The organism is Anaerotignum faecicola (assembly GCF_003865035.1).
Lineage (GTDB): Bacteria > Bacillota > Clostridia > Lachnospirales > Anaerotignaceae > Anaerotignum_A > Anaerotignum_A faecicola.
In genome coordinates, this window is sequence record NZ_BHVZ01000001.1 from 115,344 (window position 1) to 173,014 (window position 57,671).

General features: G+C 44.5%; 58 protein-coding genes and 1 pseudogene (2 of these 59 cut by a window edge). 33 read left to right on the forward strand and 26 right to left on the reverse strand.

Annotated elements, in window-relative coordinates; all coding sequences use genetic code 11:
- The 11 genes from uvrB to EJE48_RS00565 form a co-directional block, all read right to left on the reverse strand.
- Positions 1-1,512 carry the 5' portion of an excinuclease ABC subunit UvrB gene (gene uvrB / locus EJE48_RS00515; RefSeq protein WP_124984198.1) on the reverse strand. 468 nt of this gene lie to the left of the window's left edge, so only the first 1,512 of its 1,980 coding nucleotides appear in the window; it begins with the start codon at positions 1,510-1,512; its stop codon lies beyond the left edge, outside the window.
- A gap of 267 nt (positions 1,513-1,779) precedes the next feature.
- Positions 1,780-3,060 (reverse strand): tyrosine-type recombinase/integrase, encoded by a 1,281-nt coding sequence (locus tag EJE48_RS00520; protein ID WP_243107933.1) that lies wholly within the window; start codon positions 3,058-3,060, stop codon positions 1,780-1,782.
- Positions 3,053-4,258, reverse strand: coding sequence for a site-specific integrase (locus tag EJE48_RS00525; RefSeq protein ID WP_118581990.1), 1,206 nt, complete (start codon positions 4,256-4,258; stop codon positions 3,053-3,055). The genes EJE48_RS00520 and EJE48_RS00525 overlap by 8 nt, the downstream gene beginning before the upstream one ends.
- Before the next feature lie 27 nt (positions 4,259-4,285).
- Entirely contained in the window at positions 4,286-4,480 is a 195-nt protein-coding gene (locus EJE48_RS00530) for a helix-turn-helix domain-containing protein (RefSeq protein ID WP_243107934.1), read from the reverse strand.
- A 266-nt stretch (positions 4,481-4,746) separates the two neighbouring features.
- Entirely contained in the window at positions 4,747-5,034 is a 288-nt protein-coding gene (locus EJE48_RS00535) for a helix-turn-helix domain-containing protein (RefSeq protein ID WP_243107935.1), read from the reverse strand.
- Positions 5,031-5,324 carry an RNA polymerase sigma factor gene (locus EJE48_RS00540; RefSeq protein ID WP_160117281.1) on the reverse strand — a complete coding sequence of 98 codons (294 nt, stop codon included), beginning with the start codon at positions 5,322-5,324 and terminating at the stop codon, positions 5,031-5,033. The genes EJE48_RS00535 and EJE48_RS00540 overlap by 4 nt, the downstream gene beginning before the upstream one ends.
- Positions 5,325-5,670: 346 nt before the next feature.
- Positions 5,671-6,741, reverse strand: coding sequence for a DUF3854 domain-containing protein (locus EJE48_RS00545; protein WP_118581999.1), 1,071 nt, complete (start codon positions 6,739-6,741; stop codon positions 5,671-5,673).
- A gap of 15 nt (positions 6,742-6,756) precedes the next feature.
- Complete coding sequence (locus tag EJE48_RS00550) at positions 6,757-7,530, reverse strand: hypothetical protein (protein WP_118582002.1); 774 nt, start codon at positions 7,528-7,530, stop codon at positions 6,757-6,759.
- Positions 7,531-7,592: 62 nt separating this feature from the next.
- On the reverse strand, positions 7,593-9,911 hold the full coding sequence (gene recD2, locus EJE48_RS00555; RefSeq protein ID WP_124984199.1) for an SF1B family DNA helicase RecD2: 2,319 nt from the start codon (positions 9,909-9,911) through the stop codon (positions 7,593-7,595).
- Between the two features lie 15 nt (positions 9,912-9,926).
- Positions 9,927-10,961 (reverse strand): YqaJ viral recombinase family nuclease, encoded by a 1,035-nt coding sequence (locus tag EJE48_RS00560; protein WP_118582008.1) that lies wholly within the window; start codon positions 10,959-10,961, stop codon positions 9,927-9,929.
- A gap of 19 nt (positions 10,962-10,980) precedes the next feature.
- Complete coding sequence (locus EJE48_RS00565) at positions 10,981-12,126, reverse strand: transposase (protein WP_118582011.1); 1,146 nt, start codon at positions 12,124-12,126, stop codon at positions 10,981-10,983.
- Between the two features lie 218 nt (positions 12,127-12,344).
- On the opposite strand from EJE48_RS00565, the gene EJE48_RS00570 reads away from it, so the two are divergent.
- The 19 genes from EJE48_RS00570 to EJE48_RS00660 all read left to right on the forward strand — a co-directional run bounded on the left by EJE48_RS00570 (position 12,345) and on the right by EJE48_RS00660 (position 32,318).
- Positions 12,345-12,704, forward strand: coding sequence for a hypothetical protein (locus EJE48_RS00570; protein ID WP_118235262.1), 360 nt, complete (start codon positions 12,345-12,347; stop codon positions 12,702-12,704).
- A gap of 215 nt (positions 12,705-12,919) precedes the next feature.
- The gene (locus EJE48_RS00575) at positions 12,920-13,921 is read left to right on the forward strand and encodes a DUF6017 domain-containing protein (protein ID WP_118235263.1); all 1,002 of its coding nucleotides are present in this window, start codon (positions 12,920-12,922) and stop codon (positions 13,919-13,921) included.
- Positions 13,922-13,944: 23 nt separating this feature from the next.
- The gene (locus EJE48_RS00580) at positions 13,945-14,163 is read left to right on the forward strand and encodes a DUF5348 domain-containing protein (protein ID WP_118235264.1); all 219 of its coding nucleotides are present in this window, start codon (positions 13,945-13,947) and stop codon (positions 14,161-14,163) included.
- A gap of 81 nt (positions 14,164-14,244) precedes the next feature.
- Positions 14,245-14,721 (forward strand): PcfB family protein, encoded by a 477-nt coding sequence (locus tag EJE48_RS00585; RefSeq protein ID WP_117853068.1) that lies wholly within the window; start codon positions 14,245-14,247, stop codon positions 14,719-14,721.
- A complete protein-coding gene (locus EJE48_RS00590; RefSeq protein WP_118235265.1) occupies positions 14,718-16,505 on the forward strand; it encodes a VirD4-like conjugal transfer protein, CD1115 family in 1,788 nt (595 codons plus the stop codon). The genes EJE48_RS00585 and EJE48_RS00590 overlap by 4 nt, the downstream gene beginning before the upstream one ends.
- The gene (locus EJE48_RS00595) at positions 16,498-16,710 is read left to right on the forward strand and encodes a hypothetical protein (protein WP_005928546.1); all 213 of its coding nucleotides are present in this window, start codon (positions 16,498-16,500) and stop codon (positions 16,708-16,710) included. The genes EJE48_RS00590 and EJE48_RS00595 overlap by 8 nt, the downstream gene beginning before the upstream one ends.
- 210 nt (positions 16,711-16,920) lie before the next feature.
- Positions 16,921-17,136: a Maff2 family mobile element protein gene (locus EJE48_RS00600; RefSeq protein WP_005928550.1), complete on the forward strand. Its 216-nt coding sequence runs from the start codon at positions 16,921-16,923 to the stop codon at positions 17,134-17,136.
- Between the two features lie 16 nt (positions 17,137-17,152).
- Positions 17,153-18,022: a VirB6/TrbL-like conjugal transfer protein, CD1112 family gene (locus tag EJE48_RS00605; protein ID WP_005928553.1), complete on the forward strand. Its 870-nt coding sequence runs from the start codon at positions 17,153-17,155 to the stop codon at positions 18,020-18,022.
- Positions 18,023-18,046: 24 nt separating this feature from the next.
- Complete coding sequence (locus EJE48_RS00610; RefSeq protein ID WP_005928557.1) at positions 18,047-18,457, forward strand: PrgI family protein; 411 nt, start codon at positions 18,047-18,049, stop codon at positions 18,455-18,457.
- Positions 18,405-20,834, forward strand: coding sequence for a VirB4-like conjugal transfer ATPase, CD1110 family (locus EJE48_RS00615; RefSeq protein ID WP_124984200.1), 2,430 nt, complete (start codon positions 18,405-18,407; stop codon positions 20,832-20,834). The genes EJE48_RS00610 and EJE48_RS00615 overlap by 53 nt, the downstream gene beginning before the upstream one ends.
- Positions 20,831-21,712: a DNA-methyltransferase gene (locus tag EJE48_RS00620; protein ID WP_118660501.1), complete on the forward strand. Its 882-nt coding sequence runs from the start codon at positions 20,831-20,833 to the stop codon at positions 21,710-21,712. The genes EJE48_RS00615 and EJE48_RS00620 overlap by 4 nt, the downstream gene beginning before the upstream one ends.
- A 35-nt stretch (positions 21,713-21,747) precedes the next feature.
- Entirely contained in the window at positions 21,748-23,802 is a 2,055-nt protein-coding gene (locus tag EJE48_RS00625; protein ID WP_118660503.1) for a CHAP domain-containing protein, read from the forward strand.
- Positions 23,803-23,835: 33 nt separating this feature from the next.
- Positions 23,836-24,093, forward strand: a complete 258-nt coding sequence (locus tag EJE48_RS00630) for a DUF4315 family protein (RefSeq protein ID WP_118592089.1) — start codon at positions 23,836-23,838, stop codon at positions 24,091-24,093.
- A complete protein-coding gene (locus EJE48_RS00635) occupies positions 24,083-24,784 on the forward strand; it encodes a DUF4366 domain-containing protein (protein ID WP_170158610.1) in 702 nt (233 codons plus the stop codon). The genes EJE48_RS00630 and EJE48_RS00635 overlap by 11 nt, the downstream gene beginning before the upstream one ends.
- Positions 24,781-26,877: a DNA topoisomerase 3 gene (locus tag EJE48_RS00640; protein WP_118660505.1), complete on the forward strand. Its 2,097-nt coding sequence runs from the start codon at positions 24,781-24,783 to the stop codon at positions 26,875-26,877. The genes EJE48_RS00635 and EJE48_RS00640 overlap by 4 nt, the downstream gene beginning before the upstream one ends.
- Positions 26,878-27,079: 202 nt before the next feature.
- Entirely contained in the window at positions 27,080-30,790 is a 3,711-nt protein-coding gene (locus EJE48_RS00645) for a YodL domain-containing protein (protein ID WP_124984201.1), read from the forward strand.
- A 3-nt stretch (positions 30,791-30,793) separates the two neighbouring features.
- Positions 30,794-31,747, forward strand: a complete 954-nt coding sequence (locus EJE48_RS00650) for a hypothetical protein (RefSeq protein WP_005928610.1) — start codon at positions 30,794-30,796, stop codon at positions 31,745-31,747.
- Positions 31,744-31,956, forward strand: a complete 213-nt coding sequence (locus EJE48_RS00655) for a transposon-transfer assisting family protein (protein ID WP_005928614.1) — start codon at positions 31,744-31,746, stop codon at positions 31,954-31,956. Before EJE48_RS00650 ends, EJE48_RS00655 begins: the two co-directional genes overlap by 4 nt.
- Positions 31,953-32,318 (forward strand): cysteine-rich VLP domain-containing protein, encoded by a 366-nt coding sequence (locus tag EJE48_RS00660; RefSeq protein WP_005928617.1) that lies wholly within the window; start codon positions 31,953-31,955, stop codon positions 32,316-32,318. The genes EJE48_RS00655 and EJE48_RS00660 overlap by 4 nt, the downstream gene beginning before the upstream one ends.
- A 177-nt stretch (positions 32,319-32,495) precedes the next feature.
- Here EJE48_RS00660 and EJE48_RS00665 read toward each other — a convergent pair whose 3' ends face one another.
- The 5 genes from EJE48_RS00665 to EJE48_RS00685 form a co-directional block, all read right to left on the reverse strand.
- Complete coding sequence (locus EJE48_RS00665) at positions 32,496-32,864, reverse strand: DUF6050 family protein (RefSeq protein ID WP_005928622.1); 369 nt, start codon at positions 32,862-32,864, stop codon at positions 32,496-32,498.
- Between the two features lie 4 nt (positions 32,865-32,868).
- A complete protein-coding gene (locus EJE48_RS00670; RefSeq protein ID WP_005928624.1) occupies positions 32,869-33,099 on the reverse strand; it encodes a helix-turn-helix domain-containing protein in 231 nt (76 codons plus the stop codon).
- Positions 33,100-33,191: 92 nt separating this feature from the next.
- Positions 33,192-34,532: a relaxase/mobilization nuclease domain-containing protein gene (locus tag EJE48_RS00675; RefSeq protein ID WP_005928627.1), complete on the reverse strand. Its 1,341-nt coding sequence runs from the start codon at positions 34,530-34,532 to the stop codon at positions 33,192-33,194.
- Positions 34,493-34,822, reverse strand: a complete 330-nt coding sequence (locus EJE48_RS00680) for a plasmid mobilization protein (RefSeq protein ID WP_005422959.1) — start codon at positions 34,820-34,822, stop codon at positions 34,493-34,495. The genes EJE48_RS00675 and EJE48_RS00680 overlap by 40 nt, the downstream gene beginning before the upstream one ends.
- A 244-nt stretch (positions 34,823-35,066) precedes the next feature.
- The gene (locus EJE48_RS00685) at positions 35,067-35,426 is read right to left on the reverse strand and encodes a helix-turn-helix transcriptional regulator (RefSeq protein ID WP_201259548.1); all 360 of its coding nucleotides are present in this window, start codon (positions 35,424-35,426) and stop codon (positions 35,067-35,069) included.
- Positions 35,427-35,586: 160 nt separating this feature from the next.
- On the opposite strand from EJE48_RS00685, the gene EJE48_RS00690 reads away from it, so the two are divergent.
- From EJE48_RS00690 to EJE48_RS00745, 12 genes are all read left to right on the forward strand, one after another.
- Entirely contained in the window at positions 35,587-35,769 is a 183-nt protein-coding gene (locus tag EJE48_RS00690; protein ID WP_005422953.1) for a helix-turn-helix domain-containing protein, read from the forward strand.
- Positions 35,762-36,460, forward strand: a complete 699-nt coding sequence (gene vanR / locus EJE48_RS00695) for a VanR-ABDEGLN family response regulator transcription factor (RefSeq protein ID WP_106762864.1) — start codon at positions 35,762-35,764, stop codon at positions 36,458-36,460. Before EJE48_RS00690 ends, vanR begins: the two co-directional genes overlap by 8 nt.
- Positions 36,447-37,535, forward strand: a complete 1,089-nt coding sequence (locus EJE48_RS00700) for a sensor histidine kinase (RefSeq protein WP_124984202.1) — start codon at positions 36,447-36,449, stop codon at positions 37,533-37,535. The genes vanR and EJE48_RS00700 overlap by 14 nt, the downstream gene beginning before the upstream one ends.
- Before the next feature lie 146 nt (positions 37,536-37,681).
- On the forward strand, positions 37,682-38,518 hold the full coding sequence (locus EJE48_RS00705) for an efflux RND transporter periplasmic adaptor subunit (RefSeq protein ID WP_124984203.1): 837 nt from the start codon (positions 37,682-37,684) through the stop codon (positions 38,516-38,518).
- A gap of 8 nt (positions 38,519-38,526) precedes the next feature.
- Complete coding sequence (locus tag EJE48_RS00710; RefSeq protein ID WP_005422944.1) at positions 38,527-39,240, forward strand: ABC transporter ATP-binding protein; 714 nt, start codon at positions 38,527-38,529, stop codon at positions 39,238-39,240.
- On the forward strand, positions 39,230-40,417 hold the full coding sequence (locus tag EJE48_RS00715) for an ABC transporter permease (protein WP_005422943.1): 1,188 nt from the start codon (positions 39,230-39,232) through the stop codon (positions 40,415-40,417). The genes EJE48_RS00710 and EJE48_RS00715 overlap by 11 nt, the downstream gene beginning before the upstream one ends.
- A 29-nt stretch (positions 40,418-40,446) precedes the next feature.
- Positions 40,447-40,938 (forward strand): hypothetical protein, encoded by a 492-nt coding sequence (locus EJE48_RS00720; RefSeq protein ID WP_227235243.1) that lies wholly within the window; start codon positions 40,447-40,449, stop codon positions 40,936-40,938.
- Positions 40,939-40,982: 44 nt separating this feature from the next.
- Positions 40,983-41,942, forward strand: coding sequence for a D-alanyl-D-alanine carboxypeptidase family protein (locus EJE48_RS00725; RefSeq protein ID WP_005422939.1), 960 nt, complete (start codon positions 40,983-40,985; stop codon positions 41,940-41,942).
- 464 nt (positions 41,943-42,406) lie between these two features.
- Positions 42,407-42,847 (forward strand): RNA polymerase sigma factor, encoded by a 441-nt coding sequence (locus tag EJE48_RS00730; RefSeq protein WP_065532039.1) that lies wholly within the window; start codon positions 42,407-42,409, stop codon positions 42,845-42,847.
- On the forward strand, positions 42,828-43,088 hold the full coding sequence (locus EJE48_RS00735) for a helix-turn-helix domain-containing protein (RefSeq protein ID WP_022263773.1): 261 nt from the start codon (positions 42,828-42,830) through the stop codon (positions 43,086-43,088). The genes EJE48_RS00730 and EJE48_RS00735 overlap by 20 nt, the downstream gene beginning before the upstream one ends.
- Positions 43,089-43,510: 422 nt before the next feature.
- Positions 43,511-43,747 (forward strand): MerR family transcriptional regulator, encoded by a 237-nt coding sequence (locus EJE48_RS00740; RefSeq protein ID WP_065532041.1) that lies wholly within the window; start codon positions 43,511-43,513, stop codon positions 43,745-43,747.
- A gap of 3 nt (positions 43,748-43,750) precedes the next feature.
- Positions 43,751-45,055 carry a tyrosine-type recombinase/integrase gene (locus EJE48_RS00745; RefSeq protein WP_117613365.1) on the forward strand — a complete coding sequence of 435 codons (1,305 nt, stop codon included), beginning with the start codon at positions 43,751-43,753 and terminating at the stop codon, positions 45,053-45,055.
- Positions 45,056-45,600: 545 nt separating this feature from the next.
- Here EJE48_RS00745 and EJE48_RS00750 read toward each other — a convergent pair.
- The 6 genes and pseudogenes from EJE48_RS00750 to EJE48_RS00780 form a co-directional block, all read right to left on the reverse strand.
- Positions 45,601-46,029: a hypothetical protein gene (locus tag EJE48_RS00750; RefSeq protein WP_124984204.1), complete on the reverse strand. Its 429-nt coding sequence runs from the start codon at positions 46,027-46,029 to the stop codon at positions 45,601-45,603.
- Positions 46,030-46,045: 16 nt separating this feature from the next.
- Positions 46,046-47,539 (reverse strand): Y-family DNA polymerase, encoded by a 1,494-nt coding sequence (locus EJE48_RS00755; RefSeq protein WP_124984205.1) that lies wholly within the window; start codon positions 47,537-47,539, stop codon positions 46,046-46,048.
- A gap of 187 nt (positions 47,540-47,726) precedes the next feature.
- Positions 47,727-47,936, reverse strand: coding sequence for a transporter associated domain-containing protein (locus tag EJE48_RS00760; protein ID WP_160117282.1), 210 nt, complete (start codon positions 47,934-47,936; stop codon positions 47,727-47,729).
- Positions 47,927-48,673, reverse strand: a pseudogene (locus tag EJE48_RS12470) (oxidoreductase). Before EJE48_RS12470 ends, EJE48_RS00760 begins: the two are co-directional and overlap by 10 nt.
- A gap of 409 nt (positions 48,674-49,082) precedes the next feature.
- A complete protein-coding gene (locus EJE48_RS00775; protein WP_160117284.1) occupies positions 49,083-50,162 on the reverse strand; it encodes an NAD/NADP-dependent octopine/nopaline dehydrogenase family protein in 1,080 nt (359 codons plus the stop codon).
- A gap of 443 nt (positions 50,163-50,605) precedes the next feature.
- Positions 50,606-52,009 (reverse strand): sodium:solute symporter family protein, encoded by a 1,404-nt coding sequence (locus tag EJE48_RS00780; RefSeq protein ID WP_118582032.1) that lies wholly within the window; start codon positions 52,007-52,009, stop codon positions 50,606-50,608.
- Positions 52,010-52,499: 490 nt separating this feature from the next.
- Between EJE48_RS00780 and EJE48_RS00785 the strand changes: the two genes are divergently transcribed.
- Positions 52,500-53,360, forward strand: coding sequence for a DMT family transporter (locus tag EJE48_RS00785; RefSeq protein WP_160117285.1), 861 nt, complete (start codon positions 52,500-52,502; stop codon positions 53,358-53,360).
- A gap of 107 nt (positions 53,361-53,467) precedes the next feature.
- Here the strand turns inward: EJE48_RS00785 and EJE48_RS00790 are convergent, their stop codons facing one another.
- Together EJE48_RS00790 and EJE48_RS00795 are read right to left on the reverse strand one after the other, a co-directional pair.
- The gene (locus EJE48_RS00790) at positions 53,468-53,923 is read right to left on the reverse strand and encodes an NAD/NADP octopine/nopaline dehydrogenase family protein (RefSeq protein ID WP_124984207.1); all 456 of its coding nucleotides are present in this window, start codon (positions 53,921-53,923) and stop codon (positions 53,468-53,470) included.
- A 228-nt stretch (positions 53,924-54,151) separates the two neighbouring features.
- A complete protein-coding gene (locus EJE48_RS00795; RefSeq protein WP_124984208.1) occupies positions 54,152-54,397 on the reverse strand; it encodes a hypothetical protein in 246 nt (81 codons plus the stop codon).
- Between the two features lie 659 nt (positions 54,398-55,056).
- Here EJE48_RS00795 and EJE48_RS00805 point away from each other — a divergent pair.
- Complete coding sequence (locus tag EJE48_RS00805; RefSeq protein ID WP_160117286.1) at positions 55,057-55,530, forward strand: FadR/GntR family transcriptional regulator; 474 nt, start codon at positions 55,057-55,059, stop codon at positions 55,528-55,530.
- 166 nt (positions 55,531-55,696) lie between these two features.
- Here the strand turns inward: EJE48_RS00805 and EJE48_RS00810 are convergent, their stop codons facing one another.
- Complete coding sequence (locus tag EJE48_RS00810) at positions 55,697-56,773, reverse strand: NAD/NADP-dependent octopine/nopaline dehydrogenase family protein (protein WP_118582044.1); 1,077 nt, start codon at positions 56,771-56,773, stop codon at positions 55,697-55,699.
- Between the two features lie 81 nt (positions 56,774-56,854).
- Positions 56,855-57,671: the 3' portion of a sodium:solute symporter family protein gene (locus EJE48_RS00815; RefSeq protein WP_118582047.1), read on the reverse strand. 581 nt of this gene lie beyond the right edge of the window; 817 of the gene's 1,398 nt are visible here — the last part of the coding sequence; its start codon lies off the right edge, out of view; it ends in the stop codon at positions 56,855-56,857.

Consider the following 57,671-nt stretch of genomic DNA (forward strand, 5'->3'; position numbering starts at 1 on the left):
AAGGTTGATGCCGACCAGCACATCAAACACATCCATACGCAGATCACGAATGATTTCCAGACGCTCCAGGGTATCAATATCCGAATGGAGATAGCGCACGCGCACCCCTGCTTCGCGCAGGTAATCCGTCAGGCGTTCTGCCATTTTCTTCGTCAGGGTTGTGACAAGAACCTTATCACCTGTCTCTGTGGTCTTTCTGACCTCGGCAAGCAAATCATCAATCTGCCCATGAATGGGGCGAACGGAAATTTCAGGGTCCAACAAGCCTGTCGGGCGAATAATCTGCTCTGCCGTCTGCTGAGAATGCTCCTTTTCATAAACAGAGGGGGTTGCGGAAACGAATAGCATTTGATTGATTTTGCTTTCAAATTCCGCAAATTTCAATGGGCGGTTGTCCAAGGCAGAGGGCAGACGAAAGCCAAAGTCCACCAGTGTTGTTTTTCTGGAGCGGTCTCCCTCATACATGGCTCGAATCTGCGGAATAGAAACGTGGGATTCATCCGCAATGATAAGAAAATCATCCGGAAAGAAATCAATCAGCGTAAAGGGCGTGCTGCCTGCTTCGCGCAGGGAAAGATGACGGGAATAGTTTTCGATGCCCGTACAGAAGCCCATTTCTCTGAGCATTTCCAAATCATAATTCGTGCGCTGCTCCAATCGCTGTGCTTCCAGAAGCTTGTCCTCTCGTTTAAGCTCTTCCAAACGCTCCTCCAGCTCCTTTTCAATCCGCTGAATGGCAAGCTGCATTTTTTCGGGCGCGGTGACATAATGCGATGCAGGGAAAATCGAGATATGGTTTCTTGTTCCGATGATTTCGCCTGTCAGCACATCTATTTCCGTAATACGGTCGATTTCATCCCCGAAAAATTCCACACGAATGGCATGCTCCGAGGAGCCGATCGGGAAAATTTCGACCACATCCCCACGGACACGAAACGTACCTCGTTCAAAATTCAGATCATTGCGGTCATACTGCATTTCCACCAGAGCGCGCAGGACTTCATCCCTGTCCTTCTCCATGCCGGGGCGCAGGGAAAGCATCATGCCGTAGTATTCCTCAGGGTCACCCAAGCCATAAATACAGGAAACGCTGGCAACAACAATAACATCCTCTCGCTCCACCAGCGCCGCCGTGGCGGAATGGCGCAGCTTATCAATTTCATCATTGACAGAGGAATCCTTTTCGATATAGGTATCCGTACTGGGTACATACGCCTCAGGCTGATAATAGTCATAATAGCTGACGAAATACTCCACCGCATTTTCGGGGAAAAACTCCTTCAGCTCGTTATAAAGCTGTGCCGCAAGGGTTTTATTGTGCGCAATGACCAAGGTCGGCTTCTGGATTTTCTCAATGATATTTGCCATGGTAAAGGTTTTGCCCGAACCCGTAACCCCCAGCAGAGTCTGGAATTTCAAGCCCTTCTGGAAGCCCTCCGCAATTTTTTCAATCGCCTGTGGCTGGTCACCTGTCGGTTTATATTTCGATACCACTTTGAATTTGTTCTCCATTATTGAACCTCCTGCCGACCTCAAATTTACCATCATACCATGCGCAAAATTCGAATTCTACAGCTATGACATATTCCGAATTTACTCTGATTTCAGGCAACTTCGAATTTCGGTCACTCACTCATTTTTTCACAACGAAATAATACAAGATACCACATCATAACATACAAAACAGCCGTATTGCTTGTATATCTTTCACATGGAAATTATAGCACAAATAAAAGGTGCTGTATAGCGAACACGGAAAATTCCCAAACATTTGTTCTATCATAAATCCTCCGGATTTACACAAACGGAATCAAAAAATTTGTCCTCTGCCATTGGCATTTCTATCTGTTTCAGATGCAGTTCATTTATAAACATATCAATTTCTCTTGTACAATCAACCGCCATTACTTTATTATCACCATAAACATCTATCGTGATAATCTCTTTTGCATGTCCCATTAAATTTGAAACTGCTTTCGGATTAAATTCATTTTTCAACAACAGTGTGCAGTAAGAGCTCCTTAGGTCATGCCATCTTATATCCGGCAATCCATTTCCCCTTAAAATCCGTTTATAATACTGATAATGAAAATTTTTATTCCTCGCCGCGCCTGTCTCAGAACAAAAAATAAACCCGAAATCATGAAATTGTTCTCCCGCCTCCTTTTTTCTTTCTTCATATCTCTCACGCTCTTTTATAATTGCATCAAACACATAATCAGGTATTGGCAATACACGATAGCTTGAACTGGTCTTCAAAGGAATCTCCTGTGCATCCAAAATAATCGGTTTATCCTCTCCTTCCTTTTCTACAAAAGCCTTTCCAATCTGCCGCTGCACATGCAATTCCTGATTCACATAATCAACATCCGAATATTTCAGACCAACAATTTCTCCCCTTCTTAGTCCCATCAAAATATTAAATAAAACTGCAATATAAATAGGCGTTTGTTGGCTTGCCTGTATCAGAATCTTAATCTGCTCCAGATTTAAGGTCTTTGCAGAATTGATGCTTCTCGTATGATATTCTTTACTATTTTCAGTTTTCGGTATTACTACGCCCACAGCCGGATTCCTGGCAATGAACTTCTTTGCCTTTGCATATTTCATCGCTAACCCCATAACGGTTTTAGTGCGACTTGCCGAAGCCCTGGAGGACAGAGCAATCGTCTGATACAGCGTCTGAATGTGACTGCTATTTAAATCTGCTATTTTTTTCGTCCCCAGATAAGGTACAATTTGATTCTGAATCACATTCCGAAAGGATAGATATGTATTAACCGGATTTCCAACCTTCCGGTACTCCGCATCTAGCCAGAACTCCAAAAACTCCTTCACCAAAATATTTTCGTAGACAATATAATCTCCAGAATATAACTCCCCGACCGTCTGATCTCTGGCAACATTTGCCTCTCTTTCTGTTGTAAAACCAGATTTCTGCTGCACCTTCTTCGGCAAATCCAGATAATACAGTGTCACCCGAAAACCAAATTTTCCCTTTATAGGAATTACCTTTCCTACCTTCCACTCTATATATTGCTGTAATCTGAAATCAATCATTACAGAACACCCGCTCACACATTTCATTTTGCAGAGGCAGAAAGGTACTGTTCATAAAATCCTGAATATTCCGTCCATCCTCCATAACATCACAATAAATCTCAAAGGTGGTATGAATGGACTCATGACCCATCAATGCCGAAATCTTAATTAACGGCACCTTCTTTTCTATCAAAAGCGTTGCATAAATATGTCTCAGACTATGTACGGAAATTCTGGGCAGTCCATTTCTGTCACATAGCTTATTTAAGGCAAGATTCATAGAAGCCTGTGTATGATACAGACCATTATCTCTACAACTGATATAATCATTATCAATATAGCTTTCTTTTAATCTGCTCTTATCAGCCAATGTTCTTAACCTTCGCGCCTCCAGCTCATCAAGAATAATCTTTGGAACCTTCAATGTCCTATAGCTTTTTTCCGTTTTTGGCGGCTTTTCGATACAGGCATATGTTCCTTCCAGACTCTCAGCATTTTTAAATACAGGATTACTGCCAAGCTGCCGCATAACAGATACCGTTTCATTTTCCAAGTCAAAATCTGCAAATTTCAGTCCTAAAATCTCGCCTTTTCTCAGACCGCAAAACATCCCCAACAGAATCTCTAAATACCAACGCCCTTTTTCAGCTGCCTGCAGCAGTATTTTTATTTGTTGCTTGGATAAAATTTTTATCTCCGGCTTGCGTCTTGGATAATGCTCCGTTTCCAGAATCGGATTTGAACTGATATGCCCTGCTACAAAGGCATCTCTCATCGCAATGTTCAAGACCTCTCTCCCTTTATTTCCCGCACTCGGGCAAATCCCTGCTACTCTCTTTAACAGCGCATTAAAATACTCCGTATTCGCATATCTCAGCTTAATCTTTTTTTCTAGCTGTGGAAAAATCAGATAATACAATGTGTATTGCCCAAGCATTCTTGCTGTCGCTTCTACTCTGGAAGAATAAATCTCATCATACCAATAAATCAGATAATCTTTTAATGTAATGTCAAAATCAATTTTATTCTTCAAATGAAATTTTCTCAGGTCCTCCTTAAACCGTTCCTCATAGGAAACCGCACTTTGCAATGCTTCTTCGGATGTTTGAAACCCAGCTCTTTTGCTGTATTTTATTTTTCCATCATCGGACAGGAGCTTTATATTATGACACCATGATTTCCCATTAAAATGGATGTCTGCTTTCTGATAATCCATCGAAGTTACCCCCTTTTTGCAGCTTATTTATTCTCCATTCAGCCACTGATCAAATCCCTTCTTTGGAACTCTGTACATTTTTCCAACCTTAAGCACTTTAAACGGCTTCTGCTCGGAAAATGTTTTTTCCAAAAATGTATATGTCACACTCCTTCCAAGTCCCAATATCTTTTGAATATCCTCAGCTGTATATACCATTCTATCAACCATTTGATCGTCCATCATTCCACCTCCGGATACTGTAGTGGCTACCTATATCATTACAGATTTCTGCATTTTCTGCCACTCTGCGAATTTGCACATTTTTTATATAAAAGCAAATGAACGGTTTACACCCATAGGACTTTCACCTACCCTCTTCCAGACGGCCTGTTCCCCTTGCCTTAGACGCTTTTAACGCTCTGACTGAGGCTAAACAGAAGTTTCATTATATGTTATTCATCTGCTGTTTTATTCAATTATCAAGGTGCTGTTTTTAACGCTGTCATTTACATATACGGATTAAACTTCATTACAGATGCAATTAAAGTGATTTCCAGCGTCCGCTTTACAGTTTCATCAACATACTCTATCGTGTTACCATCTTTATCAATTGCTTTACGCTTTGCAAGCTTTTTAATATAGGGCTGATATGCGTCAACCACTTGCATCAGTGCTATTGTATCGCCGGATACCGCAAGAAGAATTGTCTTTTCATCTATTTTTTTACCCTTTCCAAAAATCCCATTTCTCATATTTTCCATATATTTATTTCTTGATTTTCCCCTATTTTTCATTCTTTGGTATACTCCTCCATCATCTTTCTCATCTGCTGCAATGCAACATTACGATTGTACTGAACGCTACTTTTCGGTATGCTCATTATTTTGCCGATCTCCTTATCTGTCAGTTCTACAAAATAGCTAAGTAGAATGATTTCCAGCCTTTTCCCTGATAACATATCTAATGCCTGATATAAAATCTCATTTTCAATAATTACTTTTATGCTTTCCACACTAATGCTGAACTTAGAACAGGGGTATGTATCATAAACCCAAAAATCTTGTTTCCTCACCCCTTTTACCATAGTTTGTAACCTCCTCCTTTCATCCTTATATCTCTGTTCCTCCATATAAAGTTTATAATTCTTAAACTTCATGTTTTTCTTGCAATAAGTGTCAAAACGCATATATAGGCTGCATTCAGAAGGGCGGTAATTCATCGGTTCCATCCCCTTTCCCTGAAATTATGAAAAAAATTCCCCTCCTATCTAATAAAGAATAAGAAGAACAACAAAAAACCAAAAAATATCAAAAAAAATATATTTTTTTACAAAAATTATTTATATCGACACAACGCTACACGAACAAAAACCTTAATTATTCTCAGACAAAAGAAAAAAGCTGCCAAAATCGGCAGCCTTTTTAAAACTCTTATTTCCTTTGACTCGTATATTTCAACCAATCGTCAATCCCTTTATACCGTGCATCCCAACGTAAGCGATGTACCTGAAAGCCAAATTTATCCGCCATCTGCATCATCTGCATACAGCTCTGTTCCACATGCACATTCGTATCCTTATCCATATCATAAGCCTCTACAATATTTTTTGTGCCATTTTGCTTGAGTTGTGCAAAAATCGATTCCAATGATTTATAATGACTTACCCCCGCCAATGCAACAAATGTTTTACCGCAAAAGGAATGGGCAATGTTCGCTTTCAGTGCACCCTCTGTCACATAAACCGTTTTATCAGCCGGATTCCCGATAAAATGCACCGGCCCACCGACAGAGGTCCCACGAAACTGATTGGAACTGGAAAACCAGATATACTTCTTATCCTCTATCGGTCTATCCAAACGAATCTGAAACCCCTCAATTCTGCCATCCATAGAACAAACAGGAATCAGAATACCGGATGCATTTTTATGAAAGTTAATGCCATAGGTATTATTCTTTTTTGTATAAAACCCCGGTACACCATCTAACACGCATTCCTTCGACATAATAGCAGATACTATTCGATTAAAGCCAAAAGCCGGCGTACTTTTATAGCCATACTTAAGGATTTGCTCCTTATTCAGCCCTCTGTGCATTAGATTCTGCTGATGGTCCTTAGATAGAATCAACTGTGCAAGCATCATGGAATACGTCTGATGTCTTGTTTCCAAATCTGCTTTCGGTAGCTGCTCCATATCAGGTGTATAGAGTTGCTTTGGTTTCGGTAGCTCTCCCGGTTCCTTCCCGCAATGGAGAATCTCACAAATCTCTGCATAGCCTTGGACATTGCTAATCTGAAAAACCTTGCTATATAGCTCTATCATCCCGCCACTTTCGCCACAGTAATTACAACGAAATACATTTTTCGTAAGGTTGATGTTCATTTTCCCCTTCTTATGTCCGCAAAAAGGGCAGTCTACATCTATATTCGTCGGTTGACGGCGGCGGATTTTCAGGTTTAATATCCCTGCAATATCTAAAATTGTAAATGGGTAACCATTCATTACTCCGCCTCCTTATTATTGTGCTGCTGCCAATAGGATTTTTGCCGCAGCACGCAGCATATTTTTATTACCGTTATAGGAATCCACATACCAGTTGATTGCCCCCGGCTTTTCCACACATAACTCGCCTAACGTCTTACCCTTATATGCTCCTATCGGAATCACATAATTCTTCGCTTCCTTTAGGCTCATCACTCGCATCAGTTCCTCTACCGACATGGATTCATCCGGCTCCTTTCCTTTCGCCCTTGTAGCCTTCTGCACCGTATTCTCCTTCTCTATCGTTTTTTCTTCCGGCAATTCTTCATCAGCCTCATCCGGAATACTTGCAGACGCTGCTTCCGGTATTGTAACAGGCGCATCAACTAAGCTGGTGTCTCGCTCCTCACCGGGTTCAGAAAACTGAATACCAAAGCCTGCATCCGCTAATGCCCTGCCTACCGCAGCCGTTTCAGCGGTTTCTACATATTTCAATCCATAAGCATCCTCATCCTTCCGCCAACGCTGTGCAAAAGCACAGGATACATACGCATCCTCCGGATCATTCCGATGAAGATAAACCTTACTTTCGATAATCGCAAAATCATTCTCCAACCTTATAATACGCTTGGTAATTTTCCCTTCCGGGTGCAGTAAACGAAACCAGAGCTTTCTGTATTTTACATCCAAATAAAACTGCTCCTCTCCGTTCTCTCCCGCCAAACGTCTTAAAAAAGCCGCCGGCTCAAAGCCTTCCACTTTATTTAGACTGTTTATGACTGTCATATTACTTGTCATTGCTTCATTCATCGTTTTGCTCTCCCTTCCGTTTTAAAAACCGGAGCGGCTGATTTCAGCCACTCCTATCATTCTTATAATGTCATCTGCTCTCCTTCTTCTTTTTTCCGCTTCACAGTTTTTTTACCTTTCTTCTGCTTTAACTTAACAACCTCATTCTGAATCCGCATACCAAGCACTGTATTCCGCTTAATTGCATCATTCCGATGAATTGCAGTAAATAATGCTCTTTTTTGTCCAACTAAAATCACCTTTTTCTTCGCTCTGGTAATCGCTGTATAAATCAGTGCCCGTTGTAGCATCACATAAAACATGGATAGTACCGGAATAATGACACATCCAAACTCACCACCCTGACTTTTATGTATTGTCATTGCATAGGCAAGGTCAATACAGTTTAATTCGTCTGTACCATACGTCTTAACACGGTTATCCGAAAAAGTAATCGTTACAGGGCACTCATCCTCTTGGTCAATCATAGAGACAAAACCAATATCTCCATTGCTGACTTCATTCATGTTTTTTGTCTGCATGACCTTATCCTTATATCGTATCCTTCGGTTACCAAGGCTCGCCTCCAACCGTTTGTCTACACAAGGATTTACGATTTCACGCAAGGATTGGTTTAACATAACCGCCCCCGCCTCACTTTTCACACGAAACGGTGTCAACACCTGCGTTTGCTCTAAACCAAACTCCGCCACCTGCTTCCGATACTCGTTTTTAATGATATTTGCAGCGTCTTCTGCATTCTCCGCAGGCAGAAAAATAAAATCCTCGCCGTACAACAGCTTTGTTTCGCCCGCTTGGATACTATGTGCATTCAGTGGAATGCGACTGGTATCCTTTTGCCGAAATACCATATCCAATACAGTTGTAGGCACAATGCCACTGGCAATGACTTCGTTCAAAACATTCCCTGCACCTACTGATGGCAACTGGTTCACATCACCGACAAATAACAGCTTTGCCCCTGTCCCCAGACTATTTAATAAATAATAGGCAAGCTGCATATCCATCATGGAGGTTTCATCCACAATTATAAAATCAGCTCGCATTACGGTCTCTTCGTCATAGTTCATTTCCTCTGACATCAGGCCTAATGCTGAATGTAGGGTTGAGGCAGACGGAAAACCGGTACTTTCAGCCATCCTTCTTGCTACTCTACCTGTAGGTGCTGTCAAAAGGATTTCTTTCCCGGGCTGTAGCTTTTCATAGACAGCCAGAATCGTCTTTAATACAGTGGTTTTCCCTGTACCCGGACCACCCGTAATCACAGAAAAGCTATTTTCCATACACATCCTGACTGCCTCAGCCTGTTTCTCAGACAGTAAAATACGACTGTCCCTCTGCGCCTCCTGCAAAAACTCATCCAACTGCGGATAGCTTTCCGGCTTCCGTATCAATAGCTTTGCAATACACTTTGCCGCTTGTTCTTCATAATGAAAAAGCTGCGGGAGATAAATACGCTCCTGATCGGCATATAGCTTTCCAAAGCTACACATCTCAGAAAGCGTTTTCTGTATCATTTTTTCAGTTACACTGCCTTGCGGTATACGCTCCGTCAATAGCTCTGTTGCTCTCTCAAGTAGCCCAGCCCTTTGCAAGAATAAATCTCCGCTGTCTTTCGCTTCTTCTAATACAAAGCTGATACCGCCCTCTAAGCGTAATGGATCCGACGGCTTAAAATTGATATTTCTGGCTATTTCGTCTACCGTCCTAAATCCAAAACCGGAAATCTCACAGAGCAGATATGGCGAGTTGCGAATCACATCAATAGATCTGCTACCGAAACGCTCCTGAATTTTCTTGGCTTTATTCGGTGTAACACCATAAGGTGCTAAAAATGTCATTATTTCTTGTAATCCCTTGCTGCTTTCGTAGGAATCCATAATTTGCTTTAACTTTTTCTCTGAGATACGCTTAATCTCTAATAACCGCTTTGGTTCCTTTTCAATAATATCCAACGTATCCATGCCGAATTTAGCTACAATCAAATCCGCTGTTGCCTTTCCTATCCCTTTGATTAAACCAGAGGAGAGATACGCAGCAATCCCATTTTTCGTTTTTGGTATCACTTCCGAAAAGCTGTCTACCGAAAACTGTAGGCCGTATTTACTCTTCTCCCATGCACCTGCCAGTTCCAGCATTACATCATGAACTGTTGGTAAATAGTATCCTTTAACTGAAAAATGGATTTTGTTATCCTTGTAATAACCATTCCGTGCTTCTTCCGGTATCTCTTCATCCTCACTGGTCATTCCTAAGATACAAAATCCATTCCCATCATTTCGATATATCGTTTTTTCGTATAAAGCGAGCAAAACATTCTTCGGCGATGTGATACATGCCTCCTTATTTTGTCCGTTCCATACCATTACTTTATCATTCACTGTTCTATCACACTCCTACTTTACAATCTTCTTTAACTGGAAGGTTCTGCTTTCTGTAGTCGTTGTATATTTTTCATAGACCTCCGGCTCATTCAGCTTCAAGCGCTGCAGGTTATCCTTATTCACACCGATACGCTGTATCGGCTTATAAGTGATATGATACTCACTGCCGTCTGCCGCAACACAAAGACCTTTTGTTGCATTACCAAGTAGCTCTGCAAACCTTGCATAAGCAGTCTTAATCCGTTGCTCCAACTTTCTGGAATCACTGTCCATCGTTGCTTTTTCGCTCTTCATACGATAGATTTCCTCCAATGCAGCACAATAGTCGCTTTCAATCAGCACCTCATCCAAATGATTCTTTTGTGCTTGATACCGTTTTAAGCTTGCCAATACTAAATCACCGTCACCATTTAATATCGGCTCAATACGACTTTCTACATTCTCTGTCCAAAAAGCCTCTTCTTGCAGGATTAAATCCTCCTCCATCTCTAAATCACGCTCAATCCGGCGATATACAAAATCATTCTCAGAATTACTGAATAAACAAACACAATAAGCAATCGGCAGGTTCTTTACCGCCATGTAGTGCCTGCACTGGAGCTCGTAATGATACGGCACAGCGTCATTCTCCCATTTCTCTTTCGCATACGGATTTGCTGTTTTACACTCCAGTACGCCAACGGTTCCATCGGACATTTCAAAGAAATAATCCACATCCGCCAGCATAAAGGGGTATAAGGGATGTCGATACATTACCTTTTCCTGCCAGATACGGAAACCTGTTTTCTTTGCAAAGATAGCCGCTACCAAATCCTCCAAGCGCTTGCCTACTTCCATCGCAACCCAGCCATCTTCATTTTTATTATCCGGCTCTCTGCCTATTTTTTCAAAATAAACATCTCTTGCTGTTTTATACGGCGAAATACCGATAACAGCTGCTGCATCACTGCCGCCAATGCCTTTTCTCCGATAGTCCAGCCAAGTTTGCTCATCCATGTCATCTGTCCGAACAAACACCTCTGCTTTATAATCCAGTTCTAATGCCATTCCTTTTCCCTCTCCTTTCTTACCAATGATACTCTCCTGCGAAATCATAATCCTTCCAACGTAAATGCACAGCTCTTGCGATATTCTCCTCCATCATTACAATTTTAGAGCCTTCTGCACCGTCACACTGCATCAGATAAATGACCTCTGAAATCTGCAAATACGCCTCATACGCACTGCACGCTGTATCCCCACGCTTTAATCTATAGTCCTCAGCAATAAGCGTTGCGTATTTCTTTGGTATCCCAATACGCTTCATTACACCTAACATTGCATTGATCGGGTGCAATACATACACATCCATCATGCTCTGCATATTGCCTAACGCCTTACTATACTGTGCGTATAAAAGATTCAGCTGCTCATCAAATCTTGCGAGATCCGCTTTATTCTTGTGATGTAATTTCAACGGACTGCCTAAAGGAATATTCCTTAGCTCAGAGCCAAAGAAAATCATCGGATATAAATTCGCACCGCTTTGCCCTGTATCAGATGTTGTCAGGCGAAGGCCTAACTGAATTTCATCACAAGGCAAGCCATGTGTTTGCAGGCTTTCCTTATACTCCTTTAATAAGGCCTCCTCGTTATCCAACGACCATACCGCTGTTACAATGGAATGGTCATAGGACGCACCGGCAAAGGTATACCCCGAAAAGTTATCCTGTAGATATTCCACAGTTCGTCTAAAGAGCTCCGGTGTTTTCAGAACAGCATAGTCCGATGCATCACCGCCGTGCACCGCTGAAATCTTATCCTCGCAAAATCGCAAAAGTGCATCGCCGCCGGCAACCTTCATACAATAATTCAGGATTTGCGCCAATTCTGTTTTCTGAACCTTATTCAATGCATTTCCGGATACTCTCGCCCGCTCCAGAATAGTCTTAATCGCACAACTGCGTATCGGATACAGCTCATCCCTTACCTTTAAAATTAACCGTGTGTGTTCCATCGTGTCTTTAAATACACACTCCTTTCCTTTCTCCCGCAATTTTTCCTCCAGCATAGATGAAGCACGGTGTCCGTCTGCAATCGGATAAAACCGCAGCTCGCTGCTTTTAACCTTTTCCCAATCAGAGTTTTCCTCTCGTTCCTCGATAAACGCAAGAAAATCCCCCTCTCGAAAAAAACCTTTGTAAAACTCATCTGCAAATACTCTTTCACTCATTGTTCTCGCTTCCTTTCTTAAACATTTTTTATTGATTTGATAGACGCAAAACCTTTTATAAGTCCTCGCAAATGTTTATAAAACCTTGCGAAAATGGCTTAAAATCAAGGTTTTCCGCATATCGTCATTTATCTTGCCGTATCTCCACATAATCTCGTTTTGTAAGCGCGGGCGGCAAAAAAGCGTCAAGCGCAGCACCGAAAATGAAGGAGGACGACATGAAAAACGTACTTTTAGACAAGGGTATTATACTCCCGTCCGGCGAAATCAACAAGGATAAAATCAACCTTGTAGCCGGAGCAATCACGCAGCCGTTCGCGGAAATGGTATGGGTAACGACAGGCGGCGACATGGAAACCATTAACCGCTTGACGGACGTATTTGTAACCATGAACACCCCCGCAGACAGGGAAAAACTTTTTAAGGTTGTCAAGCTGCTGTACGGGCTTATGGGCTTGCCCTTTTCTGAGGAAGCCGAGCCTATGGGCGCAGACCCCGACGTATTGGAATACTTCCTGTTTTCCCTTACGGCTGACTTTGGCGAAGTCATGCAGGACATAATCGCCGACGACAATTAAATACAGACCCGCACAGGCGGCGTTTCTTACTCCCACACCGGGAGAACAGGAACGCCGCTATTTTTATGCCCTCATGTTACGCAGTAGGAGCAGAAAAAGCCTTGATTTATGCGGTTTTGCGGGCGCGTTTTTCGTGCGGTAAGGGATTTATACCTTTTCCCTCAAAATCGCCGTTCTACTGCGTAACAAATCCACAGCAAAGGAGTGATGAAGCTATGGCAGTTTTCCGCGTGGAAAGGACAACGGGCTACACCGTAATGAGCAACCACCACTTACGCAACAAGGAGCTTACCCTAAAGGCAAAGGGGCTGCTTTCTCAAATGCTGTCACTTCCCGAAAATTGGGACTATACCCTTGCGGGGCTGTCCTACATCAACCGGGAAAGTATCGACGCTATCCGTACCGCCATTTGGGAGCTTGAAAAAGCCGGATATATCACAAGGCGGCAGGGGCGCGACGAGAAAGGAAAAATGACCGCTATCGAGTACACCATTTACGAGCAGCCGCAGCCGCCGGGATTGGATTATCCGATATTGGAAAATCCAACAGCGGCTAACCCGATATTGGAAAATCCGACAACGGATAATCCGACGTCGGAAAATCCAACGCAAATAAATAAAGATATATCAAGAACTAACTTACCAAAAAAAGAAAAATCAAATACGGATTTATCAATTACCCATTCCATTCCTATCCATTCCGGGCGTTTGGAACAAACGCCTATCCCTCTGCCTTATGGCGAGGACGAAACGGCACAGCCGCAGGAAAGGAAAAGAACGGAAAGGAACGACGCTTATAGAGTGTATGAGGAAATCATCAAGGACAATATCGAGTATGACATTCTCTTGCAGGATATGAAGTTTGACCATGACCGTCTGAATGAGATTGTTGACATTATCCTTGAAACACTCTGTACGTCAAGAAAGAAAATCCGTATTGCCGGGGACGATTACCCCGCCGAACTTGTGAAGTCAAAGTTTATGAAGCTGAACAGCGAACATATCCGCTTTGTGCTTGACTGTATGCAGGAGAACACCACCAAAATCCGCAACATCAAGCAGTACCTAAAGGCGGTGCTTTTCAATGCCCCGTCTACCATTGACAGCTACTATACTTCCCTTGTCGCTCACGATATGGCAAGCGGCGCACTTGCACCGAGAAAGCCGAAGTACGGCGACCCGGACTATTACACCTACAATGAGGGCGAAAGCCTGTAAACGAAAAAAGGAGGATTTACCACATGACACAGAAAACAGGAGCTTTGATTTTTGATGAAACCGCTGACCGCTACGACATTCGCTTTGATATTGCCGACTATTACGGCGGCTTGCATTGCGGCGAGTGCATGGACGTATTCACAGGCGGCAAATGGAAGCCTACCCGCATTGAGTACGGGGACAACTGGTATCTTGTAGGTATCCGCGCCGAGGATTTGAACGGGCTGCGGGTACGGATTTAACAGGGCGGCGTGAAGAACGGACGCCCTTTTTTCACGCCCAAAAGAACACTATCACTATCGGGAAAGGAGGAACGGTAAACATTGCAAGATGAAATCAACGAAAAAGTGGTTGCGCTCTCTGTCAAGGGAGCAAAGCTGACCGCTGAAATGCTGCAAAAGGCAATCAAAGCCATGCTTGCACAGGCAAAAAAGCAGCAGGAAAAACAGCCCCACGGGAAGCAGACCCTAAAGCAGCTTGCGAAGCAGAACGCGGGGCTTTCCAACATTGAGATAACCGAGGGCAATATCAAAGCCTTTGAGCAGACGGCAAAAAAATACGGTATCGACTTTGCCCTAAAGAAAGACAGCACCGAAACGCCGCCCCGTTATCTTGTATTTTTCAAGGGGCGGGACGCGGACGCTCTGACCGCAGCCTTTAAGGAGTTTTCCGCAAAGAAGCTGACACAGGAGCAAAAGCCCTCTATCCGAAAGGCACTTGCCACATTCCGGGACGCAGCAAAGCAGCTTAATGCGAACCGTCAAAAGACAAAACACAAGGACAGGGAGGTATCGCTATGAAGCCGAATATCAAGAAGCTGCTTATCCTAAACGCCCCCTATCTGCTCTTTGTGTATCTCTTTGATAAAGTCGGACAGGCGGTGCGGCTCTCTCCGGGGGCTGACCTCTCCGGCAAGCTGCTTTCCATTGGCAGCGGCTTTTCTGCCGCCTTTTCAAATGCCCTGCCGAGTTTCGCCCCTATGGACTTGCTTATCGGCATTGTCGGGGCTGTCGTTATCCGGCTTGCGGTCTATGTGAAAGGCAAGAACGCAAAGAAATACCGTAAGGGCATGGAGTACGGCTCTGCACGTTGGGGCAATGCCGAGGATATAAAGCCGTATATCGACCCCATTTTTGAAAATAACGTGCTGCTGACGCAGACCGAACGGCTGATGATGTCAAGCCGCCCGAAGCACCCGAAATATGCACGAAACAAAAATGTACTTGTCATCGGCGGCTCCGGCAGCGGCAAAACGAGGTTTTTTGTAAAGCCCAACTTAATGCAAATGCACAGCAGCTATGTAGTCACTGACCCGAAAGGAACGGTTTTAATCGAGTGCGGGAAGCTCTTGCAGCGGGGCGGGTACAAAATCAAAGTGCTAAACACCATCAATTTCAAGAAATCCATGCGGTACAATCCCTTCGCCTATCTGCGCAGCGAAAAGGATATTTTGAAACTGGTAAATACCATTATCGCCAACACCAAAGGCGACGGGGAAAAATCCGGCGAGGATTTTTGGGTGAAATCGGAACGGCTTTTTTACTGCGCCCTTATCGGCTACATCTGGTACGAAGCCCCGGAGAATGAGAAAAACTTTACGACGCTGCTTGAAATGATAAATGCGTCGGAAGCCCGCGAGGACGACCCGGAATTTCAATCCCCCGTTGACCTCATGTTTGAACGCTTGGAGGAAAAAGACCCGGAACATTTTGCGGTGCGCCAGTACAAGAAGTTTTTGCTGTCTGCCGGAAAAACAAGAAGCTCTATCCTCATTTCCTGCGGTGCGCGTCTTGCCCCCTTTGACATTCGGGAACTGCGCGAGCTGATGGAAACCGACGAAATGGAGCTTGACACCTTAGGCGACCGAAAGACCGCGCTTTTTGTTATTATCTCCGACACCGACGACACCTTTAACTTTGTTGTATCAATCCTTTACACACAGCTTTTCAATCTGCTTTGTGACAAGGCAGATGATGTGTACGGCGGGCGGCTACCTGTTCATGTGCGCTGTCTGCTTGACGAGTTTGCAAATATCGGGCAGATACCGAAGTTTGAAAAACTCATTGCCACGATAAGGAGCCGCGAAATCTCCGCGTCCATCATCTTGCAGAGCCAGTCGCAGCTAAAGGCTATCTACAAGGACAACGCCGATACCATTGTCGGCAACTGCGATACGACCCTGTTCTTGGGCGGCAAGGAGAAAACGACCCTTAAAGAAATGTCGGAAATCTTGGGGAAAGAAACCATTGACAGCTTCAACACTTCCGAAACAAGAGGACGGGAGCTTTCCCACGGGCTGAACTATCAGAAGTTAGGCAAGCAGCTTATGAGCGAAGATGAAATTGCGGTCATGGACGGCGGGAAATGTATCTTGCAACTACGCGGGGTGCGTCCGTTCTTCTCCGAAAAATACGATATTACCAAACACCCGAAGTACAAGTACCTTTCCGACTTTGACAAGAAAAATGCCTTTGACATGGAAAAGCACTTGCGCCGCCGTCCTGCAATCGTAAAGCCGGACGAGGTATTTGACTATTACGAAGTTGACGAAGCAGATTTGCAGGAGGACACAGAAAATGAATAAGCGTATCAGAAAGAAAAAGGCAAAACAGCAGCTAATCCGGGCTATCAGCGGGCTTGTGGAAGCTGCCGAGGAAATGCAGCGGGAACAGGAACGCAGGACAAGACAGGCAGGTATTTCCTATATCAAGTATATCGAAGCTGTCCGGGAACGGCAGTACGGCATTATGCCTGTCTACACACCACTTTTTGAAAAGGAGGGAGCTTAAAGTAAAAATAATAAACACGGGCTACATGGTACGCGCCCCTACTCCTTGCGCGTATCGCGGCAGGAAGCCGCACCCTTACAACTGAATACCGCCGCGCCGCAGCAACAAACGCAGCGCGGGGACTTATGACCGCGGCAGTTATCGAAAACTGACCGCCGTTTTTTATGCCCTTTTTCGGGCAGCCGCACAGCGGCAGAAAGGAGTTATATTATGGCATTTTTCAACAGCGCAGTAGGCGTTTTACAGACACTCGTTATCGCTCTCGGAGCAGGTCTTGGCATTTGGGGCGTTATCAACCTCTTGGAGGGCTACGGAAATGACAACCCAGGTGCAAAAAGCCAGGGCATGAAGCAGCTCATGGCGGGCGGCGGCGTTGCCCTTATCGGTGGCACCCTTGTACCTCTGCTTTCCGGCCTGTTCGGTTAAGCGGCGGGGTTAGCCTATGCAGAGCATACTTGACGCGATTAACGAATGGATAAAGGAAATCCTCATTGGAGCCATTAACGGTAATCTGTCAACTATGTTCGGGGACGTAAACGAAAAAGTCGGAACTATCGCCGCAGAGGTAGGACAAACCCCGCAGGGGTGGAACGCAGGCATATTTTCCATGATACAGAGTTTGTCGGAAAATGTGATTGTACCCATTGCGGGGCTTGTCATTACCTACGTTCTATGCGTGGAGCTTATCAGCATGGTAACGGAAAAGAACAATATGCACGATATTGACACGTTCATGTTCTTTAAGTGGTTTTTCAAGGCGTGGGTAGCGGTGTATCTCGTTACCCACACCTTTACTATCACTATGGCGGTGTTCGATATGGCGCAGCACGTTGTTTCCGGCGCAGCGGGCGTGATCGGCGGCAATACGAATATCGACGTTGACGCCGCCCTCTCGTCCATGCAAGCCGGACTTGACGCTATGGAAATCCCCGAACTGCTTTTGCTCGTTATGGAAACAAGCCTTGTGAGCCTTTGCATGAAAATCATGTCGGTGCTTATCACGGTTATCCTGTACGGCAGAATGATAGAAATTTACCTTTACTGTTCGGTATCGCCTATCCCGTTTGCAACTATGACCAACAGAGAGTGGGGGCAGATAGGCAACAACTACTTAAAAGCCCTGTTCGCCCTCGGTTTTCAAGGCTTCCTCATAATGATATGCGTCGGCATTTATGCGGTTTTGGTTGGCAGCATGATTGTAGCGGACAACCTGCACAGCGCGATTTTCTCCCTTGCAGCCTACACCGTGATTTTGTGCTTCTCCCTATTCAAAACAGGCGCACTTGCGAAGTCAATATTTAACGCCCATTAAAGACCGAAAGGAGGAGGTTTTCACTTGGCGTATGTACCCGTACCCAAAGACTTATCAAAAATCAAAACGAAAGTCGCTTTTAATCTGACAAAGCGGCAGATTATATGTTTTGCGGCAGCCCTCGCTATGGGACTACCGCTTTTCTTTTTGCTCAAAGACAGCGCGGGAACAAGCATGGCGGCATTTGCAATGATTGTCGTTATGCTTCCCTGCTTCCTCTTGGCAATGTATGAAAAACACGGGCAGCCCCTTGAAATCGTGATAAAGAACGTCATTCAGACAAAGTTTATCCGACCAAAGGAACGCCCCTATCAGACGGAAAATTTTTATGCCGTCATAGAAAAACAACGAAAACTGGAAAAGGAGGTATCGGCTATTGTCAATGGCAGAACGAAAAACCATGACCCGCGCGGTAAAAAATCCCGTGAAGCGTAAGCTGACCCGCGCAGAAAAGAAAGAAATCGCCGCCGTGATACAGGCGGCAAAGGGCGACGGGAAGCCCCACACCGCACAACAGACCATTCCCTACTTGCAGATGTACCCGGACGGGATTTGCAGGGTAACGGAAAAGAAATACAGTAAAAGCCTTGTCTTTGAAGATATTAACTATCAGCTTGCACAGGCAGATGATAAGACCGCCATTTTTGAAAACTGGTGCGATTTTCTCAACTACTTTGACGCTTCCGTTTTGGTGCAGCTCTCTTTCATCAATCAGGGCGCAAGAAAGGAAAAGGCACAGGCGGCTATCGAAATTCCGGCGCAGGACGACGCTTTTAACTCTATCCGCAGGGAGTACGCGGATATGCTGAAAAACCAGCTTGAAAAAGGCAACAACGGACTGGAAAAATGCAAGTACATTACCTTTTCCATTGAAGCGGACAATCTTGCGGCGGCAAAAGCACGTCTTTCCCGTATCGAAACCGACGTACTCAATAATTTTAAGGTGCTTGGCGTAACAGCCCGCCCCATGAACGGACAGGAACGCTTGAACGTACTGCATGGGATTTTCCACCCGGAGGGCGAGCCGTTCCGCTTCTCTTGGGACTGGCTTGTACCGTCGGGGCTTACCACAAAGGACTTTATCGCCCCGTCCTCGTTCCGTTTTGGCGACGGGCGCACATTCCGCATGGGGCGTAAGCTCGGTGCGGTTAGTTTCCTTGAAATCCTCGCGCCGGAGCTGAATGACCGTATGCTTTCGGACATTCTCGACCTTGAAAACGGGATAATCGTCAATCTGCATATCCGCAGTATCGACCAGAGCGAAGCAATCAAGACTATCAAGCGCAAGATAACCGACCTCGACAAGATGAAGATTGAGGAACAGAAAAAAGCGGTACGCAGCGGGTATGACATGGATATAATTCCGTCCGACCTTGCTACTTTCGGCAGCGAAGCAAAAAATCTGTTGCAGGATTTACAGAGCCGCAACGAGCGAATGTTTCTGCTGACGTTCCTTGTGGTAAACATGGCAGACACAAAACGGAAACTGGATAATGACATCTTTGCTACGGCGGGCTTTGCACAGAAAAATAACTGCGCTCTGACCCGCCTTGACTATTTGCAGGAAGCGGGCTTTATGTCCTCTATCCCTCTTGGAGAGAACCTTATCCCCATTCAAAGAGGGCTTACCACATCAAGCACCGCTATTTTTATCCCGTTCATCACACAGGAGCTTTTTCAGCGGGGCGCAGCCCTTTACTACGGCTTAAATGCGCTGTCAAATAACATGATACTCTGCGACCGCAAGCAACTGAAAAATCCCAACGGGCTTATCCTCGGAACGCCGGGAAGCGGTAAATCCTTTGCGGCAAAGCGGGAAATGACAAACGCCTTTCTCATTACTGACGACGATATTATTATCTGCGACCCGGAAGCAGAATATTTTTCCCTTGTGCAGCGATTGGGCGGGCAAGTGATACGCCTGTCGCCTGCCGGAAAAGGCATGGACGGTAAGCCCCAGTATGTGAACCCTATGGATATTAACTTAAACTACTCCGAGGACGACAACCCGCTTGCCTTGAAATCCGACTTTATCCTTTCCCTCTGTGAGCTTGTTATCGGCGGCAAAGAGGGCTTGCAGCCCGTGGAAAAGACCGTCATTGACCGCGCCGTTAGGAATGTGTACCGACCTTTCCTTGCTGACCCCGACCCGGCAAAAATGCCTATCTTGGGCGACCTCTACAACGAACTGCTGAAACAGCCGGAGCCGGAAGCTGCCCGCATTGCGGCGGCATTGGAGCTTTATGTTTCGGGAAGTCTGAACGTCTTTAACCACAGAACGAATGTAGAGCTTTCTAACCGCCTTGTCTGCTTTGATATTAAGCAGCTTGGAAAGCAGCTCAAGAAATTAGGTATGCTCATTGTGCAAGACCAGGTGTGGAACCGCGTTACCGTAAACCGCGCCGAGAAAAAGGCAACCCGTTACTATATGGACGAATTTCATTTGCTTTTGAAAGAGGAACAGACCGCAGCCTATTCCGTGGAGATTTGGAAGCGTTTTCGTAAATGGGGCGGCATACCGACGGCAATCACACAGAACGTCAAAGACCTTTTAAGCAGCCGCGAAGTCGAGAATATCTTTGAAAACTCCGATTTTGTCCTCATGCTCAATCAAGCCGCAGGCGACCGGGCTATCCTTGCAAAGCAGCTTAACATCTCCCCGCAGCAGATGAAGTATGTAACCCACACCGAAGCAGGCGAGGGGCTTATCTTTTACGGGAATGTGGTGCTGCCGTTCATTGACCGCTTCCCAACCGACACCGAGCTTTACCGTCTGCTTACGACAAAGCCGGAGGAAGTGAGCAAGCCATGAAAACGGACGTAATCATCAACCGCGACGCCCTCTATGCCCTGCGGGAGCTGCCGAGTGAAAGCGTGAACTGCTGCGTCACAAGCCCGCCCTACTATGGACTTAGGGACTACGGGCTTGACGCACAGATTGGACGGGAGGACACGCCGGAGCAGTACATTGACAGGCTTGTAGAAGTATTCCGGGAGCTGCGCCGGGTACTCAAAGACGACGGGACGTTTTGGCTGAATATCGCAGACACTTACTGCGGCACAGGCATGAAAGCGGGCTGCAAGCAAAAGGATTTAATCGGTATTCCGTGGCAGCTTGCTTTTGCCCTGCGCTCTGACGGGTGGTATTTACGCAGCGATATTATCTGGCTGAAAGAAAATCCTATGCCGGAGAGCTGCCGCGACCGACCGAGCCGCTGCTATGAGCATATCTTTTTACTGACGAAATCAAAGAAATATTACTATGACGCTGCCGCCATTGCAGAGCCGATTGCGCCGGGAACGGCTGCGCGGTACCGGCAGGGGCGCGGCGCAGGACACAAATATGCCGAGGAAATACCCGGACAGGGCAAGGTACAGGGTATCAATAAAACCCGCAGCGGCGGCTATTATGACGACGCTCTTATGCCGACCACAAGGAACAAGCGGGACGTTTGGCTTATCAATACCGTACCGTATAAGGGCGGGCATTTTGCCGCCTATCCCCCGAAGCTCGCGGAAACGTGCATACTGGCGGGCTGTCCGGCAGGCGGCGTTGTCCTTGACCCTTTCTTTGGAAGCGGCACCACCGGGCTTGCAGCGAAAAGCCTTGACCGCCGCTATATCGGCATTGAACTGAACGCCGAGTATTGCGCCCTTGCAGGGGCGCGGATTGGAGGTGCAGAACCATAAAGCAATACAAACCTCGTGATAAAATCACGCAGAAAATGACCCGCGACGGGGCTATCGCAGAAAATCAGACCACGGGAGACACGGAACGTATCAGCAAGCGGACGCAGGACGCGGATTTTCAGAAATCCCCGGAGCAACAGGCAGCACAGCTACAAGGTGCAGCTTCCCCGACTTCTCCCTTGCCCCATGTGCCGGGAGCTGCCCCCAAAGCGGACACAGGCAAAACGGAGCGCGTCATGGAGCATATCGAAGCCGCCCATACCCGCAAAGCGTCTAAAAAAGCGGTACGAAAGGCACAGGCGGAAGCTACCGCCGGGACGAAATCTTCCCGGCTGCAATTTACCGACGAGGAACGCGCTGCCCCGGAGCTTGAAAAGTATATCAAGAAATCCGACAAAGCCGCCGACCGCTTGGATAAGGCAAAGGCAGCTATCCCCAAAGAAAAGAAACTGGTAAAAGAGCGCACCTTTGACGAAACCACCGGGAAAGGCAAGACCCGCCTGCACTTTGAGGAAAAGGACAAGCCGCCCGGATTTAAGGAGAAGCACAACCCGCTATCCCGCCCCACACAGGAAGCCGGGATTTTGGTACATAACAAAATCCATTCTGTCGAAAAGGATAATTCCGGCGTGGAGGGCGCACACAAGAGCGAGGAAGCCGCAGAACGGGGATTGAAGTACGGGGCGCGGAAAATCAAGCAGGGCTACCGCAACCATAAGCTGAAACCCTACCGGGAAGCGGCAAAGGCTGAAAAAGCTGCTTTCAAGGCAAACGTGGATTTTCAGTATCATAAGACCCTGCATGATAACCCACAGCTTACCTCTAACCCTATTTCCCGTTTTTGGCAGAAACAGCAGATTAAAAAGCAGTATGCAAAGGAAGCCCGCAATACTGCAAAGGGTATCAAGGGCGCAGCGGAACGCACCCGCAAAGCGGCAGCCAAAGCCGCCGAGAAAACGAAGCAGACAGCGGCGTTTGTGGCAAGACACCCGGCGGGCGTGGCAATCGCTGTCGGGGCGCTGCTACTTTTCATTATGCTTCTGTCCGGGCTGTCCTCTTGTGGTGCAATGTTTTCCGGCACGTTAAACGGCGTGCTTGGAACGTCTTATACCTCCGAGGACAGCGACCTTGTGGAAGTGGAAAATGCCTATGCCGGACTGGAAAGCGGGCTGCAAAACGAGATTGACGCTATCGAAAGCACCCACCCCGGCTATGACGAGTACCGCTATGACCTTGCAAATATCGGGCATAACCCCCACGAATTAGCGTCCTATCTGACCGCAAAATACCAAAGCTACACCCGCGCCGAGGTACAGAGCGAATTACAACGGATTTTCAATCAGCAATACAAGCTGACGCTGACCGAGGAAGTGGAAATACGCTACCGGGAGGAAGAACGCACCGACACATGGACAGACGAGGACGGCAACGAGCATACGGACACCTATACGGTACAAGTGCCTTATGAGTATTACATCTTAAACGTCAAGATGACGAACACCCCGCTATCCACCATTGCGGAAAATAATCTGCCCCCGGAACAACTGGAAATGTACCGGGTGTACTTGCAGACAAGCGGGAACAAGCCCCTTATCTTTGGCGGCGGCTCTCCCGACACTTCCGCGTCCGAGGATTTAAGCGGCGTGGACTTTGTAAACGGAACGCGCCCCGGTAATACCGCTATCGTTGACCTTGCAAAGCAGCAAGTCGGAAATGTGGGCGGCTATCCGTATTGGAGCTGGTACGGCTTCAACTCCCGCGTGGAATGGTGCGCCTGTTTCGTGTCCTGGTGCTACGGGCAAATGGGACTTTCCGAGCCGCGCTTTGCCGCCTGCCAGTCGCAGGGTATTCCGTGGTTTACCTCTCACGGGCAATGGGGCGCGCGGGGCTATGAGAACATTGCCCCCGGTGACGCTATCTTTTTTGACTGGGATTTAGACGGAAGCGCAGACCATGTAGGGCTTGTTATCGGCAGGGACGCAAACCGCGTTTATACCGTGGAGGGCAATTCCGGCGACGCCTGCAAGATTAAGAGCTATCCCCTTGACTATGCCTGTATCAAAGGGTACGGGCTGATGAACTGGAACTGACACATTTTTGAAAATCGAAAGGAGAAAAAATTTATGGCAATGAGTAAAATCGAAAGAATTGAAAAGGAAATCCAAAAGACCCGTGAGAAAATCACGGAGTATCAGAACAAGCTGCGCGGACTGGAAGCACAGAAAACCGAAGCGGAAAACCTTGAAATCGTGCAGCTTGTACGCGCTATGCGTCTGACCCCGCAGGAGCTTACCGCTATGCTTTCCGGCAACGGTATTCCGGGCATTGCCCCTATGCCCACAGACTATGACGAACAGGAGGACAATGCAGATGAAGAATAAAATCCTTGCAAGCATTACCGCACTTTGCGCCGCCCTTGTCCTTGTGGGCGGCTTTTCCGTTACTGCCTACGCGCAGACCCCGACAGAGGAAACCGACGACAGCGGCGTAATCGTGGAAACCGAACCGCAGCCCCTTACCCCGGAGGGCAACATGACCCTTGTGGACGACATCGACGGGGACGCTGCCGAGGATAAGCAGTTTATCGTCGTGAAAAGCAAAGGCGGCAACTATTTTTACATTATCGTTGACCGGGCAGCCGAGGGCGAAAATTCCGTCCACTTCCTAAATCAAGTAGACGAAAGCGACCTTATGGCGATTATCGGGGAGGAACAGACCGAGCAGCCCCCGGCTGTCTGCAACTGTACCGAGAAATGCAAGGCGGGCGAAGTAAACACCGCCTGCCCCGTCTGCTCCGCAGCCATGAATAACTGCACAGGCAAGGAAGCCGAGCCGGAAGCACCCGCAGAGCCGGAGAAACCCAAAAACAGCATGGGCGGGCTTCTCATTTTCCTTGTTGTGGGACTTCTTGGCGGCGGCGCAGCCCTCTACTACGTTAAGTTTATGAAACCGAAGCAGAGCGTAAAAGGCGGCACCGACCTTGACGAATTTGATTTTGACGAATACGACGAGGACGAGCCGGAGGAAGAAGCTGACAGCGCAGATACCGAACAGGAGGACGAGGAAGCATGAAACTTGTGATTTGTGAGAAGCCCAGCGTCGGGGCGGCGGTTGCCGCCGCCCTTGGCGTTACGGGCAGAAAAGACGGATATATCGAGGGAAACGGCTACCTCATTTCTTGGTGTATCGGGCATTTGGTACAGCTTTCCGAAGCTGCCGCCTATGGGGAACAGTACAAGAAATGGAGCTATGACAGCTTACCCATTCTGCCGCAGGAATGGCAGTACACCGTAGCTGCCGACAAGGGAAAACAATTCAAAATCTTAAAAGACCTCATGCACCGCGCCGACGTTTCGGAAGTCGTGAACGCCTGCGACGCAGGACGCGAGGGCGAGTTGATTTTCCGATTTGTCTATCATCAAGCGGGCTGCAAGAAGCCCTTTACCCGTCTTTGGATTTCCTCAATGGAAAACGAAGCAATCCGAAGTGGCTTTGACAATCTGAAGGACGGGCGGGAATACGACGCCCTCTACCATTCCGCACTATGCAGGGCAAAGGCTGACTGGCTTATCGGCATTAACGCGACCCGCCTTTTCTCCTGCCTGTATGGAAAGACCTTGAACGTGGGGCGTGTGCAGACCCCGACCCTCAAAATGCTTGTAGACCGGGACGCTGCGATTACAGGCTTTCAGAAAGAAACCTACTACCATGTGCGCCTTACTCTCCCCGGCGCAGAAGCGGCAAGCGCGAAGATCTGCGCCGCTGATGAAGCGGGCAAACTGAAAGCAGCCTGCGAAGCGTCGGCGGCTGTCTGTACTTCCCTTGTGAAAGAAAAGAAAACCATTGCCCCGCCGAAGCTCTTTGACCTTACCAGTTTACAGCGGGAAGCAAACCGTATTTACGGGTACACCGCGAAGCAGACCCTTGACCTGGCGCAAGCCCTCTATGAAAAGAAGCTCTTGACCTATCCGAGAACGGACAGCGCATTTCTGACCGACGACATGGGAGAAACAGCGACGGGCATTATCAAGGTGCTTTGTGAGAAACTTTCCTTTATGGAGGGCGCGGATTTTTCGCCGGAGATTGCAAAGGTGCTGAACAGTAAAAAGGTATCAGACCACCACGCAATCATTCCCACTATGGAGCTTGCAAAGGCTGACCTTACCGCGCTGCCGGAAAGCGAGCGCAATATCCTGACCCTTGCCGGGGCGCGTCTGCTTATGGCAACCGCAGAGCCGCACGTTTACGAAGCGGTAACGGCGGTTTTCTCCTGCGCCGACCATGAATTTACGGCAAAGGGAAAGGCGGTAATCGCTGCCGGGTGGAAAGAGATTGAACGGCTTTACCGGGCGACCCTCAAAAAGAAGCCGGACAGCGACGACGAAAACGAGCTTGTGTTAGATGTGCCGGACTTTTCCGAGGGGCAGACCTTTGAAAATCCGGCGGCAAAAGTGACAGAGCATGCCACCACGCCCCCGAAGCCCCACAATGAAGCAAGTCTTTTGTCGGCTATGGAACGCGCCGGGAATGAGGACACCGACCCGGACGCAGAACGCCGGGGGCTTGGTACGCCTGCCACCCGCGCCGCCGTCATTGAAAAGTTAGTCAAAGGCGGCTTTGTGGAGCGCAAGGGCAAGCAGCTATTTCCCACCAAAGACGGCACAAACCTTGTCTGCGTCCTGCCGGATAGTCTGACCTCTCCGCAGCTTACGGCTGCATGGGAAAACAATCTGACGCAGATTGCAAAGGGCAACGCCGACCCTGCCGCTTTCATGCAGGGAATTGAAGCAATGGCACAGGGGCTTGTAAAAACCTACGCTTCCGTGTTGGGTGAGAAACAAGAGCTTTTCAAGACAGAAAAAACAGAGATTGGGAAGTGTCCCCGCTGCAAGTCCCCGGTCTATGAGGGAAAGAAAAACTACTACTGTTCCAACAAAGAGTGCGGCTTTACCATGTGGAAAAATGACCGCTTCTTTGAGGAACGTAAAACCGTCTTTACCCGGTCGATTGCCGCAGCACTCTTAAAATCCGGCAAGGTAAAAGTCAAAAAGCTGTACTCTCCGAAAACAGGCAAAACCTATGACGGAACGGTACTTTTAGCTGATACGGGCGGCAAGTATGTGAATTACAAAGTAACCATTTCAAAGGACAAAGAACTGGAATAGCAAGCATAGGAAGCGGGTACCCACTTCCGTAAAATCCCTGCCACTCTAACCGAGCTTGGCGGGGATTTTGCTTGTTGGGAAGTTTCCCAACCCCTCTAAAAATCCTCAAAAATCTTTGGCAGAAATGCGGGCGCACCGTAGTAGGACTATGTAACCACAAACGCAGCGTCCGCGCTGCCATACGCGAAAGGAGGTTTTACACATGGCAAGTTTGCGCGACAGCGTAAAGGACTATCAAGAGGAACTTAGGGACGGTATTGCATGGGTAGCATTTTGGAAAGAGGGACGTTCATGGAACGCCGAGCTGTTTCATCTTGAAGTGGACGGTACTTTAGAACCGTTTGACAGGAGCCGGTTAGAGGAAATCAAGGCGGCTGACCCCGCCGCCGTTATTCTAAACGGCTACTACTGCGGGCATTTAGGCGAGAATATGAGCCTTGACGAGCTGACCGCCGGAGTGCGCCACCACTACAAAAACGGCACAAATGACGTTGCCGGATTTATCGAAGCCCACGACGACAGACTTCCCCCGGAGCTTATCGAGGAAGCAAGAGCCGCCGCCCATGCAGCGGGGCTTCCCTTTTCCGAAAAGCCATACCGGGACGGGGAAGATTTTGACCCTTATATATTTGACGGAAGCATGAGCATTGAGGACTACGAGCTTATGCACCGCATGATTGAAAAAGAAAGGAGCGAGCAAATGGACGAATGGAAAACAGGTTATTCCTCATACGACCGCGACAGACTGGAAGCCGCCGACAAGATGAAGATTGAGCGCGGTATCTATTTTGACACGAAAAACGCGGACATTTCCCCGCTGACCGCCTTACCTCTTGCCGAGCTTGTGAAGCTGCGGGAGGAAAGCGCGGTTGCGGAACAGACTGTTTTTGAAAATCTGAAAGTACAGGCTTCCGCATGGGAGGAACAGGCAGGAAAGACCCTGCTATTTGACAAAGCGATTGAGTATGCGAGAATACCCGAAGTGAAGCATACGGCGAACAAGTGGCAGGACGAGGACAACGACCGCCACACCATCAGCAACCGGGTATATAAAATGAGCTACCATGTGTATGAAAATACCCGCTACGACAGAAAAGCAGAGAAATCTATCCCGTACTCCTATACGTTATCTTGGAACATCTACACCAACAGCCCCCACGGGTACGGACAGGCAAAAATTGCCGGACAGGACAGAAAGGTATTTGCTGACCGGGCAGCTATGGAAAAATATCTGAACGGGCGTATCAAGGCGTATGAAAAACTTTTTACGGAAATCTCCCCGGCTATCCCGCCGGAATACGCGGAACAGTTTAGGGTAAACGGACAGCTCTTACCAGGCTACACCGTAGAGGGCGAGGAAATCAAGCAGCCCGCCGCCGACATTTCCGCCGCTGCACCGAGAACCGAACCGGGACAGGAAACGGAACAGTTTGCAATCCTGATTGACAGCCGCACCCGCTTTGAAACGGGAGAACCGGGTGGCTACTGGCTTTCCATGCCCGCCACAAAGGAAGAACTTCACAAAGCTATGCGAAGCGTCGGCATTACCGCTGACAATCCGCAGGATTTTTTCATTCATGGGTATTCTGACCGGGAGGACAGACACATTGCCCTGCCGTATGACATGGTATGCGCGGCACAGGTGGACGAGCTGAACTTCCTTGCGGCAAGACTGGAAACCCTTGACGCTTCCGGGATTGCCGCGCTGAACGCAGCCACGCAGCGCAGGAATGGTTTTGAGAATATCGGGCAGCTCATTGACTTTACCTATAACGAGGACTTTTTCGTGCATATCCCCGAAGTCCACACGCCCCGCGAATTGGGCGATTATTACCTTAACAAATCCGGCATGGTGCAAATGCCCGCTGAATGGAAAAACAGCATTGACCCTATCGCCTTTGGACGAAACGCCGCCGCGCAGGAAAAAGGCAGCTTTACGGAATACGGCTACCTTGTGGAAAGCGGCGACGAATGGGAGAAACACTTTGAGGGACGGGACGTGCCGGAGGAATACCGCATTATGAGCTACCCGCAGCCGACCATCGAACTGGACGCAGCCCCGGCAGTACAGGCGACTGTTCCCGAAGCAACGCCGCAGGAGCCGCGCCCGGTTATCCCCATTGTCTTAACTTCCGAGAAGCCCGCCGAAAAGCTCAAAGAGATAACCGACCGCTTGGAGCAAGGCATTACGGAACTGTTCGACAGCGAGCGTTACAAGGAATATCTGCGCGTCATGTCAAAGTTTCATAATTACAGCTTTAACAATACGCTGCTGATCGCCATGCAAAAGCCCGACGCTTCCCTTATCGCCGGATTTTCCGCATGGAAAAATAACTTTGGACGAAACGTGATGAAAGGACAAAAGGGTATCAAAATCCTTGCCCCGTCGCCGTTCAAGATTAAAAAAGAAATGGAGAAAATCGACCCGCAGACACAGAAAGCCATTATCGGCAAAGACGGAAAGCCCGTAACCGAGGAAAAGGAAATCACAATCCCCGCCTTTAAGGTGGTATCGGTCTTTGACGTATCGCAGACCGAGGGCAGGGAAATCCCCGATATTGCCGTAAATATGCTGACCGGGGACGTGGAGCATTACAAGGAGGTTTTCGCTGCCCTTGAAAAGACTTCTCCTGTTCCTGTCGGCTTTGAAAAAATCGAGGGCGGCGCACATGGTTACTACCACTTGGAGGACAAGCGTATTGCCCTTGATGAGGGCATGAGCGAGCTGCAAACCTTAAAGACCCTTATCCATGAAATCGCCCATGCGAAGCTGCACGACATTGACCTAAACGCCCCTTTGGAGGACTTGGAGAACAGACCCGACCGCCGCACCCGTGAGGTGCAGGCAGAAAGTATTGCCTATACCGTGTGCCAGCATTACGGGCTTGATACTTCCGATTATTCCTTTGGGTATGTTGCCGGGTGGAGTGCCGGACGGGACCTTGCCGAACTGAAAAGCTCCCTTGAAACAATCCGCAGCACCGCAGCGGAAATCATCAACAGCATTGATGAACATATCGCAGAGCTGCAAAAGGAACAGGCGCAGGACGCTCCGAGGGAGAAAGCCGCCATGCAGGAGTACATTTACAAGATTGAAGCCAACCCCCGCACAACGGGCGACAACGACCGCTTTTTCCTGCAAGCCTATCTCCCGCAGGAAAACGGCAGGGCAAAAATCGGGGACGTGCTGTATATCGGCAGCCTTGCAAAATGCCGGGAACTCATGGGCGGGCTGAACGCCGGAGAGCTGACGCAGGGAGAAGTAAAGGAGCTATATGCAAAGGCGCAGGAAGCCGAAGCCGACAAAGACACCTTTTCCATTTATCAGCTAAAGCAAGGGGACGAAACGCGGGACTTCCGCTTTGAGCCTTACGACCGCCTGCAGGCGGCGGGAAATGTGGTTGATAAGACAAACTATGAGCTTGTCTATTCCGCAGAGCTTACGCCGGGTACTTCCCTTGAAGATATTTACACCCGTTTCAATATCGACCACCCGAAAGATTTTAAGGGACACAGCCTTTCCGTTTCCGACGTGGTAGTGCTTCATCAGAACGGACAGGACGCGGCGCATTATGTAGATAGTTTCGGCTACAAGGAAGTGCCGGAGTTTTTGCAGGAGCAGACACAACAGCCGGAAAAGATAAACCCGCTAAAGCACGTCGAGGACACAATCGAGCAGAACGACAACAACTTTGACGGTATCATCAACAACACCCCTACGGTTGACGAACTGGAAGCAAAGGTAAAAGCCGGGGAACAGATTTCCCTTGTTGACCTTGCAGAAGCGATTAAGGCAGACAAAGAACGCGGCAAAGAAAAGCCCTCTATCCGGGCGCAGCTTAAAGCTGACAAAGAACGGACGGGGAAAAAGAAGAACGCAAAGCAGAAGTCGCAGGACTTGGAAAGGAGCTGACACATGAGCAAATTAAATAAATTTGAAGATGTAGACGTGTTCGCTTCCCTCGATGCGATTATGAAGCAGAATACAGGCTTTTACCAAAGCGATTTTGATATTGACAGGGAGATTATCGCAAAAACGGCGGCAAGCGCAAGTAAAGAGGATAAGACCCTCTTATGGTTTTGCCGCCCGTCCGGGACGCATTGCTTCCGGGAGCGTGACGTTTTCCTAAAGGACACCGCGCCCCATAATACCTGGCGTTTTTACATGGAGCAGACAAGCGACCGTATTCTTGCCTATGCAATCGAGCTGACAGGCAAGGAGCATGGAAAAATCAAGGGCAATCTGTATGAACTTGACTATTCCCGCCATTATGAGCGCGTCAAAGAAAAAGGGCTGCCCGCCGATACGGTAAAGCTGATTTATGAGCGCGGGGAGCAGATGATACCCGCCGGACAGTATTTCAACGGAAGCCCAGACCCGCAGTTTGGGAAGTTTGAACGCTTTGAAGCCATACCCAACGACCCGGACGCTCTTAAATGGCTCTTACGGGAGGAACACCGCAACAGGGAGCAGCTTCCACCGGGAGATTTTAAGGCCCATATCGCCGCATTGCATGACGGACTGATTGAAACGGAAGCACGGCGCATTGTGCGGGAAATGAAGCGGCATGACACGCCGAACAGCCCGAACAAGACCCATTTCATGGTGGAGCTTTCCCCAGCGTTCATGCAGCTTGCGAACACAAAGGACATTGACCGCCTTTTCTCCATGCTGCCTTACAAGACCCTTTCCTTTTCCAAAATCGAGGGCAGACATGGAACGTATGCGCTGATTGACAAGGGAGAGAACCGGGACAAAGAGATTAAAAAGCCCCGCCCCTCTGTCCGGGCGCAGCTTGCCGCAGACAAGAAAACAGCCGCCCCGAAAAAGTCAGCGGCAAAAAGAAAAAATCACGATTTGGAGGTATGAGCATGAATAGATTTACTGTTGAGGAAACAAACCTTTTGAGCATTTACCATGAGGGAAGCAAGGCGCAGCTTATTGAGAACATGACCGCTGCGCTGCCTTACATGGACGCGGGATTACGGGAGCTTGCAGAGCGCACCATTTCCAAAGTGAACGCGCTGACCGACGCCGAGTACAAAGAGCTTTCCGTTTATCCTGCTGATGAAGTATGACCGGGATTAAGCGGCTGACGCCGCGACAAAGCCGCAAGGTAAACACCCTTGTGAAAAAGGAGTGCTGCAACTGCGAGAATGGCAACTGTATTTTACTGGACGACGGGGACACTTGCGTATGCCCGCAGCTCATTTCCTATTCCCTGCTCTGTAAGTGGTTTCGGATTGCCGTACTTCCTCTTGATAAGCTGCTCTATGCGGAACTCTATCAGACCGAGGACAGAAAGAAATGTACCGTGTGCGGCGCGTTCTTTGCGTCCACCTCTAACAGCGTCAAATACTGCCCGGACTGTCGGAAGCGGATTACCCGCAGACAGGCAGCCGAGCGCATGAGAAAACGGCGCGCTCTTGTTACGCGGTAAGGGCGAAAAAAGCCTTGTTTTACAGGCTTCTGACAACCGTTTCCTCATAGGGCAAGGGCTTTATACCTTTTCCCTTAAAAACGGCGTTCTACTGCGTAACATTTCAGAACTGCACCCATAAGAAAACCGGGGCGCGGATAGTCTTTACTGACTGTCTGCGTCCCGGTTTTTCCTTTGCTATTTTTCCATGTTGATTTGAGGGGTTGCGCCCTTATCTGTGGTAAGTAAACGGTATATCGTAAGGGGGATATACCATGCAGCCACGACGAGCCGCCATATCAAAATGACCCCACCGATAATGCCGCCCAAAATGAAGTTGAGGGCAATGATACCCACCGTTCCGGCTATGTCATACCCATGCGGTACAAGCCATACGAACATACGGCGAATACCAAAGGGAATACCGCAGCACAGCCACACATAAAAGTAATTGGTCTGCCCGTCCTCTGTAAAGACGTTCTTAAACATGAAGAATAAAAACAATGCGATAACGGCGGGCAAAACGGTTCTCTTAAAAAAGTCTTTCCAAATTTCCCCGCGTGTCATGGTATCACTCCTTTTCTATTGGGAATTGTGGGATAGCTTCTAACAGTTTCAGTATGAGCGTTTGCCGTAAATCGTCGTCGATTTCCTCTTTTACGCTTCCGTCCGGCTGACGCTTTTTTACCATTGCAAGGCGGTTGATTTCGTCACCGTAACAAGCAAGCACTTTTTCCAACGCCCATTTTTCGCCCGCAACGGCGGCGCGTATCGTTTCATAGTCCGGCATTTCCTGTTCCATTCTCTGACACTTCCTTTGCTGAAAATGTATCACTTTGGTATGTAACTACTGTTTTTGATAGGAACTATTATATCATACAAGTATGAACAAAGCTACTCCCCGCGTTCTTTTCCTTTTTCCCGTTCCGGTTCTCTTGGCTGCCGTAAAATGCTGTCTATGTTCTGTTTGATAACGTCGTACTCTTTGACCTGTTTTTTCAGTCTGCCATAGTCGGCGTAAAGGGCTTCTTTCTGTTCCTGGAGCTTTTCATATTCCGATTGCAGCGCGGTGAGGTTCGGGAGCTTGGAAACGCCCGCCGCCTTTAATGCCTTTGCCGCTGCTTCATGCAAGATGATTTCGCGCTCATGGGCTGCCCGGTAACTGTCCTTATTTCTTGCTTTGCGGTATGCGTCATAGGCGGGTTTTGTCTTTTGGAACGTGGAAACATTCTTGATAAGCACCGCCATATCTACAAGCCGTTTTTCCGCGCTCTTTAATGCGTCTGCCGCCTGTTCGCTCTCTGTCTGTATCTCTGCGATTTTTGCGGTCAAGTCGGTGTATTGTTCAATCTTGTGTTCCGTAATAAAATTCATGGTCTTAGCTGCCTGTTTCAGATTGTGGATTTTCGCCCATTGTTCATAACCCCGGCTCTGCGCCGCCTTGATACTGTTTTCAATATCAATGAGCAGGGACACGCCGCGTTCTGTCTTGGGAGCTTTGGCGGTGCGGGTACGCTTGCCCTCTATCCGTTCCCGGATTGCTTCCTCTGTATAATCTGCGCCGAGGGTTTTCAAACGGGTAAACCGTTCCTGTCCCGGAACCAAACAGGACACATATTTTCCCCGTTTGATTGTGAAGCCTTCTGCCTGTAACCGCGCGAGCAATTCTTCAAAGTCGGACACTTGGGGGATAAGGGTATCGACGGCAAGTTTCAATTTTGCTTTGGCGGTTTTCTCTTTCTTATACACCGCATAATTCTTTCCCTTGCCGCCTTTCTCCGGCACAAGGACGGACAAGCCGTTTTCCCGGCACAGCCTGTCGCTGATGTTGCGTATTCCGTAATAGGTGCGCTTGTTGGAAACATACTTGTGGTAGTCTACAAAGTTTACCGCACAAAAAATGATGTGGTTATGGATATGCCCTTTATCTATGTGAGTGGTAAGGACGTATTCATATTGCCCCTTTGTTACCGCGTCGGCAAGCTGTTTTCCGATTTCATGGGCTTTCTCATAATCGACTTCCCCCGGCTCAAAAGATTGTATCAAATGGTGTGCGAGGTTGTTTCCTCTGTCAAGAGCTTGCGACAATGTAAATCCGAACTCAATATCTGCCGTTTCATAGCTGCACCCGAACGAGGACACCAGCATTTTCCCGTCCGTCTTGTTCGGGTTTTGGATATAGTCAAGGGCTTTTTTTAACGTGCTTTTAATAGGCTTAATCTTTGTAACCGCCATATCTCCGCAAGCACCTCCTTGATTTCTTCTATATCCTCTTGGTAGACGCTGCCCGTCGCATTGACGCGCTTTGCAATCTGATTGACATTGACCCCGATTTTCTGTATCTCCGCTGTCATAGCTTTTATGTCGGCATGGTCTATCTGAATGATATACCCGTCGATTGCCATTTTCCGCAAGTAGGCTTCCATGTTCCGGGTAGGGACGAGCTGCATTTTCTGTTCAATGAACGCCCGTTCTTCCTCTGTTACTCTGAATTTAATTTGTACTGTCCGTTTCCTGCCGTTCATCGGCTCACACTCCTTTCCATTCCGAGGGTTTGGGACACTTCCCAACAAGCAATTTTCAACCGACGCGCCGCAGCGCAGGAGGGCGAAAATACGGAAAGGGTACCCCTTTCCTATGCTTGCTAAGAAACTTTCTCCCTTTATCCCTACTACATGGAAAATCTGATTTTGCCAAAGCAGGACAAAAGAAAAACGCCGCAAACTGCGACGTTTCAAACTGCTTTTTCTATGAAGAAACGAGGGAACTTTATTCCCCCGTTGTTTCGTTGTTGGCTTCCTCAATCCCTTTTGCGGTAGCTGACAGGATTTTCAAATCCTTTTCACTCATGCCGTCGAGCATGGTATCAAGCTGACGGCGGCGTGTGGACTTTTCCTGTTCCCGTTCCGGGAAAAAGAACTGGTCTACCGATACGTCAAGCAGGGTTACAAGCTCATACAAAATCTGCAAACTTGGGTGCTGCCCGCTGTTTTCAATGGACGCGATATATCGCGGCGCAATGTTCAGCTTATCCGCTAACTGGTTGCGGGAAATTCCCTTTGCTTTTCTTGCCGCTTTGATAGCCTGTCCGAAAGCCTTAAAATCAAACTTTTCTTTGCTCTGCTTCATAATCATTTCACCCAACTACATTGTATATTTCATCTCTCTTTCAAGATATGATTACACGCATCATAGTATGGATAGAAATAGAGCATATCATGTACTTGCTATTATTCGGTTATCCGAGTATAATTATATTGATAATGTTTGAAGAAAGGACGGTTACGATATGGAATATATGTCTTGTCCCGAAGCAGCGGAAAAATGGGGTATTTCTGAACGGCGTGTGCAGATACTTTGTAAAGAAAATCGAATACCTGGTGTTTCAAAAATCGGTTATATGTGGTTGATACCCAAGAGCGCAGTAAAACCATTTGATAAAAGGATAAAAAGGAGTGTAGACAATGAATGAAAAAATTTTAGTTGTAGATGATGAAAAAGAGATAGCAGATTTACTTGAAGTTTATCTTAAAAACGATAATTATATAGTACACAAATATTACAATGGAATTGAAGCATTGGAATGTATTCAGAAAACGGAAATTGATTTGGCGATATTGGACGTTATGCTTCCTGATATAGACGGATTCCGTATTTGCCAAAAAATTAGAGAAAATTTTTATTTCCCTGTTATTATGCTTACAGCTAAAATTGATGATGGCGATAAAATAATGGGGCTAACAATAGGTGCCGATGATTATATAACAAAACCTTTTAATCCCCTTGAAGTCATTGCAAGAGTGAAAACACAGTTAAGACGCTATCAGAAGTACAACAATCCAACAAAAAAGCAGTTTTTTCCAAAAAGTGAATATGACATTAGAGGATTGATTATCAATAAGGACACGCATAAATGCTTTTTGTTCGGAAAAGAAATATCTTTAACTCCTATCGAGTTTTCAATCCTTTGGTATTTATGTGAACATCAAGGCAAAGTTGTTTCAACTGAGGAACTATTTGAAAATATCTGGAAAGAAAAATATTTAGATAATAACAACACCGTAATGGCACATATAGGGCGGCTTAGAGAAAAATTAAATGAACCCGCCAAAAATCCAAAATTTATCAAAACAGTTTGGGGGGTAGGTTATGAAATTGAATAAAAATGAACAAAATTATCTGCTTACAATCCTGTTTAAAAGTTATATCTTACAGAGTGTAATTTGTTCGGGAATTATCTTAGTGTGTACGGTTTCGTTAGATATGGGACTTACTTGGGTACTGGATAGATATGTGGAACATTACTACCTGATATATAGGGGACTTTATGTTTATATGGTAGGGCTTATATTATGGGTAGTTTGCATTATGTATTTGACTTATAAACTTTTGAAAAAGGTTGTTAATTATGTCTACGAGTTACAAGCTGCAACAGGAAAACTATTTGATAAATCAGTAGATTATATTGAACTCTCACCGGAACTAAGCGAAATTGCTATCAACATAAATCGCTTAAAGCAAGAAGCAGAAAACAATGCGCGACTTGCACAGGAAAATGAACAGCGCAAGAATGATTTGATTATGTACCTTGCACATGATTTGAAAACGCCGCTTTCTTCCGTCATTGGCTATCTAACACTACTGCATGATGATGAACAACAAATATCACAGGAGTTAAGAGAAAAGTATCTTTCTATTTCTCTTGATAAAGCAGAACGTCTTGAAGATTTGATAAACGAGTTTTTTGAAATCACACGATTTAACTTATCTAACATAACATTACAATACAGCAACATAAATTTGACCCGTTTATTAGAACAACTTATCTATGAATTTAAGCCCATATTAAAGGAAAAAAATTTGAAATGTACTCTCAATAGTACAAGCGACATTATGCTACATTGCGACGCAAACAAAATACAACGTGTGTTCGATAATCTCTTGCGTAATGCGGTAATTTACAGTTATACAGATACAGAAGTTGCAATAACCACAGAACTTCAAGAGAACACTATTGTAATTACTTTTGAAAATTTTGGGAATCCTATCGCAGAAGAAAAACTAAAACTAATATTTGAGCAGTTTTACCGAGTTGACACATCAAGAAATACTACAAGTGGTGGTGCCGGATTGGGACTTGCGATTGCGAAACATATTGTAGAACTACATAAGGGGACTATTGTTGCTCATAGTAAAGACGAGTGTATAAAATTTATAGTTACACTTCCACTTTCGTAGGAAAATCGTAAGAAATTCCGTAGCAAAAAAGAGGATTTTCTTGCGAACAATCATCAAAATTAAGGCTTTTATTTTGATACAATTATTGTATCAAGGTGAAAGCCTTTTATCTTTAAACGAAATATAATATACAATAACAAGGAGGTATGTTGGTGAAATACCAAAATCGAATTATGGCGTTACCTATGCTATGTATGATAATAATTGTGTTATCTGCCTGTTGTTTTGACGAGCAGAAAAATGAAACCAGTAACGTAAATCCAAAAGTACAATCCGTTGAAACGGTATCCGTTACTCGCGGTAATCTTACTCCAACGGTATCTGCTCACACAACTATTATTCCGGCTTTGGATTTTGTTTTATGTTCTTCTGTTGAGGGTACTTTTGAAGCCTGTTCCTCAGCCGGCAACAAAATTACTGAGGGTGGTGTGATTGGGAAAGTATCTGAAGAAGAAATAAAATCCCCAGTTGACGCAACGATTCTTTCTATTATCTCATCTAATGAGAGTGTTCCCAAAAATTATCCCTTAGCAACAGCTAAGTACACAGGTTTTGCTCTCAATATTGAAGCTGAAAATTTTTTGAAAATATTGCCGGAAAATGCAGCATTAAAAGCAAAGTTTCAAGTAGTTGATGGTGTGGGACCTATGGAAGCGATTGCAGTTGTAGTACCAGTATCAGAAAATGCAGAAAGCACATTGCAATGTTTAATTGGAAAAGATATTGATGTAAAACCCGGACAAAGTGCTACCGTTGTCATAACAGCCGAAACTAGAAAAGATGTGCTTTTGTTACCACTTTCAGTCATTGCGGGCAGACAAGGTAAGGGAATGGTAACCGTAATAAATGACGGAAAACAAATTCAAACAGAAGTTATGCTGGGTGCAACTGATGGTGCATATATAGAAATATTGTCGGGTGTAAATGAGGGCGATACAATTTCTTCTATTCCCCCAAACCTTGACCCAAGGAGTAAGGAGTAATTTGTAACATGGAAAAAACGAATGGAGGAAATTTAATTCAAATAAAAAACTTGGTAGCGACTGTTAATTTGAATAATGGTGATACCTTAGTAACTGTAAACAAAGCAAATATGGAACTAAAGCGAGGAAACAGCTATGCTATTGTAGGCAAATCGGGTTCAGGAAAAACAAGCCTTATATCAATTATAGGTTTACTCAACCACTCATATCAAGGCGAATTTCTTTATAATGGTATGTCTGTTTCCACTTTAACAGATAGCCAGCTATCTATGCTTCGAGCAAGTAATATCGGTTTTGTTTTTCAAAACTATTCTTTAATTAAACATTTAAGAGTTTGGGAAAATATTGAGCTTCCTTTACTTTATTCCAAAAAGAAAATGAATACAAGACAGCGGAAAGAAGCAATACGAAATCTTTTGCAAAGTGTTGGATTAGAAGGAAAAGAAAATGATTATCCATCTAATTTATCAGGAGGCGAACAACAAAGAGTGGCGATTGCCCGCGCACTTGCAGTATCGCCGGAAGCCATTTTATGTGATGAACCTACTGGTGCTTTAGATAAAAAAACCGGAAAACAAATTATGGACCTTTTACATCAAGTTGTGCTTAAAAATGGCATTATGCTTTTAATAGTAACTCATGACCTCGATATTGCAAAGACTTGTAATACAATTTTTGAAATGGACGGAGGGAGGCTTCAATGTGTTAAATATGATTCTTAAAGACCTTCGTATTTCTCCTCTAAGAAATATCTTAACAGGTATATCGATGTTTGTAGGAATTATTGCAATGATTAGTTCTGTCTTGGTGGGAACGCTTGGTAAAGAATATTTGATTTCTGTCAATGCACAGATGTATGGATGGAGTCCTACATATTCTTTTTCAATTACAGGATCAGATTTTCAAGATACCATTAAAATGGAGAATTTTTTTCGAGAAATTTACAATACTGATCATTTTGTGGCTGTTACCTTTTCCATGCTGGAAGAGATAACAGTTGCTCCAGTAGCGTCTGTCTCTTCTCTACAAGACATAAGTGACACTGTTTACAAAAAGACTGTACCCGTAGATGTTGTTTTTACTACAAGCACATATAACAAAATCTATAATTTGCCTATGTCATCAGGGGATTGGTTTGATTCTTCGGAAATAAATAAAACTCTGTGCATGGTAGTAAATAAAGCAGCACAGAATTATTTTGATACTTCATATGCTGTTGGAAATGTAGAAAGTAGTCTTTCATTAACACCATTTAATGTGGTAGGTACTGTGAATGACGGGACAGATATACCAACTGTATATCTTGACGCCCATTCAATAGAACTACTTGTTCCGAATATGTGGAAAGTAAAAAATGCAACTGTTCATTGGCATTCAGAAGCGGGAATTACCATGAGACAGATGTATTCGTCATTACATGACATTTTAGAAGATACAATAGGAGGAAATTTGGATATCATAGGGAAAAGTGATATTGGAGATACTTATAATTCCGTACTTTCTGTACTTCAATTAGGACTTTTGGTAACATCATTTTTATTGTTATTTGTTTCTGTATTAGGACAAATTAACATAGGGTTATCATCCTTGGAACAACGTACTCACGAATTACTAATTAGACGGGCGATTGGCGCTTCTCGTGCGAATATTGTTACTTTAGTGTTAGGCGCACAATTAACTATATCAGTGTTTGTTTGTATTGTTTCAATCCTGATATCCTTTTTCTTGGTTCAAGGCATGGGGTTATTTCTGCCTGTGGATTCTCCCGTAGCGGCACTGGAATATCCTATTCTTTCGGCAGTGGTAGCTGTTATAACATCCGTTGTTGTAGCGTTGCTTGGAGGACTATTGCCAGCGTTAAAAGCTGCAAAGCTTGAACCTGCATTGGCGCTTAGATAAAATAAATTTTATAAAATTGGAGGAAAAACATGAAAATATTATCTATGAAAACAACGATTTTTTTAGGAGCAATGCTTTCTTTATTGGTATGTCTGATGTTTACAGGTTGTTCAAATTCTGAAACAAATTCTACTTCAAGAGGACTCACGGATTTTGCACACATTGAAGAAGAATATCTTGCAACCATTGACAGTTTGAATTGGCCTGATGGCATTGCACTTCCTGATAAACTGGAAGATGAAGATACAGGAGCTTCCTTTCAGGTTGGTTATGGAGAAACGAGAGCTTCTTATTTGTGGGAATATTCATGGATGAAAGAATGGCTTGATACTTATAATACAGATCCAGAGCGAGCCGAAAAAGCATTAGAAGAATTGGAAAAAGCCTTCGACATGCCATATATGGGAATAGACCGGTGTGATGACGCAACTCGTAATTATTTGCGCGAAAATATAGATAAAGCAAAATTAGGTGACCCCTCTGGATTTACAGAAAGTATAAGAGCAAATTATGCCAATTAGATTTACCTATTAAATCTGACTGATTACTGTCGGAGGTGCAATTTATGAAAAGAAAATACAAGAGAAGGACGTCTCGTTTCGGAATATTTTTTGTTTTCCTTACTGCTGTAACGATAGCAGGTGTATTTTTCATACCGTGGGCAATGAAACCTGACAATTTTCGCAATGAGAAGAATAAAATCAACTCTTGGCTGAATGGAATTTTCTTTCAAGATTTTTATAATGCAAAATCCCTCATATTAGTTGACCTTTCTAATGACAATATATTTATTTCAAAGCGAGAAAACGAGCAACAGCTTCCTGCCAGCTTAGCCAAATTATTTGTCATTGAATACGCAGCAACACTTGCGGATTTAGATAGTATTGTTCCTGCAAATTATGAAGCAATCCAATTAACTAAACCTGGTTCATCTGTTGCGAATATAGACGCGAAAAAATATTTTCTCCACAATTTGTTTGCTGCCATGTTGGTTCCATCTGGAAATGACGCTGCTTATGTAGTCGCGGATTATTGTGGTTCTATTCTTTCACCACAAGCTAAGAATAGTCAAGAACGTATTAATGTTTTTATGGAACATCTAAATAATTACTTACAAAATCAAGGGTATGAAAACACAATTTTATATGACCCAAGCGGATATGATGTCAATGCTCTCACTACCGTTTCAGACCTAAAATCAGTATCTACTCACCTTTTAGAGAAGCAATGGTTTAGAGATATTGTTTCAAAGAGTAATTATACAGCTACTTTACCTGACGGAAGTACGCAGACATGGAGGAATACTAATACTTTTCTTGACCAAACATCAGAATATTACAATGAAAATGTTAAAGGTATCAAGACAGGTTCCTTATCTAATGACTATAATTTAGTTGTTCTTTATCAACAACATGGAAAGGAATTTTTAATATGTAGTTTAGGCTCTCAATCGGATTCTTCAAGATATGATGATGTGAATTATATTCTTAAAACAATAGATGAATCTGACTATTTAACTAAATGATTTCATCTGCCGGACGACGGCAAAAGAAAAAAAGCCGTCGCAGAGCAGACACATTTTCACGCGCCTACTCTATTTCGGCGGCTTTGATTATCAGAGCCGCCGTTTCTTTTTATCCATCTAAATTCCAACGACGACCCTCTACCATGTAAAGGCATGGCGGCTTTAGGAGGTAGCCGCCATGCACTTATCAACTTATCGACACAAATCGACATTCCCCCAATTATCAAAAAAAGTCTATCCCCTGCAACGGGGTATTTCGGGCATAAAGATGAACAATCACATCATCTAAATACTTTTTATGTTTCCTTTGCGTCTGTCTGCGCCTTGCAGATGGGCGCATTTTGCATTTTACAGAACTTTTTTCAAAGAAATTTTTGCTTTCGTCCGGCGTTTGAAAAAGTCGTCTGTATTATCACGCGAAAAGGGGAGGTACTACCACCTTTCGACAGAAAGGAGGTGAGAACATGGAACCTAATCGCAGAGAATTTCAAAAGCAATGTGCCTTTCAAAGTTTCTGTAAACGGGTGCTGCACAACGAAGCGTGCAACGCCCACGACGAAATCCGGCGACGCAGGAAACGGGAAGTATCGTTTTGCGACCTTGCCTTGCATGAGGAACGGCAGCTTTACACCGTTGACAAGTATTTTCAAGACGAAGAAGCTGAACCGCGTTATCAAATGGCAGGAAAAGAGATAACCCCGAAACTGCTGCTTGAAGCAATCCGCACTTTGCCGGAGGAAAAAAGGACTGCTATCCTGCTGTACTATTTCGAGGGCATGACCGACGTGGAAATCGGAAAGATGTTCAATACGTCGCGCAGCACGATACAGTACAGACGGACAAGCTCTTTTGAACTGTTAAAGAAATATTTGGAGGGACACGCTGATGAATGGGAAGAATGGTAAACAATCCGACTACCCGGAAATCGCCCTTGTTCCCTATCCCGTCATTGTGGCGGCGAGCAAAGGCGACCCGGACGCTATGAAAATAGTCTTGCAGCATTTCAGCGGCTACATAGCGAGCCTGTCCATGCGGAAGCTCTACGACGAGCGCGGCAACGTCTACTATGGCGTTGACGAGGACATACGGGAACGGCTGCAAGCAAGACTGATGAGGGCTATCCTCACATTTCGGGCTGATGAATAGTTGAGCATGACCGTAAAACGTCTTGTAACCCCTTTTCCGTTTTACGGCAAGCAGAACAGTCATCTTGTTCTTTGAAAAAGAAAGCGGCGCAAGAGAACGGCGACGCAGTATAGGGCAAATCGGATACGTTCCTTTTGTGCCGAGCCATACAGCGGGTGCGCCATGACTTCCCTTTCGGGAACGAGCGAACAACACTACACCGCAAAGCAAGTCAGCAGCTTGCGGGCGACGACACACAAGAGGGATAATGATACTCCCTTACAGCCACAGTCCGAGCGTTAGAAGCGTCGCAGGCAATGGGTAGGGCTGCGTGAGAACCACGCAGGAGTGAAATTCTCGTGGAGCTATGCTAATAGCCGTTCGATTAAAGCCCCTTTTATTCAAAAACATACCTTTGAGCCATTTTGAAAGGGGGTATTCCTATGGCTAAAAAGGAAACTACAAACCATGCCGCCCCTGTTTTGCCTATGCTGAAAACAGTAGAGCAAATGAGCAAGGTTAGCGGTATTGGAGAAAATAAATTACGCGAGCTTATGGATAACGGCGAACTGGAATACGTTCAAAACGGAAACCGCCGCTTGATTGCCGATACCGCTATATGGGATTGGTACGAGCGAGCGAAAACCGCCGTAAAGCCCCCGGCAGAGCAAGGGGGTTAAGTTATGGCAATCTCAACAAGACAGGTAAAAAACAAACGCGACAGCAACGGCGTACTGACCGGACGACCAGGCACAGTCTACGACGTAAACATAAAGTACACCGCCCCGGACGGAAAAAAGAAGTCGTATGCAAAAAAGGGCTTTGCCACCAAAAAGGAAGCAGCACAGCATGAAGCGGAAATGAAAACGAAGCTCCAAAATCCGGGGCAAGTTGCTTCTATTACTTCACAGAGGAAACAGACTGTCGCTGCCTATCTCAATGACTGGGTGGAAAGCTATGCAAGAGTGAACTTGCGCCCCTCTACTTATGACGGGTATAAAAAGACGATTGCAAACTATATCAATCCGTATATCGGCGGCGTTACCCTCAATCAGCTTACCCCTGCTATGGTAGACAAGATGTTTCAGCAGATTATAGACAAAGGCTTGAAGCCGTCCACCGCAGCCGGGGCAAAACGTGTTTTGAGTGTGGCGTTGAGCCATGCCCGCAAATACCGCTATATCGAAACCAACGCGGCAAAAGATACCCTTACGAAGTTTGGGAAAGGCGACAAGACCCCTGACCCTTACACGCCGGAACAGGTGAAAGCCTTAATGCAGCGCGTCGAGGGTACTGTTTGGGAAATGCCTGTTATCTTGGGCGGGCTTTACGGTATGCGCCGTTCTGAAATCTTAGGCTTGCGTTGGCGCAATGTGGATTTGGAGAACAACACCTTTGATGTTACCGAGCAGCTACCTTTCAAGGTACCGCCAAAAACAAAAGTCATTGAAGAAATGGCACCGCCGAAATCCAACGGCAGAAAGCTACCCATTACGGAGCTTGCCCGCCCGTTCTTCCTCAAACAGCTTGCCATGCAGGAAGTACAGAAAGAACAGGCAGCAAAAGACGGAAAGCCTTACTATGACAATGACCTTGTTGTAGCAAAGCCGGACGGCGCACCTATCGCCGCGTCGTGGGTGTCCTCTCAATTTGGAAAGCTGCTTGAAGATTTGGATATGCCGCACATTCGTTTTCACGATTTACGACATACGGCAGCGACCAATATGCACCAACTGACAGGCGACTTCTATACGGTTGGCGAAGTCTTGGGACATACGCTTGCGGGTATCGGCGCGTCGCTTGGGCTTTCCATGAACTTTGAAGCTGTTACCGCCCGTTATGTGGACGTGCGGCTTGAACGAAAAAAAGAAGTTTTGGACGCTTACCATAGCGCGGTGGAAAAAGCAGCCCCGGAGAAACCAAAGGAAGCCGAGCCGAAAAAAGGAAAACGGGCAGCAAAGAAAAAACACAGCGAAATAGACCTTTAACCGCTGTATCTCTTTACTGCTCTTTACAACCTTTTATATGCCCGCGTGGAATTTGGGCACCATTTGGGCACCATTTACGGAAAAAGCACCATGAAAACAGAGGGTAAAAGAAACGCCGACAACTCACAAAAACGTAGTGTTCATGCGGGTTTTCGGCGTTTTCCTATCCCTTAACGGGCTTCTATTCATCTTGTGCGAGAGAGAAAAATTCTACTATTTTTTATATCAAAGGTTATCCCGCCCTTTGACCAAAAATAAAAAAAGCAGGAAGACACAGCTCTTGAAATATCTGAAGTCCATCCTGCTATTAAAAAATACAATAAAAAAAGCGCTATTACATTTATGCCTTTTAGACACAAAAATAATAACGCTTTCCTATCCTTAAACCATTTATCTCGGTCAAACGCCTTGATACCTAATCATCTTTCTCCTTTAGAGTATCACAGGAAATTTACTATGTCAACGCTTATTCATTCTTACCCAATCCATTATAAATGACACCCTATTTGATATCTCTACACATCATAAAACACTGCGTATCCCAGTCAAAGCTCATATCGCTCAAAAATCTCACTCTCCATACAAGCAATATCCCCTACCCATATCCTCTTGCCGTCCATGAATACAATGGCTGCGGGAACATCCTCAATCCTCCTTACCCTACCGGCATAGATCGCATAAGCACCGCCCTTTTCATTTTCAGTGAAATAGGTTACTTCTATTTCCGGATGAACACTCATCTGTTTCTGCAGTATCTGCATTTTTCGGTCTAAACCTCTCTTCTCATCCTCCGACAGCATTCTCCGTCTATCCGCCAAGAGAACACCCTCTGTTTCCTGCACCATCTGCTCATAGCCGACCAATGCCGCAAAGGGTGCAAACTGCGCCGCTCTATCTCGCACTGACATTTTCGGCCTGCACTCCGATTGATGATGCGGCAGATGGATAATATCCTCATACCTATTGTCATTCATTGTTTTCCCCCTCCCATTATGCTCGATGGCCGCCCACTTGGTTATTCCGTTCCTTCATGGTTGCACCTTCCAAGAAATTTGTTCCTTTTAATACTGCGTTTTTTCCGTATTTCTTTTGAATCTGCAAAATGGCTTTTTGCAGCTGCTTTTCTTTTTGGCGTGCATCTTCCTTTTTTCTCTGCTTTTCCGATTCTTCGGTATCCGCAAATAAATCCAACTGCTTCGGCTCCTTCTTCACTGCCTCCTGAGAAATCACATGACACGCCGCAATCGTTACCCTTCGCACAAGAAGCTCTTGATTCACAATGCAGTCATACAGCTGCAGCACCGCCTCTGCTATTTCCTCGGAAGAACTGCTATGTCCCTCCAGATTCGCTGTGCCATGTGCGTGCTTCGGTATTTCCCTGCCGTAAGCATCCCGCACCACCTCTCCCGTATATCTTATCTCCGGGTTCTCCAGACTTTCCTTATCATATCCAATCGTCAGCACAAGCTGATTTGTGACAACCCCCTTATTTACCAAATCAAGCACAAGCCGATCCACCATTTCCCTCACAATGATTTTCGCTTTTTCTGCCGTATAGGGAGATTGCAGCACTTGTCCGGAGCTTATGCTGTTGCTCATCGGCTGATAGGACTTTACATCCGCGATCGCACACGGCTCCCAGCCCCACGCATGATCAATCAACAGCTCTGCATTGATGCCAAAAAGCTGATATAGCTTATCCTCTCCTCTTTTGCTGAGGGAATATCTTGCGATATCCCCCATGGTGTATAAGCCTGCGGCATGAAGCTTTTTCGTGTAGCCTCTGCCCACACGCCAAAAGTCCTGAATCGGCTCATGCGCCCACATTTCATAGCGGTATGACATTTCATCCAGCTCCGCAATCCGCATCCCCTTCTCATCTGCGGGCATTTTTTTTGCCAAAATATCCATAGCAATCTTCGCCAGATACAGATTTGTGCCAATGCCGACTGTGGCTGTGATTCCCGTTGTTTGAAACACCGCATTTACCACCCTTTCCGCCAGTGCGTGCGCCGAAAGCCGATAAAACGGAAGATATGCCGTTAAATCGACAAAGACCTCATCAATGCTATAAACATGAATATCCTCTGCCGAAAAATACTTTAGAAAAATACCGTGTATCTTCGCACTCACTTCCATGTACCGTCTCATTCTGGGCGGAGCAATGATATAATCCAGCTCCAAGGTTGGATCGTTCTGCAGCTCCCGCAAATCACAGGACTTATCCCAAAACGCCTTTGACGGAAGCCTCATCCGCCTTTCGTAGTTAATGTCACGCACTCTCTGCTTGACCTTAAACAGCCTCGGTCTGCCGGATATGCCAAAGGACTTTAAGGCAGGCGATACCGCAAGGCAAATCGTTTTATCCGTGCGTGCCGCATCAGCCACCACAAGATTGATTGCCATCGGATCAAACCCCCGGTCAATGCACTCGACAGAAGCATAGTAGCTTTTTAAATCACAGCATAAATACGTTCTTTCCATACACCCACCTCCAAGAGCAAACATATATTCTTTACAATAACGAATATTTGTTCTCTTTTTTTGTTATAGCACATCATGCTGCTATTGACAAGGCGAACACTGAAAAATCTTTTCGGAAATATCCGGAAATAAAAAAATCCCGATACCATTTCTCAATAACACCGGAATTTTTTTGACACGCAATGCTTTATTTTAGAATCTCCAACACAGCATGCTCCACTCTATGTTCTTTTATTTTGTCGATGGTTGTACGAAGGTTATCTACTTCCAGCTCTATATTCACATCCCCATCCTTTGGCACTATGCCCAATTTTTGAAATACAAAACCGATAAATGTTTCGCAATCCTCTGCGGTTATCGCCACTCCGGTCGCATCCTCAATGTCACTTAATCGCAAATTGCCTTTGATCTCCCACTTGCCGTCATGGTCGCTTCTATTGTCTCTCCCTCAAGCGATGTTGATTCAACATCATTGAGATTTCCGACAAGCTCTTCCAAAAGGTCAAAATAACATTCTTTTAAAAATCTGATGTGATTCTCCAATCTCCCACCATATTCGTCTGTCCTATGATTATAATAAGGAGACAAAAACTGGTTCAATAAGTAAAAATGTGCTGCATGTAATTCTATTGCATCAAAACCAGATTCCTTAACACGTTTAGCCGCCTGTCCATGAGCTTTCACCACAGAATAAATATCCTCCTGTGTCATAGATATACCTTGTGTACCAGTAGTTTTTCCTGGAATATCAGAAGGAGCAAATATTCTTCAATTTTCTGTTTTATAAGTTGTTTTTTGTACCACCATATGCAATCTGCATCATGATTTTGCGCCATAGCCATGCACCATCTGTGTCAAATGCTTGTACTCTTCTATAAAACTATCAGCATAGATTCCCAGCATTTTTTCATTTGCACATTCTTCCTCTGTAGTTCTGGTCATTCCCGTACAAATGAATCTAACCTCATTTTTTGCCAAATTTTCATAGACTTCATATAAAGCGGAAGTCATATTTCCATCTTCAGTCGCCTTTGCTTCCCATGTTGCACTTCTCATAAAACGATTTTTACAGTATAAAAATTTGATTTTACACGATGTAAAAGCAAGATCCATATTAGCCCCCCTGATTTTCATTCATTTATTCCCTTAAGGTCAATCCAAATTCTTGTTGTATCCTACCCTAACAATGGTGCCCCTTTTCTGATTTCTGCAGGTGTTTTACTTAATTTCATACTAAAGTCAATCTAATTTTCCTCTTTTTATTACACATCCACTTGTTCGTGAGGAGAAAGTACCTATATTTAGCCATAAAAATACCAACCCCCAATCATTAGACTTTTAGGTCTATCTTTTGGGGGTCGGTACAAAGCCTGAGAGTTTTTTCAGAGCAGTTTCTCACTGCACTTATGCATTATTTTAGGGAAATACACAATTCCATAGGATTTGCGATTCAATAAGAGTTTCTGAGTGATTATTTTATATCGGTTTATTTTGAGTATTTTCGCTTTTATGGGTCCTCGTTTATATTCTCTTTGTTTTATCCTTAGCCTTCTCTGCACATTGCTTCAAATGCTTCTTTGTCAACACCTTCCAAGCCAAGGTTCTTTCTTGTTCTGCCTTCATCCATTTCAGGAATAATTGCACGAGCAACTGTGATCACAGCGCTGATGCAAGGAGTAGGTACACCTGCTACCTGACCCATTGTCTGCAGTGCAACTAGAGAATAGGGAATATCTTCCATTAGATAACGTGTACGCATTGTTTTCTGACCTTTGATACCTGTATAAGCAGAAATTGCATTTGTGATAACTTCATACATATTGTTACCAGAGGTTTCATATGTATTTTTATACTCATCTACCAGTGTTCTCAGTTCCAAACCATACGCTTTGCCCAAAGCCATTCTTTCTGCATCCAGTGCTTCAACCAATGCACCCTGGCTAGGTGTAAAGTCCAGATAATACTGAAAATCTTCTTCATGCTCAATTTTTGCTGTGTACAGCAGTGTAGGTGCGGGATGCATCATTGCATTCAGGTTATCTAGGCTAACACGCAGAATATCATCTCTGAAGTTAAACTGAGGCAGAATATCCGCAAATTTTTCAGCTACCAGATCGTTATATTTGGAAGGGTATGCTGCTGCAGAAAGGCTTGCCTTCTGACCGGAAACCTCAACTCTACCTACTTCTATTGCACGGCAAGCGAACAGCAGTGTGGATGTGCCAGCAATGATAATATCTGCTGTGCAACCACATTCTTTCAGTGTATTCTTAAATTCAACAGGACCCAAAGAAGCATTAGGGTTCAGTACAACAATCTGACCATCCTTCAGATGAGGTGCCATTTTCTTTGCCATATCTTTATGGTAGATAGAGGGCAGTACAACCAGAATAATTTCGCACCCCTCCATAACCTTTCCAATATCTGTACTTGCTAATTCAATTTTACCAAAGCCTGTTACATCAGAATGACCTTCCAATACAACACCACCCAGCTTTGTTAATTTATCTACTGTATTCTGAACTACATCAAAGATTTTTACTGTTCTGCCATGCAGAGAAAGATACCCAGCAAAGGCCTGTCCGCCATTACCGGCACCAATAATTGCCATCGGTTTTCCCATGATGATACTCCTTTCCATTGTGTACCATTTTATTTTTTAAGTTGTAATTTTCAATGACGTCACTTGATGGTTTAATTGTACTACAACTAAACAGGTATTGCAATAGGTTTTTTTGTTTTTTATTCCTTTTATTCAATTCGTTTATTTTTCATACTCAAATTTATGAAAAACAACCAAATTCTTCTCCTGTCTTTTATCTGCCCTTTCCGTCAAAGCTCCTCAAATTTTTCAAAGCCCATTCATATCATGATTTCTCTTAGATTATTATATATCCCCCTCATTACCCCACAGCTTCCTCCTATATCCATGTACTTCACAAACATTAAAAAGTGTACAAGCCCTGAAAAAATTCAGGGCTCGCACACTTTTTAATGTTAGAAAATGAGGCACAAATTATGGTACGTCACAAAAGTATTCATTTTATATAAAATCTCTTCTACCAATTATTCTTCATTTTTTGTCGCTTTCCCTTTTGTCAGCGCACTCACTACCATCAATGCAACGAAAGATGCTGCAATACCCATAACTGCATAGTTAATTGTTGTTTTCAGAACCATTGCTACTGCACAACCAACGCAACCTGCAATCATACTTGCAATAAGACCCTGTGTAGTGATAAACTTTTTATTTCTATAAATATATCCCACATAAATCGGGCAAAGAAGTGTTGCTGCAGAGAACGCATAAGTTGCAACCAACCATGTCAGTGTATCTGTGAATACCAAGCACATCAGAACTGCAACAACCATAGTTACCAGAGAGAGCGTTCTGGAAAGCTTCAGCATTTTATCAGAAGAAATATCAGGCTTAATAACAGCCAGAATATCTCTTGTGATATTTACTACTACAGACTGCGCACCACTGGAAACTGTAGACATCATAACTGCAAAAACCAATGCTGCAAAAGCTGCCAGCAAAGGCAGAGGCAACTGAGACATGAACCAACCTGTTGCTGTATTCTGCGCCAGTTCTGTATTCATTGTACTGATGCTCATGCCCATATATACTGCCCATACAAAGCTCAGGAATGCCAAAAATGCGGAAATCGCCAAAGAAGCAGGAATTTCTTTTTCTTCTTTAATCGCACAAACACGCTGGAAATACAGCTGGTTTGTTACGCCGCCGGGCATTACGGAGAATACCCAGAGCAGCACTGTGCCTGCACCTAATTTCTTGATGGAGCCGCTCATAGAAATCATATCAGGATCAATATTATTCAGAATATTCTGCAGGCCGCCACCCATATTTGTTACATAAATAACAGAAACAATGCACATCAGAATCATGAAGCAAGCGAAAATAAAGTCTGTCCATGCTACTGTTTTCAGACCGGCAGGCATTACAAACAGCAAGCTTACAAATGTAAACACGATGCAAAGCAGATTGTAATTGACACCGGTAATTGTGGAATAAATGCTCCCGAATGCTGTAATCTGAGAAGTAATCCAACCAAAGGGTACGAAAATTGTCATAATTGCAGCCAGAATACCTACAAATTTACTATTATTGGAAAAATGTCTTAAAATTTCGGGTACTGTTGTAAAATTATTCTGACGCAACCATTTTGCCGGAATCATAACAAAGAAAAACGGTAATGCCGTCAAGAAACCATAAATTAAGATTGCCACACCATTCAAATAAGCATTCCCCAGATGACCTACCAAAATACCGCCGCCCATAGCACTGGCAAACTGTGTACCAATAACAACATAAATGGGAAGGCTTCTATCCGCTACTGCCCAGTCATCCTCGGATACCGCAGAGCGTTTGCTGATAATATAGGTTGGAATAAGCGTTGCTAAGACAACTAATGTCGTTGCGAAAAAAATTGCCATTGTTTGAGTCATATCCTTCTCCTCCTTAATGATAATTGCTTTCTTAATGATAATTGCTTTGCAGACAACTTATATTAAAAGATAAACAACTTTTTTCATATGCTCTTAATTATAAATTGTCTTTTTCTGAAATGAAATAAAAACTTTGGTCTCTATTTCCCCCTTCTCTTAATTAGAACTTTTATAAAACTTGTTTAATTGTAGTACTACTGGACAATTAGATTATACTTGAGTAGTTTCTAAAATGCAACTCCATTTTTGCAATATTCCTATAAAATCCAGATTTTCATGGAATTACTACAAAAACTTTTTTGAAAAACCTCGTTTTTTGTCCTTAGATTTATGAAAAATTCATCAAAAAATAAAGAAAGGCATTACCCTTTTTTCATTGCATTTCTATAACTTTTATTGTATGATTGTAGTGCTGCTGGATTTCATATTTAAAAATATGCTTTATAAGAGAAATACTTATAAACAAAACCTGACAAAGGAGGTTATTTTTATGGATAAAAAAAAGGGGGTTCTCTGTATCATTGCTTCTGTGCTGCTATTTGCATTTATGCAGCTTTTCATCAGCATGACCAGCCCTGCATCCAGTGTATTTTCTCAAATTTTCTTCAGAAACCTGCTTGGAATGATTTTATGCGCTTATTTTATTCGAAGAGACCATTTACCCTATTTCGGTGATTTGAAATCGCAACCTTATCTTCTTGGGCGTTCCTTTTTTGGGTTTCTGGGATTGCTTTGCTTGTTCTACGCTACACGCCATGCTTCTCTTGCGGATGTAACAATCATAACCCATACAGCCCCTTTTTTCACAACCTTGGTGGCTGTCTTATTTCTGCATGAAAAGCTGTCTCCCGTCCAAATCCCGGCATTATTGATTATCTTCCTTGGTGGATGTTTAGTAACAAATCCACGGTTTGATTCATCCCTTATTCCCTTGGGCATAGCTTTCCTCGCTGCGATTTCCAATGGTATTTGCTATCCCCTCCTGCGGTATTCCAGGGAACGAGAACACGCCATGACAGTAATTATGCATTTCTCCACTTTTTGTGTTGTTGCGTGCATCCCCTTCCTTGCTAGAAATTTTTCTATCCCGCATGGCATGGATATTGTCTACCTGGCATTGATTGCACTGACCGGCGCACTTGGTCAAATCTTTTTGACCTACGCCTACCGTCTATGCCCCGCCTCCGAAATTTCTCTTTATGAGCAATTTTCTATTGTAGCTTCCATTATATTAGGGTATTTCTTCCTGAATCAAATCCCTTCTATACGCGCTATTGCAGGCGGCACTCTCATCTTAGGTACTTCTATATTCGTTTATTTTTATAACCTCAAAAGAACAGCACAATCTTGATAACAAAAAAATCTCCTATAAAAGGAGATTTTTTTGTATTATCAAGATATAGGATTACCAAATACAGTTCGTGGGGAGGGGGATGTATTGGCTCCTTTCTGTATTTCTTAACCCAAGCAGAGCTTTAAGAATTCCTGTTTGCTCATACCGGCAATTCCAAGATTTTTTGCATTTCTGCCTTCTGCAATATCATCCACAACTGCTCTTGCAAGGCATACAACGGAATCAATAATAGGTGTCTTTATACCTGCCACCTGTGCCATTGCACGGAATGCTTCCAATGCGTACGGAATATCCTCCTGAAAATATCTTGTATTCATAGACTTTTGTCCTCCAATATCTCCATAAGCATCGCAGTTTGTAATAACCTCATAAGCTGTCTTGCCTTCTGTTGGATACATTCCTTTGAATTCATCTACGAAGCTTCTAACTTCGATACCAAACGCATTGGCAATCGCAACTCTTTCCTCATCCATTTTATCCATCAATCTGCCCTGTGTAGGTGTCAAATCAAGATAGTATCTGAAATCAAGCCCTCTTTCAATTACATTTGTATAAAGCAGTGTAGGGCCAGCGGATGTGCAATCGCATTTAAGTTATCCAATGTAACACGAATAACATCAAGGAGAAGTCAATCTCTGGTATAATATCCGCAAACAGCTCTGCAAACTCTTTATTAGCACTGGCAGGCAATGCTGCTGCAGAGAAATTTTGTCTTCTGTCCGGAAACCTTCACTTTGCCCACCTCAACCATTCTGCAGCAAACAACAATGTTGAAGTGCAGGCCAGCTTTACATTTGCTTTACAACCGTTTCATCAAATGCCTTCTTTGTTTCCAAAATGCCCAAACCAGCTGCCGGGTTCAGTACAACATACTGACCATCCTGCAAATGAGGTGCTATTTTTTCTGCTGTACTCTTGTGATAAATAGAAGGCAATGTTACCAAAACAATTTCTGCATCCTGCAATGCAACCTTCATATCTGTTGTTGCCAAAGCAATTTTGCCAAAGCCAGTTACATCAGAATGACCTTCCAATATAATACCACCCAAATATTTAGCTTATTTACGGTATCTTCTGCCACATCAAAATTTTTACTGTGTGCCCTTTTAAGGATAAATATGCCGCAAAAGCTTGTCCACCGTTACCAGCACCGATAATTGTAATTTTTTTCATAAAAATCAGAACCTTTCTGTATTCTTCATTTCAAGCTCAGTTGTGATTGTCTATTTGTACTACAATTAAACTTATTTATATTATATATATGTACGGTAATAAGTCAAGAACATTTTTAATCAACTTATTTTTCTGTCAATCTTTTCACATTCGCTTGCCTTTCCCCCTCAAACCTGTATAATAAAAGAGACTTGACATAAAAACTAGAACGAAAAGGACGAAAATATGATACCAAAAATCAAAAAAGTAAACCTAAGCACACAACTTGTCGATACCATGACCACTCTCATTGAAGATGGTAGTTGGAAACTGGGGGATAACTTCCCAATGAAGTTGAATTAGCAGCCTCTTTTGAAGTAAGCAGAAATGTTATGAGAGAGTCCATGAAAATTTTGGAAAATTTGGCATTTTAGAATCTAAAACAGGTATTGGCACGTTTATTTCTCAGACAGCTCTGAGTGCAATCCATAATATGCGTTTTTTCGATGAACTAAAAAATAATACAACTGTAGAAATGATTATGGAAACACGTATTATTATCGAGCCTGAACTGGCATACTATGCAACATTGCGTGCAACAGAAGATGACATTTCTTTCTTAAAAGATATTTTTATGGAAAATACTTCCGGAAATCGTGAAAAATTCTTCAAAGAGCGTCATGATTTTAATTTTCATCTCTTCCTTGCAAAATGCAGCAAAAATACAATTTTAGAAAATTTGCTTTTTTCCATGCTGGATCAATTAAAAGGAAGCGATTATTTAAAATTTAACCAACACGTTGAATTAGAGGCTTCTACCAATTCCTATGAAAATCACAAAGAAATTGCAAATGCAATCTTTCATAAGGATGCCCTTCTGGCAAAAGAGTTGATGTCTCAGCATTTAGCTGTTAGAATGGATACAATTAATTTTCCTACAACAAAGATCTTGCAACATCTAAAAAAATTAGAAAAACACGTGAAAAAAAATAAATCTATTTTTTTCATGGCATAAAATTTAAAATCTATCTGAATTTGTTGATAGATTATTAGATATTGGTTAATATCCTAATCATCTATCAATATATTTTGATTTATCTTTAGCTTTTACTTAAAAACTCCTTCCGAATCATAATCCATTCAGAAGGAGTTTTCTTAATTACAGTATAAATTTATGTATCTTATGCTCGGCACATCTTAATAAATTCTTCCTTAGATACGCCTTCCAGACCAAGATTCTTAACAGTACGCCCCTCAATCATCTGTGGAACAAGCGTTCTGCCAACCGTAATCATCGCATCAATACAAGGCGTCGGAACACCTGCAATTTTCCCCAAGGATTGCAATGCAACCAGAGAGCATGGAACATCTTCCATCAAATATCTTGTTTCCAGAGATGTCTGCCCTTTGATACCACGCAAATCTTCGTTCTGAGAAAGGATTTCATACATATTGCTTCCATGTGTGCGATACATAACCTTGTATTCTTCTACCAGAGGCTTTATCTTATCCAGACCATACGCTTTTGCCAGAGCCATACGTTCTTTATCTAGCGCATCTACATATCTGCCCTGAGCAGGTGTAATATCCAGATAATATTCAAAAGGTGTCTTAGATTCAATACGACCTGTGTTCAAAATTGTAGGTGCAGGATGCACAAAAGCGTTAATGTTATCCAGACTTGCACGAATAACATCATCTACAACTTCAAATTCAGGGATCAAATCTTTAAACATTTCTTCCAAAACATTGTTTCTGCTAGAAGGGTATGCAGACATAATCAAGTGCTTCTTCTGACCTGCAACTACTACATGACCAATTTCTACTGCACGGCATGCAAACAGCAATGTAGAAGAACAACCGATTGTAACATCTGCTGTTACATTACAATCATCCAAAACTTTCCGGAATTCTACGGGCCCCATCGAAGCATGAGGGTTCAAGATAATCACCTGACCATCCTTCAGATAGGGTGCCATCTGGCGTGCCATATCTGCATGATACAAAGAAGGCAATACAATTAAAATTAACTTTGCTCCTTCAATTACTTCCTGCATACTTGTTGTTGCTTTTTCAATTTTACCAAAGCCAGTCAGTTTGCTGTTGCCTTCCATCAAAACACCGCCAACTTCATTCAGTTTCTCTACTGTTGCAGGAATCACATCAAAAATTTTGATTCTCTCTCCCATCAAAGAAAGGTATCCTGCAAATGCTTGTCCACCATTTCCCGCACCAACGATTGCAATATGATTTTTCATGATAAAAGCCTCCTTATTTATATTTATATATTTACTACATTTACTTCAAAAAATTTAAACCAACTTTTCTTTTTCCCTTTTTTAAATTACATCCTTCTTCTTTGTTGTAACTGCACAAGCAATCATCATACCCACAAAGGAGAACAGAATGCCAACTGCTGCATAGTTAATTGCAGTGTTCATCACCATGCCAATAACCGTACCAACCGCACCACACAGCATCGCTGCAATAATGCCGCTATTTGTGAGCTTATTCTTCTTATACAGTGCATACCCCACAAAAATTGGACAGAACAGTGTCGCTGCAGAAAAAGCATTCATTGCTACAAGCCATGCTAATGTATCTGTGAATACCAAGCACATAACAACGGAAAATACCATGATTGCAAGGCATGTTATTCTGGAAAATCTCAGAGATTGCTTATCAGACATATTAGGTTTCAAAACGGGCATAATATCATATGTAACATTTACTGCCATAGACTGTACAGCAGAGCTTACTGTAGACATCATTGCCGCAAATAAAACCGCCGCGAAGCAAGCCAACAGAGGAATCGGGAGTTGATTCATAAACCAGCCAGTTACCGAATCCTTTTCCAAAGTAGGGTTAATAGAATTGAGTGTAATCCCCATATAAATCGCCCAACAGAAGCCAAGCAAAGATACTACTGCAGAAATGATTAAACTTCTTGTTACTTTCTTTTCTTCTTTAATTGCACAAATTCTCTGATAGTACAACTGGTTTGTCATGCCCCCTGGCAAAACAGAGAAGAACCAAAGAAAGACTGTACTCAATCCTAATTTTTTCAACGAACCGGTGATTGTAAGCATATCCGGATCCACGGTTGCTTTCACAGTATTCACACCGCCAGCCATGTTTGTTCCATATCCCAAGGAA

Coding starts and splice junctions, on each gene's coding strand:
- EJE48_RS00685 (WP_201259548.1), bottom strand. CDS start 35,426: ATGAAGCAGAGCAAAGAAAAGTTTGATTTTAAGGCTTTCGGACAGGCT.
- EJE48_RS00670 (WP_005928624.1), bottom strand. CDS start 33,099: ATGGAACAGGAAATGCCGGACTATGAAACGATACGCGCCGCCGTTGCG.
- EJE48_RS00805 (WP_160117286.1), top strand. CDS start 55,057: ATGGAAACACGTATTATTATCGAGCCTGAACTGGCATACTATGCAACA.
- EJE48_RS00750 (WP_124984204.1), bottom strand. CDS start 46,029: ATGAATGACAATAGGTATGAGGATATTATCCATCTGCCGCATCATCAA.
- EJE48_RS00700 (WP_124984202.1), top strand. CDS start 36,447: ATGAAATTGAATAAAAATGAACAAAATTATCTGCTTACAATCCTGTTT.
- EJE48_RS00635 (WP_170158610.1), top strand. CDS start 24,083: ATGAAGAATAAAATCCTTGCAAGCATTACCGCACTTTGCGCCGCCCTT.
- EJE48_RS00785 (WP_160117285.1), top strand. CDS start 52,500: ATGGATAAAAAAAAGGGGGTTCTCTGTATCATTGCTTCTGTGCTGCTA.
- EJE48_RS00590 (WP_118235265.1), top strand. CDS start 14,718: ATGAAGCCGAATATCAAGAAGCTGCTTATCCTAAACGCCCCCTATCTG.
- EJE48_RS00625 (WP_118660503.1), top strand. CDS start 21,748: ATGACCCGCGACGGGGCTATCGCAGAAAATCAGACCACGGGAGACACG.
- EJE48_RS00740 (WP_065532041.1), top strand. CDS start 43,511: ATGGCTAAAAAGGAAACTACAAACCATGCCGCCCCTGTTTTGCCTATG.
- EJE48_RS00735 (WP_022263773.1), top strand. CDS start 42,828: ATGAATGGGAAGAATGGTAAACAATCCGACTACCCGGAAATCGCCCTT.
- EJE48_RS00565 (WP_118582011.1), bottom strand. CDS start 12,126: ATGAGTGAAAGAGTATTTGCAGATGAGTTTTACAAAGGTTTTTTTCGA.
- EJE48_RS00600 (WP_005928550.1), top strand. CDS start 16,921: ATGGCATTTTTCAACAGCGCAGTAGGCGTTTTACAGACACTCGTTATC.
- EJE48_RS00595 (WP_005928546.1), top strand. CDS start 16,498: ATGAATAAGCGTATCAGAAAGAAAAAGGCAAAACAGCAGCTAATCCGG.
- EJE48_RS00725 (WP_005422939.1), top strand. CDS start 40,983: ATGAAAAGAAAATACAAGAGAAGGACGTCTCGTTTCGGAATATTTTTT.
- EJE48_RS00605 (WP_005928553.1), top strand. CDS start 17,153: ATGCAGAGCATACTTGACGCGATTAACGAATGGATAAAGGAAATCCTC.
- EJE48_RS00810 (WP_118582044.1), bottom strand. CDS start 56,773: ATGAAAAATCATATTGCAATCGTTGGTGCGGGAAATGGTGGACAAGCA.
- EJE48_RS00660 (WP_005928617.1), top strand. CDS start 31,953: ATGACCGGGATTAAGCGGCTGACGCCGCGACAAAGCCGCAAGGTAAAC.
- EJE48_RS00650 (WP_005928610.1), top strand. CDS start 30,794: ATGAGCAAATTAAATAAATTTGAAGATGTAGACGTGTTCGCTTCCCTC.
- EJE48_RS00540 (WP_160117281.1), bottom strand. CDS start 5,324: ATGGTAAAAGGGGTGAGGAAACAAGATTTTTGGGTTTATGATACATAC.
- EJE48_RS00680 (WP_005422959.1), bottom strand. CDS start 34,822: ATGAACGGCAGGAAACGGACAGTACAAATTAAATTCAGAGTAACAGAG.
- EJE48_RS00545 (WP_118581999.1), bottom strand. CDS start 6,741: ATGAATGGTTACCCATTTACAATTTTAGATATTGCAGGGATATTAAAC.
- EJE48_RS00640 (WP_118660505.1), top strand. CDS start 24,781: ATGAAACTTGTGATTTGTGAGAAGCCCAGCGTCGGGGCGGCGGTTGCC.
- EJE48_RS00730 (WP_065532039.1), top strand. CDS start 42,407: ATGGAACCTAATCGCAGAGAATTTCAAAAGCAATGTGCCTTTCAAAGT.
- EJE48_RS00570 (WP_118235262.1), top strand. CDS start 12,345: ATGAAAAACGTACTTTTAGACAAGGGTATTATACTCCCGTCCGGCGAA.
- EJE48_RS00525 (WP_118581990.1), bottom strand. CDS start 4,258: ATGGATTATCAGAAAGCAGACATCCATTTTAATGGGAAATCATGGTGT.
- EJE48_RS00690 (WP_005422953.1), top strand. CDS start 35,587: ATGGAATATATGTCTTGTCCCGAAGCAGCGGAAAAATGGGGTATTTCT.
- EJE48_RS00550 (WP_118582002.1), bottom strand. CDS start 7,530: ATGAATGAAGCAATGACAAGTAATATGACAGTCATAAACAGTCTAAAT.
- EJE48_RS00715 (WP_005422943.1), top strand. CDS start 39,230: ATGATTCTTAAAGACCTTCGTATTTCTCCTCTAAGAAATATCTTAACA.
- EJE48_RS00615 (WP_124984200.1), top strand. CDS start 18,405: ATGGCAGAACGAAAAACCATGACCCGCGCGGTAAAAAATCCCGTGAAG.
- EJE48_RS00560 (WP_118582008.1), bottom strand. CDS start 10,961: ATGGCATTAGAACTGGATTATAAAGCAGAGGTGTTTGTTCGGACAGAT.
- EJE48_RS00720 (WP_227235243.1), top strand. CDS start 40,447: ATGAAAATATTATCTATGAAAACAACGATTTTTTTAGGAGCAATGCTT.
- EJE48_RS00745 (WP_117613365.1), top strand. CDS start 43,751: ATGGCAATCTCAACAAGACAGGTAAAAAACAAACGCGACAGCAACGGC.
- EJE48_RS00780 (WP_118582032.1), bottom strand. CDS start 52,009: ATGACTCAAACAATGGCAATTTTTTTCGCAACGACATTAGTTGTCTTA.
- EJE48_RS00655 (WP_005928614.1), top strand. CDS start 31,744: ATGAGCATGAATAGATTTACTGTTGAGGAAACAAACCTTTTGAGCATT.
- vanR (WP_106762864.1), top strand. CDS start 35,762: ATGAATGAAAAAATTTTAGTTGTAGATGATGAAAAAGAGATAGCAGAT.
- EJE48_RS00775 (WP_160117284.1), bottom strand. CDS start 50,162: ATGGGAAAACCGATGGCAATTATTGGTGCCGGTAATGGCGGACAGGCC.
- EJE48_RS00665 (WP_005928622.1), bottom strand. CDS start 32,864: ATGACACGCGGGGAAATTTGGAAAGACTTTTTTAAGAGAACCGTTTTG.
- EJE48_RS00535 (WP_243107935.1), bottom strand. CDS start 5,034: ATGAAAAATAGGGGAAAATCAAGAAATAAATATATGGAAAATATGAGA.
- EJE48_RS00580 (WP_118235264.1), top strand. CDS start 13,945: ATGACACAGAAAACAGGAGCTTTGATTTTTGATGAAACCGCTGACCGC.
- EJE48_RS00620 (WP_118660501.1), top strand. CDS start 20,831: ATGAAAACGGACGTAATCATCAACCGCGACGCCCTCTATGCCCTGCGG.
- EJE48_RS00710 (WP_005422944.1), top strand. CDS start 38,527: ATGGAAAAAACGAATGGAGGAAATTTAATTCAAATAAAAAACTTGGTA.
- EJE48_RS00705 (WP_124984203.1), top strand. CDS start 37,682: ATGTTGGTGAAATACCAAAATCGAATTATGGCGTTACCTATGCTATGT.
- EJE48_RS00675 (WP_005928627.1), bottom strand. CDS start 34,532: ATGGCGGTTACAAAGATTAAGCCTATTAAAAGCACGTTAAAAAAAGCC.
- EJE48_RS00630 (WP_118592089.1), top strand. CDS start 23,836: ATGGCAATGAGTAAAATCGAAAGAATTGAAAAGGAAATCCAAAAGACC.
- EJE48_RS00575 (WP_118235263.1), top strand. CDS start 12,920: ATGGCAGTTTTCCGCGTGGAAAGGACAACGGGCTACACCGTAATGAGC.
- EJE48_RS00645 (WP_124984201.1), top strand. CDS start 27,080: ATGGCAAGTTTGCGCGACAGCGTAAAGGACTATCAAGAGGAACTTAGG.
- EJE48_RS00520 (WP_243107933.1), bottom strand. CDS start 3,060: ATGATTGATTTCAGATTACAGCAATATATAGAGTGGAAGGTAGGAAAG.
- EJE48_RS00530 (WP_243107934.1), bottom strand. CDS start 4,480: ATGGACGATCAAATGGTTGATAGAATGGTATATACAGCTGAGGATATT.
- EJE48_RS00755 (WP_124984205.1), bottom strand. CDS start 47,539: ATGGAAAGAACGTATTTATGCTGTGATTTAAAAAGCTACTATGCTTCT.